Raw genomic sequence first — 57020 nt, forward strand, 5'->3', positions numbered from 1 at the left:
TGAGAAAACCCTAAACTTGGCTCAGTCGTACAAATAAACTCATGAATTCACAGAGTTACTTGTGTCGACTGACAATCTTGCGATCATCAATGTACCCACAAGCACCCACACGAATTACTTGATTCCAGATTGTTAAAGAGCGATTCGGTTAGCGCTTTGGCTGAACCAGGCCGCGCATTTTACGCCAGCCTTACATCCTGTCAAGCGTTTATTTTCGAGAATCCGGTAACTTACACACCCTCGAAACCGCTTGTCCAACCCGCCTGGCTCAAGGCCTTTAGCGTGTCAGGGAGGCGCATTCTACAGCAGTTTGAACCGCTGTCAACACCTCGTTTTGCGCTTTGATCAACACCGCCAATCAAAGCACCTGGAGAGCATATCACCCTCCCCAGTGAGCGGCGCATTCTACACCACTCCGCAGATCCGTCAACTGCTTAAATCTAAAAAAGATTTGCAAGCCATTGATTCTAAAGCGCTTTAACAAGACGCCCCGATCAGCGAGAGGCGCATTATAGGCACCTCAAATTCTGCGTCAAGCGTTTTTATGCAGCACAAACAAAAAACCCGCAGCCAGGGCTGCGGGTTTTAGTCTGCTACCGGTTTACTTGACGTCTTCAACCGACTTCAGCGGGTAGTGCGCCGGGTACGGCTGGGTAGCCACACCGGATTCGACAGCAGCCTTGGCTACAGCGGCCGGCACGCGCTCGATCAAGCGAATATCCATCGGCTTCGGAATGATGTACTCACGACCGAACTCCAGCTTGATGCCGCCATAGGCTTCAGAAACGTAATCCGGCACCGGCTCCTTGGCCAGCTCGCGAATGGCGTGCACTGCAGCGATCTTCATTTCTTCGTTGATGCGGGTAGCACGAACGTCAAGTGCACCACGGAAGATGAAGGGGAAGCCCAGTACGTTGTTTACCTGGTTCGGGTAGTCGGAACGACCGGTAGCCATGATCACGTCAGGACGCGAGGCATGGGCCAGCTCAGGCTTGATTTCCGGATCCGGGTTGGAGCAGGCGAACACGATCGGATTCTCAGCCATCAGCTTCAACTCAGCCGGCTGCAGCAGATCCGGACCTGACAGGCCAACAAATACGTCTGCGCCCTTCATGGCGTCGGACAGAGTGCGCTTGTCAGTCTCAGTGGCAAAGATCGCCTTGTACTCGTTCAGGTCATCACGACCAGCATGGATTACGCCCTTGCGGTCGAGCATGTAGATGTTTTCGACCTTGGCACCCATGCTCACCAGCAGCTTCATGCAGGCGATAGCAGCAGCACCAGCACCCAGGCAAACGATTTTGGCGTCTTCAATGGTCTTGTCGGCCAGCTCCAGCGCATTGATCATGGCTGCTGCGGTAACGATGGCGGTACCGTGCTGGTCATCGTGGAAAATCGGGATATCGCACTGCTCGATCAGCGCACGCTCGATCTCAAAGCACTCGGGGGCCTTGATGTCTTCCAGATTGATGCCGCCAAAGGTGCAAGAGATACGCTTTACGGTATCGATGAATGCTTGCGGGCTCTCGGATTCAACCTCGATGTCAAATACGTCAACACCGGCGAAGCGCTTGAACAGCACGCCCTTGCCTTCCATAACCGGCTTGCTGGCCAGCGGGCCCAGGTCGCCCAGACCGAGAATGGCAGTACCATCGGAAATCACGGCTACCAGATTACCCTTGCCGGTGTACTTGTAGGCATCTTCCGGGTTCTTGGCGATTTCACGAACCGGCTCGGCAACACCGGGACTGTAGGCCAGAGCCAGATCGCGGGCAGTGGCAGTAGGCTTGGTCAGCTCGACACTCAGTTTGCCCGGACGCGGGTTGGCATGGTAGTCGAGTGCATCGGTTCTCAAATCAGACATGGTCGAATTTCCGGTCAGGTTGCTCATGCGGACGGCCGAGAATACAGAAAAGCCCCCCGCCGAACAAGACGAGGAAGGGTTATCTGTCAAGGACATTAATGTACAACAATGCGACCAGGTCCGAATTGCCCGGCTCTACTGGTCAGCCCCCATTAACACCTCGAGCATCAACGGATGAGTCAGTGTCAGCATGTAGCGCTTGCGCCCCTTGCGCGCAACATTGGCGCCGCGGTCTATCACCCAGCCACGCACCTCAACATCCAGCCCGTGCCATTGCAGTGCCGGCCAGCTCGCCAACTCGGCGGTGGCGATACGCAGCACCAGCGGGCCATCAAGCTCCAGCCACAGCCAGTCGCGGGTACGCTCTACCTTGTTGATGCGTCCGCGCACCAGAGCAAAGCCGCCGGCATCAACCTGCCTTGCCTGGCGTACCGGCGAGCCTGACCAGAGCCCGAGCCGCTCACTGCGAGCGCGCTGCTCGGCATGCATGTGACAGTCCGCCAGAGTGGCATTGGGTGGCATGAATACCGCAAAACCCAGCCCTTCCTGCAGCAGACGAGCCTCTATGTTGTCGCCCTGGGCATCAAAGGCATGGGCCAGCAGACGACCGTAGCGATCACGCGCCTGCTCGCCGGGCAGCAGATAAAATTGCTCACCACCATCTACCAATGACTGCAAACGTCGCTTTGCTGCCTGCGCCCAGGGCTGTGATGGCTTGCCGTCGCGGCCGATTTCCGGCGTATCCAGACCAATCAGCCGGACTCGCGTGGCATCCTGCAATTGCAGGGTATCGCCGTCTACTACCCGACTGACCTTCACCTCAAGCAGCGTGTCAGGCTGCTGCCGGCACAACTCCGCCTGTACGCTCGCGACCATAGCCCAGACAACAAAAAAGGCGCCCCACTGGAGCGCCTTTTTCGCATCGGGCCATGCCAAGTGCATGCCCCTGCGCATTACTTCTTGGTGCTGATGGCACCGAAACGCTGGGTAAAGCGCTCGATGCGGCCGCCGGTGTCCAGCACCTTCTGCTTGCCGGTGTAGAACGGGTGACACTCGGAGCATACGTCGATGTGGAACGCCTTGCCCAGGGTGGAACGGGTCTTGATGACGTTGCCACAGCTGCAGGTGGCTTCCACTTCCGAGTAGGTGGGATGCAGATCAGCTTTCATGAATAAATCCTCGTTAGGTGTGCCGCCACCGGGCCGACCTGGCCGGGCACCGCACTGACTGGTAAGGTCCGGGCCGACAGCAATAGCAGCCGGGACCCGAAAATCAGGCCGGCGATGATACCAGAATCCATGGCACACGCAAGTTTTCTGCGGGGTCGCCGGCAATGCTACCATCGCCCTACCTGCCCCGGAACCAGATGCCGTGAGTTCACTGATACTGCAAATCGCCCTGCCATCGCCACTGCGTCGCTTGTTCGACTACCGGGCCGGCCCCGGACTGAGCGCCGACCAGCTGCTGCCCGGAATGCGCGTACGCGTGCCCTTTGGCCAGCGCCAGCTGGTCGGCCTGATCGTCAGCAGCAGCAGCACCTCGGTGGTGCCGGCCAGCAAACTGCGCAGCATTAGCGAACTGATCGACCTCTCTCCAGTGCTGCCAAAAAGCCTTTGGCTGCTGTGCATCTGGACCGCCCAGTATTACCAGCACAGCCTTGGCGACACGCTCAGTTGTGCATTACCCAACCTGCTAGCCCAGGGCGAGGCCGCTTTGGCGCGCCAGGACATGCTCTGGCAACTATTGCCGGCAGCCTATCCGGAACATCCGGCACTGCGCCGAGCACAGAAGCAAAAGGAAGCCGTGCGGATTCTGGCACAGCATCCGCACGGCCTGTCGCACGCCCTGCTCAGCCAGTGGGGCCTAGCCCGCGACACTCTTGAAGCACTGGAGCGCAAACAACTGGTGCAGCGCATCACCCAGTCGCCGCACCACCAGCGCGAACCCCTGCCGCTACTGCGCGAACCGCACCTGCAGGCAAACGCCGAACAGCAGGCGGCGCTGCAGGCGATTGCCGCCGGCAAGGGCTTTACTGCCTGGCTGCTGCAAGGCATCACCGGCAGCGGCAAGACCGAAGTCTATCTGCAGAGCATTGAGCATTGCCTGCGCGACGGCCGTCAGGCACTGATCCTGGTGCCGGAGATCGGCCTGACTCCGCAAACCGTCGAGCGCTTTCGCCGCCGCTTCAATGTACCACTGGCGGTGCTGCACTCCGGACTGAATGACCGCGAGCGTCTGGATGCCTGGCTGGCGGCGCGCGAGGGTGAGGCGGCACTGGTGATTGGAACCCGCTCGGCGATCTTCACTCCGCTGGCTCGTCCCGGCCTGCTGATCGTCGATGAAGAACACGACCTGTCCTATAAACAGCAGGAAGGCCTGCGCTACAACGCCCGGGACCTGGCGGTATACCGCGCACACCTTGAACAGATACCGGTGATACTCGGCTCCGCCACCCCGTCGCTGGAAAGCCTGCACAATGTCGAACGCGGCCGTTATCAGTTGCTGCGCCTGAGTGAACGCGCCGGCAATGCCCGGCCGCCGCAATTCCAGTGCATCGACATCCGCAGCCAGCCGCTGCAAGACGGGCTATCACGGCCCTTGTTGCAAGCGATTGGCAGCCACCTCAAGCACGGCAACCAGGTGCTGGTGTTTATCAACCGGCGTGGCTTTGCCCCGACCCTGATGTGCCACGATTGCGGCTGGATTGCCGATTGCCGGCGCTGCGATGCGCGCATGACGCTGCACCAGCAGCCGGCACACCTGCACTGTCACCACTGCGACAGCCAGCGCCCGATCGATCGCCAGTGCCCGAAGTGCCAGAGCAGCGACCTGCGCCCGATCGGCGCCGGCACCGAACGCACCGAGGACAGCCTGCAACAGCAGTTCCCCGGCTACCCGGTGCTGCGCATCGACCGCGACAGCACCGCGCGCAAGGATGCCATGCAACAGCTGCTGGCGCGCGTGCACAGCGGCGCACCCTGTCTGCTGGTCGGCACCCAGATGCTGGCCAAGGGGCACCACTTCCCGGATGTCACCCTGGTGGCCATTCTGGATGCCGATGGCGGCCTGTTCTCCGCCGACTTCCGTGGTCCCGAGCGCATGGCGCAGATGATCACCCAGGTGGCCGGACGTGCCGGACGCGCCGACAAACCGGGACAGGTGCTGATCCAAACGCATATGGCTGAGCACCCGCTGCTGCAGGACTTGTGCGGCCCCGGCTATCCGGCGATTGCCGCCAGCGAACTGGCGTTGCGCCACAGCGCCGGGCTGCCGCCCTGCCGGTATGCCGCACTGCTGCGCGCGGAGGCCAACCTGGCGCAGACCGCCGAGGACTTTTTGCAACTGGCTGCCGATCTGGCCCTGAAATACCAGTTACCGGTTGAAATACTGGGCCCGGTGCCAGCCGCCATGGAACGGCGCGCCGGTCGCTACCGTGCGCAACTGCTACTGTTGGCGGAACAACGGGCGACGCTACACAGCCTGTTGACACCCTGGCTGCAGCAGCTGGAATTGCTGCCGGCAGCACGCAAGGTGCGCTGGTCAATCGACGTGGATCCGCTGGACATGTTCTGAGGATTTGGCAAGCGGCTGCGGAAGCCGGATAATAGCCGGCTTTCCCGAATTCAGCCGGACACCACCCGCCCATGAAAAGCCTGATCAGCCAACTGCTCGCCAGTGCCGTCGCCAGCCTCCAGCAACAGGGCAGCCTGCCGGCTGAGCTGACCCCGAATATCCAGGTGGAAAACGCCCGTGACCGAGCCCACGGCGACTTTGCCAGCAACCTGGCGATGATGCTGGCCAAGCCGGCCGGCATGAAGCCGCGCGATCTGGCGCAACAACTGGTGGACGCGCTGCCCGCGCATCAGGCGATCCGCGAGGTGGCCATTGCCGGTCCAGGCTTTATCAACTTCTTCCAGGACAGCCAGTGGCTGGCCGTCCAGCTGCAGCAGGCACTGGATGATCCGCACCTGGGGGTGACACAGGCCGCGCCTGTGCAGCGCATCGTGGTTGACTATTCCTCGCCTAATCTGGCCAAGGAAATGCACGTCGGTCACCTGCGCTCGACCATCATCGGGGATGCCGTAGCCAAGGTGCTGGAGTTCCTCGGCCACCATGTGCTACGGCAGAACCATGTCGGTGACTGGGGCACCCAGTTCGGCATGCTGCTCGCCTATCTGGAGGAACACGGCGTCGATGAAGGCGCCGAGCTGGGTGATCTTGAAGGCTTCTACCGCGCCGCCAAAAAACGCTTCGATGAAAGCCCGGAGTTTGCCGACCGTGCCCGCCAGCGGGTGGTCGCCCTGCAGGCCGGCGATGCCCACAGCCTGGCCCTGTGGGCGCGATTTAACGAGATATCCCTCGGTCACTGCCAGGCCGTGTATGAACGCCTGGGGGTCAGTCTGGAGCGTCAGCATGTGCGTGGCGAAAGCGCCTACAACGACATGCTGGCGGCGGTGGTGCGTGATCTGGAGCAGGCCGGTCTGCTGACCGAAAGCGAAGGCGCACGCTGTGTGTTCCTCGATGAGTTCAGCAACAGCGAAGGCAAACCGCTGCCGGTCATCGTGCAGAAGGCCGGTGGCGGCTACCTGTACGCCACCACCGATCTGGCTGCCATGCGCTACCGCCAGCAGCAGTTACAGGCCGACCGTGTGCTGTATTTTGTTGACCAGCGCCAGGCCCTGCACTTCCAGCAAGTGTTCGCCGTGGCGCGCAAGGCTGGTTTCGTCTCCGCCAACATGCAACTTGAGCACATGGGCTTCGGCACCATGAACGGCGCCGATGGTCGCCCGTTCAAGACCCGCGATGGCGGCACGGTGAAACTGATCGACCTGCTCGACGAAGCCGAGCAGCGCGCCCGCGCGCTGGTGCAACAGAAAAATCCGCAACTGGACAGCGCCGAGCTTGATCAGATCGCCCGCGCCGTGGGCATCGGTGCGGTCAAGTATGCCGACCTGTCCAAGCACCGCAGCAGCGATTACAGCTTCAACTTCGAACAGATGCTCAGCTTCGAGGGCAATACCGCGCCCTATCTGATGTACGCCTACACCCGGGTGGCCAGCATTTTCCGCAAACAGCAGCGCGACATGCATGACTGCAGCGGCCTGGCCCCCCTGCAGCTGGACGCCGATGCCGAAGTTGAACTGGGCGCTCATCTGGCGCAGTTCGACAGCACCCTGCAGTATGTGGCCCGCGAAGGCACCCCGCACAGCCTGTGCCATTACCTGTATGAGCTGGCCGGACGCTTCTCGGCCTTCTATGAACAGTGCCCGATTCTGGCTGCCAACAGCCCGGCCGAACGCGACAGCCGCCTGCGTCTGGCGGCACTGACTGGACTGACCCTGCGCCAAGGCCTTAATCTGCTCGGCATCGACACGCTGGAGCGCATGTAACAACAATGGCCAAGGGACGTAAACCTGCACCGAGACGCGGCGCCAGCCGCCCGCAACAAGCTCAGGCGCGCCGTGTGCCGGGCTTTGTCTGGCTGATTGCCGGACTGGCGATCGGCGCCTTCGTGATGCTGCTGATGCGCCTTGAGCCCGGCAACAATGGCGTACAGCGTCAGGCAGATGCCCCAGGCAACAGCCGTCAGAACAGCCGCCCGCCGACACCACCGCCAGCGGTTAAACCGGCTGCGGACAAACCGCGCTTCGAGTTCTACACCCTGCTACCGGAGTCCGAGGTGGAGTCCCCCGGCACATCGTCTACACCGGCACCCACCCCCACCGAAACACCTCCGGAAGTTGCCGCGCCACAGGGTAACTTCTTCCTGCAGGCCGGCTCGTTCCGTCAGGAAGCCGAGGCCAACCGGGTTCGTGCGTCGCTGCTGTTACTCGGCTTCGATGTGCAACTGGAAAATGTGCGCATCAATGGCGACCCCTGGTACCGCGTGCACGTCGGTCCCTTCGCCAGTCGCGAGCTGGCTGGTAACGCGCAGAAGACACTCTCTGGTAACGGCTACAACAATCTGTTGTTGCAACAGCGCAAGACCGGCGGCTAACGCTTGAAATAGCCGCAAGCGCCCCCATACAAGCGGTCACACCCCACAGATCTGCAGGAGCAGCGTGTGACCACAATCGTATCCGTCCGCCGCCACGGCAAGGTGGTGATCGGCGGCGATGGCCAGGTTTCCCTGGGCAACACCGTCATGAAGGGCAATGCCCGCAAGGTCCGTCGACTCTACCGTGACCAGGTGATTGCCGGCTTTGCCGGCGGCACCGCCGACGCCTTCACGCTGTTCGAACGCTTTGAGGCGCAACTCGAAAAGCACCAGGGCCATCTGGTCCGTGCCGCCGTCGAGCTGGCCAAGGACTGGCGCACTGACCGCGCCCTGCGTCGTTTGGAAGCCCTGCTGGCCGTCGCCAACAAGGATGCCTCACTGATCATTACCGGCAATGGCGATGTCATCGAACCGGAAAACGGCCTGATTGCCATCGGCTCCGGCGGACCCTACGCCCAGGCCGCCGCCACCGCGCTGCTGCAACACACCGAGCTGTCGGCACGAGAAATCGTCGAGACCAGCCTGAACATTGCCGGTGATATCTGCATCTATACCAACCGCAACCTGACCATCGAGGAGCTGGACGCCGATACCTGAGGCGACCGGAAACCACACATGTCCATGACGCCCCGCGAAATCGTCCACGAACTCGACCGCCATATCATCGGCCAGCAGGATGCCAAGCGCGCCGTGGCTATCGCCCTGCGTAACCGCTGGCGGCGCCAGCAGCTGCCGGAAGCCCTGCGCAGCGAGGTCACCCCGAAGAACATCCTGATGATCGGCCCCACCGGTGTCGGCAAGACCGAGATTGCCCGACGCCTGGCAAAACTGGCGCAGGCACCGTTCATCAAGGTGGAAGCAACCAAGTTCACCGAGGTTGGCTATGTTGGCCGCGATGTCGAATCGATCATCCGCGACCTGGTGGATGCCGCGATCAAGCTGCTGCGTGAGCAGGAAATGCAGAAGGTGCTGCACCGCGCTGAGGACCTGGCCGAAGAGCGGGTACTCGACGCGCTGCTGCCACCCGCCCGCCAAGGGGCCAGCGACCTTCCTGCGCGCGAGGACAACAGCACTCGCCAGCTGTTCCGCAAGCGTCTGCGCGAAGGCCAGCTGAACGACAAGGAAATCGACATCGAGGTGGCTGACATGCCGGTTGGCGTGGAGATCATGGCGCCGCCCGGTATGGAGGAAATGACCAGCCAGCTGCAGAACATGTTCTCCAGCTTCGGCAAGGGCAAGCGCAAGACCCGCACCCTGCCGGTGGCCGATGCTTTGAAGATGATCCGCGACGAGGAAGCCGCGCGACTGGTCAATGAGGATGAGCTCAAGGGCCGCGCCATTGAAGCGGTGGAGCAGAACGGCATTGTCTTCCTTGACGAGATCGACAAGGTCAGCAAGCGCGCCAACAGCGGTGGCGGCGCCGACGTATCACGCGAGGGTGTGCAGCGGGACCTGCTGCCGCTGATCGAGGGTTGCACGGTGAACACCAAGTTCGGCATGGTAAAAACCGATCACATCCTGTTCATTGCCTCAGGCGCCTTCCACCTGACCAAACCCTCCGACCTGATTCCGGAACTGCAAGGCCGCCTGCCGATCCGTGTCGAACTGCAATCACTCACCCCGGACGACTTCAAGCGCATCCTCACCGAACCGCACGCCTCGCTGACCGAGCAGTACAAGGCGCTGCTGGAAACCGAAGGACTGCAGATCGAGTTTGCCGAGGACGCCATCCAGCGCCTCGCTGAAATTGCCTGGCAGGTTAACGAGAAGACCGAGAACATTGGCGCCCGTCGCCTGCACACGGTACTGGAACGGCTGCTTGAGGAAGTATCCTTCAGCGCCGCCGATCTGGCCGGGCAGCAGGACGGCGCGCCGCTGCGTATCGATGCCGCCTATGTCGACCAGCACCTGGGAGAACTGGCAGTCAACGAGGATCTGAGCCGGTATATTCTGTAAACCAGCTGCAAGCTACAAGCCAATAGCTCACCCTCTAGGAAAACGCTGATCAAATAGCTGCTGTGTCAACGCGACAACCGATGACCTGTTCTGGACACGCTGTAAATACATCCCTGTAAGCTCGACGATGCCCGTCCAGGGCATCGACGGTCCAGAACAGGTCATCGGTAATCGCGTTCCGAAGAAGCCGAGCTTGTAGCCCGAAAAAGGACTATCCATGCCTGTTCCAACCCGCATCAAACTGCACAAGGCTTCGCGGACCCTCGAACTGGGTTATGCGGATGGAAGCAGCTTCAGCCTGCCGGCGGAGTTTCTGCGGGTCCATTCCCCCTCCGCCGAGGTACGCGGCCATGGCCGGCCGGTATTGCAGACCGGCAAGCAGAACGTTGCCCTGACCGGCGCCGAGATGGCCGGCAACTATGCGCTCAAGCTGAGCTTTGACGACGGCCATGACAGCGGACTGTACAGCTGGGACTATCTGTACGAACTGGCAACCAATCAGCCGACAATGTGGCAAAACTATCTGGATCGTCTGGCGTCAGCCGGCGAGAGCAGGGATCCGGATGTATCCCGGGTAAGACTGATTACCTGAAATTCAACAGCAATCCCGAACAATGACCTACCGGTCATGCCATTTTCATCTACTCTCCTGTAAAAGACTGTTAACAGTAGCTCGTATGGCGTGGTAATTTGTCGCAACAACAAGACACCCATCCCACGGAAGGTCACTAAAGTGCCATCACTGCTGCCAGCTCCAGCAGCAAAGACACTAAGGACCGCCGACGCGACTATCAGGTGACAGCCTTTTTCGGCATCACCGCCCTTTGACTGCCATACACGAGCAGGTCAAGCGTCATTCAGGAGACATTCAGACATGACCCACAAGAACAATGATGAACTCAGCCAGAAGGCCAGCGAAAGCATTCTTGGCCCCAATCCGGTCATCGGCGTCCCCACTCGCGACCTGATCAGTACCGCACGCCTGGTGCTGCGCCAGACTGTCAGACAGCCGGTACACAGCCTCAAGCACATTGGTCGTCTTGGGCTGGCGCTGAAAGACGTCATGATCGGGCGCTCGGGGCTGGCACCGGCGGCGGATGACAAGCGCTTCGCCGATCCGACCTGGAGCCAGAACCCGCTGTATCGCCGCTACATGCAGGGTTACCTGGCCTGGCGCAAGGAACTGAACACCTGGATCAGTAACGCTGATCTGTCGGAGCGGGATATCAGCCGTGCACAGTTCGTTATCGCATTGATGACCGAAGCCATGTCGCCAACCAATACTGCGCTGAACCCGGCAGCCCTGAAGCGCTTCTTCGAGACCGGCGGCAAAAGCCTGTTCGATGGCATGACCCATCTGGTGCAGGACCTGATGAACAACGGCGGCATGCCCAGTCAGGTCAACATGAACGCCTTCGAGGTTGGCAAGAATCTGGCCACCACCAAGGGTTCCGTGGTGTTCCGCAACGAAGTGCTGGAGCTGATCCAGTACAAGCCACTGACCGAGGAAGTCCACGCCCGCCCGGTGCTGGTGGTGCCGCCGCAGATCAACAAGTACTACGTATTCGACCTCTCGCCAGAGAAAAGTCTGGCGCGCTACCTGACCATGAACCACCTGCAGACCTTCGTCATCAGCTGGCGCAACCCGACCAAGGCGCAACGCGAGTGGGGTCTGTCGACCTATATCGAGGCGATCAAGGAAGCCATCGAGGTGGTACTGGAAATCACCGAGAGCAAGGACCTGAGCATGCTCGGCGCCTGCTCCGGCGGCCTGACCATGGCATCCCTGCTGGGCCACTATGCAGCACTCAAGCAGAAGAAGATCCACTCCTTCACCCTGCTGGTCAGCGTGCTGGACACCGATGTCAAAAGTCAGGTCTCGCTATTCGCCGACGAGAAGTCTATCGAGGCGGCGCGCCGTGCCTCCTACCAGAGCGGCGTGCTGGAAGGTCGCGACATGGCCCGGGTGTTTGCCTGGATGCGGCCCAACGACCTGATCTGGAACTACTGGGTGAACAACTACCTGCTCGGTAACGAGCCGCCGGTGTTTGACATCCTGTTCTGGAACAACGACACCACCCGTCTCCCGGCCGCCCTGCATGGCGAGTTCCTCGAGATGTTCAAGACCAACCCGCTGACGCACGCTGGCGCACTGGAAGTCTGTGGTACGCCGATTGATCTGAAACAGGTAAAAAGCGAGTTCTGCTGTATCGCCGGCCTCACCGACCACATCACGCCCTGGGAGTCCTGCTACAAGTCAGCCAAGCTGTTCGGCGGCAAGGGAGAGTTCATCCTGTCCTCCAGCGGCCACATCCAGAGCATTCTCAACCCGCCGGGCAACCCCAAGGGTCGCTTCTTTACCAACAGCAGCATGAACGACACGCCGCACAAATGGCTGGAGGGCGCAACCAAGCACTCCGATTCCTGGTGGCAATACTGGCGCGACTGGCTGCAAGCCCGTGCCGGCGAGCGCAAGCCGTCACCGGCCGTGCTCGGCAACAGCAACTACCCGGCCCTGGAAGACGCGCCCGGTACCTATGTACATGTACGCTAGGATGCGTTGCCACAGGACCCCTTGAATGCCGCAATCATTCGTTTTCCGCACCATCGAGCTGGACGGCCAGTACCTGCGTACCGCCGTCCGCCCGGGCAGCAACAAATGGCCGCCGCTGCTGATTTTCAATGGCATCGGCGCCAACCTGGAGCTGGTCATGCCGTTCGTGCGCGCCCTGGATCCTGAGCTGGAGGTAATCGCCTTCGACGTTCCGGGTGTCGGTGGTTCGTCGACCCCGGCCACGCCGTTCCGCTTTCCCGGCCTGGCCAAGCTGGCCGCGCGCATGCTCGACTACCTGAACTACGGTCAGGTCAACGCCATCGGCGTGTCCTGGGGTGGCGCCCTGGCCCAGCAGTTTGCCCGCGACTACCCGGAGCGCTGCAAGAAACTGATACTGGCCGCCACCTCGGCCGGCGCGGTGATGGTGCCTGGCAAGCCCAAGGTGCTACTGAAGATGGCCAGTCCCCGTCGCTATATCCAGCCTTCGCATGGTGTACGCATTGCGCCGGATATTTACGGTGGTGGCTTCCGCCGCGATCCCGATCTGGCCCGTGCGCATGCTGCCAAGGTACGCTCCTCCGGCAAGCTCGGGTACTACTGGCAGCTGTTTGCCGGACTCGGCTGGACCAGTATCCACTGGCTGCACCGGATCAAGCAGCCGACCCTGGTGCTGGCCGGCGATGACGACCCGATCATTCCGCTGGTCAATATGCGCATGCTGGCCTGGCGCATCCCGAATTCGGAGCTGCACATCATCGATGACGGCCACCTGTTTCTGGTAACCCGCGCCGATACCGTGGCGCCGATCATCATGCGCTTCATTGCCGAAGAGCGCCTGCGCGCCGTGGTCCGCCCACGCGCTATCAGCGACAACAGCGAAGGCGCCAAGGAATAGCGGGTGTCGGCAGACATTCACCTTTTCGTTTAGACTGGCACCCGGCCGCATACCGGCCGGACTGCCCGGGCACCCCGGCAGTCAGGACCCCGCAACAGCACAAGGATCGCCGGATGGCCGCAGTCGATGCCGCGCACCGCAGAGACCGCAGCGATGCATGCAGCGCGTTGGCGGCACTCTGTCGTTGTCTGGTGCAACAGCCCTGCCATCACCGCCGCCAGTTCGGCCAATTGCTGCAAGGCGTGCTGCAACTGCTGCAGGGTCAACGCATCGTCATCACTGACAATCTCGACCCGCGCCTGCGTGACCCGCTCTGGGAGCAACCCGCCGACCAGCTACAGCTGCAGCTCTGGCAACTCTGCCGCAACCAGGGCCGTGACTGGCTCGACGGTCTGCAGCTGGCACCCGCCGAACGCAGCAGCCTTGGGTTGCTGTGTCGGCAACTGGCGGACGCCCTGTCGCCGGCCAACAGTCCGCTGAGTCCACTGCTGCGCCAGCAACTGGCCGCACAGGGCCCAAGCATGCTGGCCAACGGCGCGCTGAAACTGGCCGCCGACCTGCTGCTGGAGCAACCGCTGGCGCCAATGACCGATCACAGCGCGCACCTGCCCGGACGCACCCTGGCCACCAGTGAGGGGCAGGTGGTGCTCCGCCTGCCAATGTTTGAGCTGATCCACTACCAGCCACTTGGCGCATCGGTATACCGACGCCCGCTGCTGATGGTGCCACCGCCGATCAACCGCTTTTACCTGCTCGACCTGACACCCCAACAAAGCCTGGTCCAGCATGCCCTGGCACAGGGTCACCAGGTATTCATGATCAGCTGGCGCAATCCCAACCCGAGTCACTGCCAGTGGGGCTTCAACCACTACATACGCGCGCTCGATCAGGCGCTGCAGGCCAGCAGCCGGATCTGTGACGGACAGCCGGTGAATCTGCTGGGCGTCTGCAGTGGCGGCATCCTCACCCTGTTGCTGCAAGGCCTGCTGCAGGCCCGTGACCAGCAGCAGCGACTGACCAGCGCCAGCTATCTGGTAACGCCAATCGACAGCCGGCTGGACACCGACATGACTCGCCTGCTTGGCCCCTCCAGTCTCGCGCAATTGCGCCGGCGGGTATGGCAACAGGGCTACCTGAATGAACGCCAGCTGATTGGCAGCTTTGCCTGGATGCGCCCGCAACTGACCGTCTGGCCGCAGGCCAGCCAGCGCTATATGGAAAACATCCCGGCCAGCAGTGACCCGCTGGACTTCTGGAGTCAGGATGCCACCCGCCTGCCGGCACGGCTGGTCGAGGATCTGCTGCAACTGCTGGAACAGGATCCGCTCGGCGGCGCCCAGCAGCTCTGGGTCGACGGCCTGCCGGTAAACCTGCAACGCCTGCAGATCCCCAGCTGGCACATGGGCGCCGAACGTGATCACATAGTGCCCTGGCAAAATTCCTGGCCCGGCCAGCGCATGGGAGGCGAGCGCACCTTTGTCCTGAGTAGCGGCGGGCACGTACAAAGCTTGCTGAACAACCCGCAGAGCGGGCGCGGCTGGTATGCCACCAGTCTGGTCGACAGCAGCAGCCCGACGCACTGCGCAATGCAGCACAGCCGCCAGCCCGGCAGCTGGTGGAGCGCCTGGACCGACTGGCTGGACAACCATGCCGGCGACCTGCAGGACAGCAGCGCCCTGCGCCAGCACCCGGACTATCCGCCGCTGCAGGCGGCACCCGGTCGCTATGTGCATCAATTGTGAGGGATCACCATGAAAACCCGTGACCGTATCCTGCTATGCGCCTTGACCTTGTTCAACGAGGAAGGCGAACCCAACGTCACCACCCTGGAAGTCGCCAACGAACTGGATATCAGCCCGGGCAACCTCTACTACCACTTCAAAGGCAAGGAAGCGCTACTGGAGGCACTGCTAGGCCACTTCCAGCAGGCCACCCTGGGGTTGCTGGAAAGTGACGGCGAAGACCACGCGCCCAACGCCGAGGACCTCTGGCTGCTGCTGCACCTGCTGTTCGAACGCATCGGCGAATACCGTTTCCTGTTCTGCGACCTGTCGAACCTGATGCAACGCTACCCGTTCCTGCGCAAGGCCATGCAGCACTGGCTCGGCCGCTTGCGTAACCGCCTGCAGGAGCTGTTGGAACAGTTGCAGCGCGACGGGCACCTGCAGACCCATGGCCAAGCGCTTGACCATCTGCTCGACGCCCTGTGTCAGACCGTGCTGTTCTGGCTGGACTACCGGCGGGTGGGCGGTGACCCCGAGCCAGATCCGGCAGAAGCGGTAGTACAGCTGCTGAGCCTGCTACAGGTCTATCTGGACGGTGATTACCGTGACTGGATCGCACAACTAACCGAGCAATACCAGCCGCACTGAACATAAAAAAAACCCGGTCAGGCAGAACCTGACCGGGTTACTTTGGGCAATGCAGTCGCCTTATTCGGCGGCCGGGGTTTCCGGCTTGGGCGCCACGGCCGGGGTGACCGCAGGCGCTGCCGGAGCAGACGCCTTGGGCTTGGCCGGCGCGCGCGGAGCGCGGGGCTTGGCCGGGGCCTTGGGCTTGCTGGCAGCCGGTTTGGCAGCCGCCGGCTTGGGCGCTGCAGCCGACTTGGCAGCCGGCTTGCTGGCTGCAGGGGCTGCCGGAGCGGCCAGCTTGGCTGCCGCCGGAACCGCCTTGGGCGCGACCTTGGGCTTGGCCGCGGCCTTTTTCAGACCGGCAATCAAACCCGCCAGCTCATCCACGCGTGCCGACAACTGCTGCACTTCATCACGTGAAGGCACTCCGAGACGCGACACAGCGCTGTTCATGCGCTTATCGAAGGCTTCCTCAAGCTCGGCCCAGCGACCGGACAATTTGCCCAGCGCCTTATCGGCCTTGCCCTTGGCGTTATCAAGCGGGCTTTTCTTGCCCTTCAGCACCTTGATCTGCTTGTCCAGCTCGGTCTTGGCGGTTTTTTCCGCCGCCTCGCCGTCCTTGATCAAGGCATCGAACAACTTGACGCCTTCCTTGCCTGCCTTGGCATAGGCACCCAGGCCTGCCAGCCAGATCTGCCGAGAGTACTTCTCGACCTCAGCGACCCAGCTGCCGTCCTGCTCTTCAACCTGTTTTTTCTTGCCTGCCATCGGAGTGTCTCCTCAGTGACGATAGATCTTACTTTTGCAGCGACTTGATCGCGGCAGTCAGATCGTCCAGCTTGGCGGAGAGTTGATCGACGTCCTTCTTGCTCGGGATGCCCATGCGGCCCAGCGCAGAGGCAACGCGCTCGTCAAACACTTCTTCGACCTTGGCAAAACGACCGCCGGTCTTTTCCTGCACCTTTTCCTGAACCTTTTCCTTGAAGCTTTCAACCTTGCTGCTGGCAGCTTCGATCTGGGTGTTGATCAGCTCCTTGCCCTGCTTCTCGACTTCCTCGCCTTCACTGACCAGGGTCTTGAAGTACTCGGCACCTTCCTTGCCAGCCTTGGCGTAGGCGCCCAGGCCTGCCAGCCAGATCTGGTGGGCATACTTCTTCACATCGGCGGTGAAGTTGGCGGCGTTTTCTTCGATCTGATCAGCAACTTTCTTGGCAGCGTTCTTGGCCATGGTGATATCTCCTGTAAAGGTAGTAGAACTTCTCAGGGGGTCAATGGCGACCCTTGATGATCAAACTACCGGGGAGAATTAGAAAACACATACTAGAAACGCCGGCAGGCGAAATTATTTTCTCAGGCCAGGTATTTCTCCAGCGCCTTCTCCACCTCACCGCGAATCATCCCGGCCATCGGAGTCAGCATCAGGCCCAGTTTCACCTGTACCCGCACATTGTCATCCGAGACCTGAATAGTGCCGTCGGCGCCGCTGCGCTTGAAGGTCAACTCATCGCCCTGCCAAGTGCACTTGGCATCCAGCTTTTGCGCCAGCTTGTCAGCCAGCTTCTGTGCGCGCTCGCGGGCGGTTTCCTTGCCCAAGGTGTGTTCACGGGTGATATCAACAGTGGCCATGCTAAAACCTCGTTGTTGTAGTAAACAAATACAGGGATTCCTGTGACTCGGGGGATTGTCTCATAAAAGAACAAATGACAGCGATCCGACGAAACCCGGGTGCGACAGGCTGACTCAAGGACGCACAGCGCAGTCGCGCAAAATACGGTTAGAATAGCTGATCACTTCAGCAGCAGGCACAGATCATGAGCGACATGGGCGACCGGCAAGGCAGCGACAACACCACCCACTTCGGTTTCAAGACCGTGCGCGAGGATGAAAAGGCCCAGCGCGTTGCCGAGGTCTTCCATTCGGTAGCCGCCAAGTACGACCTGATGAATGACCTCATGTCCGGCGGCATCCACCGGCTGTGGAAACGCTTCACCATCGAACTGTCCGGCGTGCGCAGTGGCAACCGGGTACTCGACATCGCCGGCGGTACCGGTGACCTGACCCTGAAATTCTCGCGACTGGTCGGTCCCGAGGGTCAGGTGGTTCTGGCCGACATCAATGATTCGATGCTCAAGGTTGGCCGTGACCGACTGCTCGACCGTGGCGTGGCCGGCAACGTGACCTTCGTTCAGGCGGATGCCGAAGCACTGCCGTTCCCCGACAACCACTTCGATTGCATCACCATCGCCTTTGGTCTGCGTAACGTGACCCACAAGGAACGCGCCATCGAATCCATGCTGCGCGTTCTCAAGCCGGGTGGGCGTCTACTGGTGCTGGAGTTCTCCAAGCCGAACAACCCGCTGCTGTCCAAGGTCTACGACAAGTACTCGTTCAATGTGCTGCCGGTGATGGGCAAGCTGATTACCAACGACAGCGAGAGTTACCGCTATCTGGCCGAGTCGATCCGTATGCACCCGGATCAGGAAACCCTCAAGGCGATGATGGAAGACGCCGGCTTTGTGCGGGTCAGCTATCACAATATGACCGGCGGCATTGTCGCCCTGCACCGCGGAATCAAGCCCTGATGCTCAGCCAGGCCCTGCTGGCCGCCGTCGAACGCAGTCTGGCTGCGGCGCTGCGGCGCGATCCGCTGACCGCCCACCGGCTTGGCGAGCTGCAGGGCTCACGACTGCTGGTAAAGGTCAGCGACAGCAACCTCAGCCTGCTGCTGCTGCCGGACGCCGAAGGCATCCAGTTGCTGGCCGGCGAGCATGAGGCCGACTGCAGCTTGCACGCACCAGCCAGCGTACTGCTGCAACTGCTGGTCAGCCGTGAGCCCCAGGCGCTGCTGAAGCATCCTGAGCTGCAACTTCAGGGCGACAGCCAGCTACTGGTGCGGCTGCAGCAGATTGTCGCCGACCTGCGCCTGGATGGTGAAGCCGAGCTGGAACGCTGGGTTGGTCCGGTCGCCGCGCATGCCCTTGCCAGCCCGCTGCGCGATGCCTGGCACTGGAGCCGCAGCGCCGGTGACAGCCTGCGACAGACTCTGGCCGAATACCTCACCGAGGAAAGCCGGCAACTGGTCGGCAATAACGAGGCCGAGGTGTTTGCCCGGCACCTGCACCAACTGCAACTTGACCTGGACCGCCTGGAAGCCCGCCTGGTGCTGCTCCAGCAAGACCCAGCGGAACCTTCCGAGACATGAACCTGACTGCCCTGCTGCGCCTGTTGCGCATCGCCCATGTGTTTGCCCGCTACCGGCTGGACCAGTTGTTACTGGCCTTGCCGTTACCTTGGCATGCCCGCCTGTTGCTCCTGCTGGGTCCCTGGCGCCTGCGTCGGGCGCCGCGCAATCTCAGTCGCGGCGAGCGTCTGCGTATGGCTTGCCAGGATCTGGGGCCGGTATTTATCAAGTTTGGCCAGATACTTTCCACTCGCCGTGACCTGCTGCCCGACGATATCGCGCTGGAACTGGCCTTGCTGCAGGATAAGGTGCCGCCGTTCCCCGCCGCCGAGGCGCGTAGCCGTATCGAGGAACAACTCGGCCAGCCCATCGATCAACTGTTCGCCAGCTTCAGCGACCAGCCGCTGGCCTCGGCCTCCGTCGCCCAGGTACATGCGGCCCGCCTGCAGGACGGCAGCGAGGTGGTGGTCAAGGTAATCCGCCCCGGCATCCGCCGCACCATTCACCAGGACATCCAGTGGCTGTTCCTGGCCGCCCGGCTTCTGGAACGGCTGTCCAGCGATGGCCGCCGACTGCGTCCGGTCGAGGTGGTCAGCGACTACGAAAAGACCATCTTCGATGAGCTCGACCTGTTGCGCGAAGCGGCCAACGGTTCACAGTTGCGGCGCAACTTTGAAGACTCGCCAATCCTTTATGTACCGCGCATGCACTGGGAACTCTGCCGCAGCAAGGTACTGGTGATGGAGCGCATCACCGGCATCCCGATCACCCGCATGGACGAGCTGGCGGCACAGAACACCGACCTGAAAAAGCTCGCTGAGCGTGGCGTGGAAATCTTCTTCACCCAGGTATTCCGTGACAGCTTCTTTCACGCCGACATGCATCCGGGCAATATCTTCGTCTCGCACAAGCACCCCTGGGACCCACAGTACATCGCCATCGACTTCGGTATCGTCGGCAGCCTGACGCCGGAGGACCAGAACTACCTGGCACGTAACCTGATGGCCTTCTTCAAGCGCGACTACCGCCGCGTGGCGCAGTTGCACATCGACTCTGGCTGGGTGCCGGCGGACACCCGGGTGAATGAATTCGAGGCAGCCATCCGCAGTGTCTGCGAACCGATTTTCGAGCGCCCGCTGAAGGACATCTCCTTCGGTCAGCTGCTGCTGCGGCTGTTCCAGACTGCCAGGCGCTTCAATATGGAAGTGCAGCCGCAACTGGTGCTCCTGCAGAAAACCCTGCTGAACATTGAAGGCCTGGGCCGTCAGCTGTACCCGGAACTGGACCTGTGGAGCACCGGCCTGCCACACCTGGAGCGCTGGATGCGCGAGCGCAGCCTGCCGCAGAACCAGTTGCGCGGCCTGCAACAACAACTCGAGCACCTGCCGGCCTTGCTGCAAACCGGCCAACGCGCGCTGGAGCAATTGGCCAAACCCGTGCCTACCCCGACCGCTGCCGGTAACCGTAGCCAGCGACTGGCCGGCGCCGTATTGCTGATGCTGGCGGGCAGCCAGCTGGGGCTGCAACCGGCACTCTGGACCCAGGCTACCCTGCTGCCCTGGCTGCTACCCGGCGCCATCGGCCTGTGGCTGGTACTTCGCCGTGCATAGCCAAGTGCAGGCCTGACTGGCACACTACGCCAGGCGCATACACCGACAGACTTGAAGGCAAGGAATTTGAACGGCATGAGCAACAACATCTCCAGTGCAGACTGGCTCGAACAGGTTCGCTGGAGCTGCGACGGCCTGGTCACTGCAGTTGCCCAGGATGTGCACAGCCAGCGGGTGTTGATGGTGGCCTGGATGAACCGTGAGTCGCTGCAACTGACAGTCAATGAAGGCCGTGCAGTCTATTGGTCACGTTCGCGTGGCAAACTCTGGCGCAAGGGTGAGGAGTCCGGGCATGTGCAGCAGCTGCATGAACTGCGACTGGACTGTGACGGCGACGTACTGATCCTGATGGTCGAGCAACTGGGCGGCATTGCCTGCCATACCGGACGCCAGAGCTGTTTTTACCGGGTATTGCGCGATGGCCAGTGGCACAGCGTCGATCCGGTGATCAAGGACCCCAAACAGATTTACGAGCACAACAGTCATGAGTGATACCCTGATCCGGCTGGCCGAGATCCTCGAGCAACGCAAGCAGGCCACTGCCGACACTTCCTATGTCGCCAGCCTCCACGCCAAGGGCCTGAACAAAATTCTGGAAAAGGTCGGCGAGGAATGCACCGAGACCCTGCTGGCGGCCAAGGATTGCCAGCACAGCGACGACAAGTCGCAGCTAATCTACGAAACCGCCGACCTGTGGTTTCATACACTGGTGATGCTCAGTCACCTCGGCCTGGGGCCGCAGGACATACTGGCTGAACTGGAACGACGTTTCGACCTTTCCGGCCTCGCCGAAAAGGCATCCCGCAAGCAACAGGGTTAACTACCCGGAGGTACCCAATGGGTTTTGGCGGCATCAGTCTGTGGCAACTCCTGATCATCCTGCTGATCGTGATCCTGCTGTTTGGCAGCAAGCGCCTGAAGAATCTCGGCAGTGACGTCGGCGAAGCCATCAAGGGCTTCCGCAAGTCGATCAACACCGACGAGGACAAGTCCCTGGACAACAAGCAGGGTGACACCCTCGACGTCAAGGCCGAACGCAAGCAGGACTCGAGCAGCAAGGACTAAGGTCCATGTTCGATATCGGCTTTATCGAACTGCTGGTGGTGGCTGTCATCGGCCTGCTGGTGCTCGGCCCCGAGCGTCTGCCCGGTGCCATCCGCGGGGTCAGCTCGGCGCTGGGTAAGCTGCGCAGCGGCATCAATGATGTGCGCGAGCAGGTCGAGCGCGAGCTGGGCGCGGATGAAATCCGCCAGAAGTTGCACAACGACAAGATCATGGCCGAGCTGGCCAAGATGGAGAAACTCGGTCAGAAAAAAAGCCTGAACGAACTCCTGAATCTGGCCGAAGATGGCAGCCCGCTGCCACCGGAGAGCAAACTGCCAAAAACCAGCGACCCGGCATCCCCGGAAGCCGCCGAATCACCTGCCACTGTGCCTGCACCCGAGACCCATGAACAGTCCCGTGAAAAAGACTGACAAGGACGCCCTGGCGGACATGCCGCTGGTCGCCCACCTGATCGAATTGCGCACCCGCTTGCTGCGTATTGTGGTGGTGTGGTTGCTGGTGTTTGCCGGGTTGTTCTACTTTGCCAACGACCTCTACACCTTCATATCGGCACCGTTGCGGGTGTTTTTGCCGGAAGGCACCAGCATGATCGCCACCGAGGTCGCCTCGCCGTTCCTCACACCGTTCAAGCTGGCGCTGATCAGCGCGTTGTTCCTGGCCATGCCCTTCGTGTTGCACCAGTTCTGGAGCTTTATTGCCCCCGGCCTGTACAAGCATGAGAAACGTCTGGCCATGCCGCTGCTGGTGTCGAGCATACTGCTGTTCTATGCCGGCATGGCATTCGCCTACTTTGTAGTATTCCCGCTGGTATTCGGCTTCTTTACCAGTGTCACGCCGACCGGTGTGGCAGTGATGACCGACATCAACAAGTACCTCGACTTCGTGCTGACGCTGTTTCTGGCTTTCGGACTGGCCTTCGAGATCCCGATTGCTACGGTATTGCTGGTACTGACCGGTGCCGTCAGCGTGGAAAAACTCAAGCAGAGCCGCGCCTACGTAGTGGTCGGCTGTTTTGTCATCGGCATGGTGCTGACCCCGCCAGATGTGATCTCGCAAACACTGCTGGCTCTGCCGATGTGGCTGCTCTACGAGGTCGGCATCATCTTCAGCCGTTTCGTCAAACCACGCCCGGCCGAGACCGACGAAACCAGCGAATGAACCTTCTGCTACTGCAGCCGCAGGACTTTATTGACGACCAGCGGGTACGCCTGCAGGGTCGCCGCCTGCAACACCTGCGGTGCGTGCATCAGGCGCAGACCGGTGACCGGCTGCGGGTCGGTCTGCTCGATGGGTTGATGGGCGAAGGGCTGATCACCCGACTGGACAGCGAACTGGCTGAACTTGAGGTGCAGCTGTCCGAGCCGCCACCGGCCAAGCTGCCACTGAGCCTGCTGTTGGCATTGCCACGACCGAAAATGCTGCGGCGCATTCTGCAGCACTGCGCCAGTCTCGGGGTCGCCAAACTGATACTGCTGAACAGTTATCGGGTGGAAAAAAGTTACTGGCAAACACCCTTCCTGCAGCCCGAGGTCATTCGCGAAAACCTGATTCTTGGCCTCGAACAGGCGCGCGATACCCGGCTGCCGCAGGTGCAGATCGAGAAACGCTTCAAACCCTTTGTCGAGGACCGGCTGCCGTCACTGCTCGATGGTCGGCTTGGACTGCTGGCGCACCCGGGCGAGTACCCGGAATGCCCGCGCGGCATCCAGCAATCCGCACTGCTGGCTATTGGGCCTGAAGGTGGCTGGATTCCCTATGAAGTGGACAAGCTGATTGAAGCCGGCCTGCAACCGGTACAAATCGGTCCGCGTATTCTGCGCGTAGAAACGGCGGTCAGCAGCCTGATCGGCCGTCTGTTCTGAACGTTGCCGGCACAATATTCGCATCGCCCCAGCCTGCCCCCTGACGTACCGATACATCTCTGGCGCTAACCGCTTCACCGCATTCAGAGCAGGTCAAGACCGGGCGCATACGCTGGCCGCAGCCTTTGTGAACATGCTCCACCGGCGCCCCGCGCGGGTCAGCCATATGCTGGTCCCCCCAGTGCACCAGCGCCATCAGCACCGGATACAATTCCAGCCCTTTCGCGGTCAGCCGGTACTCCTCGCGCACCGGTCGTTGCTGGTAGGGAACCCGCTGCAGCACGCCGTGCTCCACCAGCTTCTTCAGCCGGTCGGTGAGAATGTGCCGGGTAATGCCAAGACGTCGCTCGAACTCCTCGAAGCGGCGCACGCCGAGAAAGCTGTCACGCAGCACCAGCAGCGTCCAGCGGTCACCCACCACCGCCAGCGTCCGCGCCAGCGAGCAGGGCTGTTGATCAAGTTCTTCCCAGCGCATGCCGTTGTCTCCGCTCAAATCAGTGTCCGCCATGCCCAGGCGGCAGGCAACGCAGTCGATGCCTGAAGAATAGCTTGACAGGTTCCAAAAAGGAACCGAGGATTAAGCCAGTTCCAAAACAGAACCAACTAAGGAGCAGCGCATGACCAGACCCAGAGTAGCCGTGGTGATAGGCGCCGGCGACGCCACCGGCGGCGCCATAGCCCGCCGCTTTGCCCGCGAGGGCTATGTTGCCTGTGTCACCCGGCGCAGCCGCGAGGCATTGTTGCCGCTGCTGGCACAGATTGAGGCCGAGGGCGGCCAGGCGCATGCCTTCGGCTGTGACGCCCGGCAGGAGCAGGCGATGCAGGCGCTGTTCGAACAGATCGAAGCGCAGATCGGCGACATTGAGGTGGTGGTGTTCAATATTGGCGCCAACGTGCGCTTCAGCATCACCGACACCACCGAGCGGGTCTACCGCAAGGTCTGGGAGATGGCCGCGCTGGCCGGCTTTCTCACCGGGCGGGAGGCAGCCAAAGCGATGCTGCCGCGCGCACGTGGCAGTATCATCTTCACCGGCGCCACCGCCTCGCTGCGCGGCGCCAGCGGTTTCGCCGCCTTTGCCAGTGCCAAGTTCGCCCTGCGCGCGCTGGCCCAGAGCATGGCCCGCGAACTGGGTCCACAGGGCATTCATGTGGCGCATACCATCATCGACGGCGCCATCGACACCGACTTCATCCGCGACAACTTCCCCGAGCGCTATGCGCTGAAGGACCGTCAGGGCATCCTCGACCCCGAACACATTGCCGAGCAGTACTGGCAACTGCACTGTCAGCCGCGCGACTGCTGGACCCATGAACTGGATCTGCGGCCCTGGCTGGAAACCTTCTGATCCGACACCCCAAGCGGGAGAACACCATGAGCAAACAGATCGAATTCTTTTTTGATGTTGGCAGCCCGGCCAGCTACCTGGCCTTTACCCAGCTGCCGGCACTGGCCGAGCGCAACGGCGCGCAGATCGTCTGGAAACCCATGCTGCTGGGCGGCGTGTTCCATGCCACCGGCAACAGCTCGCCGGCCACAGTGCCGGCCAAGGGCGAATACATTCGTATGGACTTCAAGCGCTTTGCCGATCACTACGGCGTGCCCTACCAGCACAACAGCCATTTCCCGATCAACACCATGCAACTGATGCGCGGCGCCGTGGCACTACTGGACACCCCGCAATTCATGCCCTATCTGCGGGCGATTTTCAGCGGCATGTGGATCGAGGGACTGGATATGGCCCGCCCGGAAGTGGTTGCCGAGGTGCTGTTCAGGGCCGGCTTCGACCCGCAGCAGATACTGCAGCAATGCAGCGATCCGCTGGTCAAGGACAAGCTCAAGGCAATCACCACTGAAGCTGTGGAACGCGGGGTGTTCGGAGCGCCGACCTTGTTTGTCGGCGGGCAGATGTTCTTTGGTCAGGACCGGCTGGACTGGGTGGAGCGGACGCTGCAGCAGGCTTGATACAGCCCAGGCCCGGTCGCCTGACCGGGCCATCTGCCGTAGCGCTTATTTACGGCGCTTGATCTCGACCTTGAGGATTTCGCCGGTCACCGGGTGCAGATCCAGCTCGACCCGCTGGCCCTGCGGATCGGTGGCCTTGACCTCGTAACCGTCATCCTCACGCTCGATCTTTTCAAAGTTGCTGTAGCCGGCTGCCTCCAGCTGCTGGTGTACCTGCTGCAGGGTCATCCACTGGGGTGCCTGACCCTCGACATTCTGTGCCACGGCAGTGCCGCCCAGCGCCAGTGCCGACATCAGACCAACAGTTCCTGCAAGTTTGGCAATACGCATGTCTGTGACTCCTCATATGATGATGGTTGGCCGGTTTTGCCGACCGCAACGCCATACTGCCAAACTGAAACTGAACGCTGGCTTAACCGCCCGTTAATCTTCCGTTCAGCCTGGCACATGCAATACTGTGCGCACCCGAATCCCGGAGGCTGCCATGCCACGCCTGCCCATTACCCTGCTCGGCCTGCTGCTGGCCGGCCTGCTGTTCAGCCTGCCCGGGGCGGCCCGGGATGACCATGAGCGTGCCCGCCAGACCCTGCAGGCAGGTGAAATACTGCCGCTGGGCGAGCTGCTCAGACGGGTCGCACAGGACTACCCCGGCGATGTGATTGAAGTCGAGCTGGAACGTGACAAAGGCCGCTGGATCTACGAACTGGAAATCATCCGCGCCGACGGCGCACTGCTCGAACTGGAGATTGATGCCAGCGATGGCAGCCTGCTGAGCATCGAGGGGCAGAACCTGCCCAGCCCACGGCAAGGCAAGGACTGAAGCAATGCGCATACTGGTCGCCGAGGATCAGCCAACACTGGCCAGCCAACTGGTCGACAGCCTGCAACAGGCCGGCTATGCCACCGACAGCGCAGCGGACGGCCGCGATGTGCAGCATCTGGGTCTGGAAGAGCCGTTTGACCTGGTGATCCTCGACCTTGGCCTGCCACATCTCGACGGCCTGAGCATCCTGCGCCACTGGCGCAGTGCCGGCCGCCGCATGCCGGTGCTGATACTCACCGCCCGCGATGCCTGGCATGAAAAGGTCAACGGCATTGATGCCGGCGCCGATGATTACCTGACCAAGCCCTTTCATATGGAAGAACTGCTGGCCCGGGTCCGCGCCCTGATCCGGCGCAGCGCCGGGCATGCCAGCGCGGAGATCCGCTGCGGCGCGCTGGTGCTGGATACCGCCAGCCGCCGGGTTACCCTGCAGGGGCAGCCACTGACCCTCACCGCGCATGAACTGCGGGTGCTGGAATACCTGATGCATCGCCCCGGCCAGCCGGTATCCCGAAGCGAGCTGATCGAGCACATCTACGCCCAGGACTACGACCGCGACTCCAACACCATCGAGGTGTTTATCAATCGCCTGCGCAAGAAGCTGCCTCCGGGCAGCATAGAAACCCTGCGCGGTCTGGGCTATCGCATGGCCCAGGCGGACCCGCCATGAGGCGTGGCTGGCCGCGTTCGCTGGGCCTGCGGCTGCTGCTCGGCAGCCTGCTGTGGGTATTGCTGGCGATTGCCCTGAGTGCCCTGCTGCTGTCATGGCTGTTCGAACAGCACCTGACCCGCCAGCTGGATGCCGAGCTGGACCGCCACCTGCACCAGCTGATTGCCAGCCTTGAGCAGCCGGCTGACGGCCCGTTGCAACTGCGCCGGGAGCTCAGTGACCCGCGTTTCAGCCGGCCTTACTCGGGACTCTACTGGCAGCTCGACAGCCTGCCGGAGCATGCCGGGCTGCCAGCCGTGCAACTCCGTTCACGCTCGCTGTGGGATATCACCCTGCCCGTGCCGGATGGTTCCGGGATTGCACCTGGCAGCCCAGTCAGTCAGTCATTGCCCGGCCCGCAACAAACCCAACTGTATGCCCGCGCCCTGCATGCCACGCCGGTACGGCCAGAGCAGCCGGCACTGCTGCTGCGGGTGGCAGCCGATCAGGCACTGCTGGATCAGCCGCTGCGCCAGTTCAATCGGGTGCTGCTGGCCAGTCTCGCCAGTCTGGCCGGCGGACTGCTGCTGGCAATATTCATCCAGCTGCGGCTGGCGCTGCGTCCGCTGGCCCGACTGCGCAGCGAGCTGCGCGCCGTGCATGGCGGCCAGCGCCAGCAACTGCTCGGCGACTACCCCAGCGAACTGCAGCCGCTGGTGGATGAATTCAATCAGGTACTGCAGGACAACACCGCCAGTATCGAACGGGCACGCACCCTGGCCGGCAATCTGGCGCATGCACTGAAAACCCCGCTGAGCGTGATGCACAACGCCGCGCAGGCGAATGACAGCCCCCTGGCACAGCTGTTTCGCAAACAGCTGGCGCAAACCCGCCAGCAGATTGACCACCAACTGGCCAGAGCCAGAGTCGCCGCCGCGCTGCGCAGTCCGGGCCAACGCACCGCAGTGGAACCGGTGCTGCAATCCCTGCTGCGGGTCATGCGTGCGCTGCATGCCGAACGGGCCCTGCAGCTTGAACTACAGCCGCCATCAGACGAACTGGCCTTTCGCGGGGAAAGTCAGGACCTGCAGGAAATGCTTGGCAACCTGCTGGACAATGCCTGCAAGTGGGCCAGCCAGCGAGTACAGGTCAGTGCACACGCTGCACAGGGACAACTGCAGGTGGAGATCGACGATGACGGGCCAGGCATCGCCGAAGCCGCGCTGGAGAAAGTCATGCAACGGGGCATACGCGCCGACGAGCGCACCCCCGGCAGCGGCCTCGGACTGTCGATCGTCAACGAGCTGGCGCAGATGTATCAGGGCCGGCTGCAACTGCAGCGCTCACCACTGGGCGGGCTCAGGGCCAGCCTGCGACTGCCGCTCGCCAGTGACTGACTGGGCGGCAGGTGACGCCGCTCAATGGGCCAGCGGCGGGAAATCGTCGTCGGCGAAGTAGCGCGGATACTTGTCCAGCGCATTCAACAGCACCAGTGCACCAGGGCGCGGATCGGCGCCGGTGTAGGACACCTCGGCCATTGCCACGCCGCGCATCAGTTCGGCAATCAGCAGGTGCAGCTGGGCATCGGCGTCCGCCGGCAGCTTGCAGTTGTTGATGATTGTGGCGATCTGCGCGGTAACTTCCTCACCCAGTGCCTTGTATTCCAGATCACCCAGGCTGTCCTGCTGAATCCCCTCAAGACGACTGGCCAGCGCCGCACGGATACCCATCATGCCCTCATGCAGGGCTGCGTCGATCGGCCAGCGCTGGCCGTTGTCGAGCTTCAGCACCAGCCGCTCGGAGGCCAACGTGTAGCCATGCGGATGCGGCTCGGCACCATCGTCTGAGTGATGCATATGGGCGTCGTGGCCTGACTCGGCATGCACGGCAGTGACAGGCAAACAGGCAAGGCCGAGCAGCAGAGTGCCTCTGGCCAGCAGATTAAGAGTACGCAGCAACATGGTTGTGGCTCCATCAAGAGGTGGATACGAAAAACCTTCTGGCAGCATACCCTCAGGCCGTGCCGGCGTCAGCTATCTGCGGCATCAGGTCTCAAGCAGAATGGTTACCGGGCCATCGTTGACCAGATGCACCTGCATGTCGGCACCGAAGCGCCCGCTGGCGACCGGCGCATGGCATTCTTCAGCACGCGCCAGCATCCAGTTGAACAGCGTCTCGGCCTCGGCCGGCGCGGCGGCAGTCGAGAATCCCGGGCGCAGGCCCTTGCGGGTGTCCGCCGCCAGGGTGAACTGCGACACCAGCAGCAGGCCGCCACCGATATCGCGCAGTGAACGGTTCATGCGGCCCTGATCATCGGCGAAGACCCGGTAATCCAGCAGCCGCTGCAGCATTTTTTCCGCCAGCAGCTGGTCATCCCCGGGTTGTACACCAACCAGTACCAGCAGGCCCTGATCGATACGGCCAACCACCTCGGCAGCCACCTCGACGCGTGCCGAGCTGACCCGTTGCAGCAATGCCTTCATCGCCTACTCCGCCTGTGGCTCCAGATGTAGCAGGCGCCGAGCCATGGCATCGGTGGCCCTGACCAGCGCATCGGCAATACCTGGCTCCGAGGCGGCATGCCCGGCATCGCGGATGATCTGCAGCTCGCTGGCAGGCCAGCGCCGGTGCAGCGCCCAGGCGTTATCCAGCGGACAGACCATGTCGTAGCGGCCGTGCACAATCACCCCGGGGATCTCGGCGATACGCGGCATGTTGTCGAGCAACTGGTTCGGCGTCAGGAAGGAATCGTTGATGAAGTAATGGCACTCGATCCGCGCCAGCGCATAGGCCCGACGTGACTCGGTAAAACGCTCCAGCACCTGGGCGCTCGGCCGCAGGGTGGCGCAGCGGCCCTCCCACTGTGACCACAGGCGCGCCGCATGCATGCGGCAGATCTCGTCATCCCCGGTCAGCCGGCGATGATAGGCCGCCACCAGATCGTCATGTTCTTCCTCGGGGATCAGTGACAGGTAATCCTCCCAGTAATCCGGGAAGATCCGGCTGGCGCCCTGCTGGTAGAACCACTGAATCTCTTCGGGACGACACAGGAAGATACCGCGCAGTATCATCCCCAGTACCCGTTCCGGATGGGCCTGGGCATAGGCCAGCGCCAGGGTAGAACCCCAGGAACCGCCGAACAGCACCCACTGCTCGATACCCAGATGCTCGCGCAGGGCCTCCATGTCGGCCACCAGATCGGCGGTGGTGTTGTGCTCCAGGCTGGCATGCGGGGTCGAACGGCCAGCACCACGCTGGTCAAAGGTGACGATGCGATACAGCGACGGATCGAAAAAGCGCCGGCTCAGGGCATCGCAACCCGCCCCCGGACCGCCATGAATAAACACCACCGGCAGCCCATCCGGCTTGCCGCTTTCATCGGCGTACAGCACATGCGGCGGGATGACCGCCAGGTCATGACGGGCGTAGGGTTTGATCTCCGGGTAGAGCAATTGCATGTGCAACTCCTGGGACAGCAGCAGTTCAGGTCAGTCACCATAAACCGCCAGAGCCGCCGCTGTCATCCTGACTGATGCCGGCAGCTCAGCCGCGGATAAACGGCGCCACGCCAATCAGCATCACATGCAGCCACATGGCAAACGCCGCCCAGAACACCACGCCCAGGGTAATCGCCAGCGCATCCATGGCCCAACTGCCGGCCGCCGGACTGCGACCAGCCAGACGATCGCGCCGGCGCGATACCACATAGAGCGCCGTAGCCCACACCAGAAAACCGCCAAACAGCAGCAGATCGGCGAGCATGCCATTCGCCAGCAGGTGCGCCAGCGCCCAGAACTTCACACCCAGCAACATCGGATGGCCAACCCGCACTTTCAGCTTCGACATTGGCAGGTAGGTCGCCACCAGCAAAATAAACGCCGGCAGGGTCAGCAGGGAGGCCAGATGCCGGGTCCACATCGGCGGGAAATACAACACCACCGGGTTGTAGCGCGACAGCGCATAGCCCCAGATGATCAGCAACAGGCCCACCAGCGACAACAGGGCATAGATACCCTTCCACGGCAGAATACCAAGACGTTCAATCTGCGCAACGCGCCAGCCTGGCGCCAACAGATTAACCGAATGCACCCCGAGAAACAGCAACAACCCCAGAATCAGAACCAGCATGGCAACCCCTTGTCGTTATCAGTAAATACGCTTTTCAATCTTCCGCCGCGGCAGCGCTGAACGGTCGGGCCCGCAGGGTACCGGCACTGCCCTGCAGCAGCAAATCATCCTGTCCGTCAAAACCCAGCGACTGCACACCTTCCAACAGTTCCAGCAGCCGCCGCTCCTGCGCCATTACCGGCAACTCGCAACCGCGCATGGTGGTAGCCGGCGAACTGATGCCCAGGCCCTCGGCACTCAGGGTATAGCGTCCGATAAAATTGTTGCAGGACGCCCGCCCGGCCAGCCGGCCATCGGCAAAGAACCGCATATTGGCCCGAGATGCCGGCAACGGTGGCTCGCCATCAATCGCCACCACCTGCCACAACACCCCCTGCAGCAGACGCTCGGGGTCGCCACCACAGCCGTGCAGGCGCTGCCCGTCCAGCAACAGCGTCACCTGTTGCGGCCTGGGCATACCGGTCATGCTGTCGTGGCAGACCTGCTCGCGCATTTCCAGCGTCACATCCGCATCGGTCAACACCCGTAGCAGCCCGTTTTCACCCGGTTCGAAGCGGTAGGGCATGGAGCGCGGCTGCGCATCGTCCAGCCGGCTGAGGGTCAACTCACCGCCCGCCAGTTCAATGGACCAGAAAGGTTCATTACCGGAAGCAACAAAAGGCTCCGCAACAGCGCCAGCCGGCAGGCACACAGGAAAGGCCTCGCCGGCGAGCTCCAGTTGCCCCTGCTGTCCCTTGCTCCAGAAGGAGGTAGACGGATCACCTTCGGCCTCGAAACGTGCACCCGAGGCGCTGATCACCGGCAGCAATTGCCGCTGCAAGCCACGCTCTTCGAGCAGTAACAGATCATCGCGGTACTCGATACGGATTGGCAGCCGCCCGCAATACAGCAACTGCGCCTGTGTCGAGGACTGATCCTTTAGCGCGGCGGTATCCACAGCATCCTGACCGGCGGGCTGACAAGCCGCCAACAACCCACCAGCCAATACCAACAACATTCCTTTGAACAAGACGCCTGCCCTCCGCCTATCAATTCCTGCTAGGGTCGCTGCAACACCCGCCCATTTGCAAGCAATGCCACATGCTGTGACAGAAAATCACTGGCCGAGCGCACCTGCGGGATGAATGCTGGGCAGATCAACTCGCCATCAGTCCCGGAGCCTGCATGCTGACCCGCTTCAATCCGCGCCTGCCAACCCTGCTGCTCGCGGGGCTGCTGTTATTGATGTTGGCGGGTGCGCTATTGCCGGTCAGTGTAGCCGATCTGCTGCAGTGGGGCGCCGCACTGGCCAGCCACCCTCTGGCGCTGCTCGGCATCAGCCTGGGCATGGCATTGCTGATGAGTGTCGGCCTGCCCGGCAGCCTGTGTTTCTGGTTGATCGCGCCTTTCCACCCGCCACTTGTCAGCGTCCCCATGCTGATGCTGGGCAGCATCCTGGGCGCCGTCGGTGCACGCCGGCTGGGCATGACCTTTGGCGACAACTGGCGACCCGGCAGGGGTGGACGGCATATCCTGCAACTGCTGGCCCGACGCAGCGATTTTCTCACCCAGTGTGCCATGCGCACCCTGCCCGGCTTTCCCCATGCCTTTATCAATCTTGCTGCGGGTGTTCTACGCCTGCCGTTGCCCGGCTTTTTGCTGGCAGCACTGATAGGCCTGGGCATCAAATGGAGTGCCTACAGCCATGCGGTGCACGGTCTGCTGAGTGCCCGTCAGGCCGAAGCGGCACTGGGAGCGGGCACCCTGCTGCCGTTGGCGGCGCTGGCCGGGCTGATGCTGGCTGGAAGCCTGCTGCGCCGCCTGTGGAAACACGGGTAACTTAAGTATCAAAATGAGACTTAAGCTAGCTTTACCCGTCAATTAAAAATGTTTCAGTCGTTGACAGCACGCAATATCAGAGTGACTCTAGTGCGCGCTATAAAAACAACAACGCAACGGAGCAGCAACCCAATGTACAACCCACTGAAAACCCTGGCAGCCGCGATTGCCGTGGCCAGCCTGCCGATGAGCATTTCCGCAGCACCCTACTCGCAACTGATCATTTTTGGTGATTCGCTGAGTGATAGTGGGCAGTTTCCGGATCTAGGTAACCCCTTGTCAGCCTCAGGCAACCGCTTTACCAACCGCGTAGGCCCAACCTACTCAGCGCAAGAGTCTTTCGGTCAGGTTTCCGTGCAACTGCTGGCCAGCCAGCTTGGTCTTCAAGCGTTGCCATCAGCACCCGCCAGAGTCGGTGGAAGCCCGACTCCCGGGGGTACCAACTACGCTGTTGGTGGATATACAACTGACCAAATCCGCGATTCCATCACCACCGCAATGTCTGTTCCGGCGCCCGCTCCTGTCATCCCAGGAGCACGCCTTGGCTATCTGGCAGAGTTTGGCCGTGCTGACCGCAATGCCCTGTTCTATATCAATGGTGGTGGCAACGATGTTATCCAGTCACTGCTTGGAGCACCCTTTGATCCAACTCTGTCTGCAGCCGCACTGGTTAGTGGCGTAGCTGCCCTTCAGCAAGCCGGTGCCAGGTACATTGTGGTATCGGATCTACCGGACGTGGGCCCTACTCCCTTTGCTACGGCATGGGGTCAACGCACCCTTGGATCGAACAATTCAGCCAATTTCAATCGGGAACTGGACCAGCAACTGGCCGCATTGGGCGGTAATATCCTGCGTCTTAACTTCAATGGCCTGCTTACAGAGGTCTATGCCGATCTCGAGAGCTTTGGTTTCGCAAACATTGATCAGACCAGAACATGCTTCACAAGCTGCGGTACTAGCGTCGGACCGGAGTTACGAGACACCGTCTTTGGCTTAGGCGGCACCTCACCCAACCCTGACCGACTGATATTCAATGATGACGTACACGCGACCAATGCCGTCCAGCGGCTGACTGCAGACTATATGTATGCCATCCTCGCCGCCCCTGCTGAAATCACCCTGCTGCCGGAAATGGGACTGGCCAGCCTGACCAGCCACCAGCAGCACCTGCAGAGCCAGTGGCAAACCCAGCGCGGCAACTGGCAGGAAACCGGTAAGTGGAACGGCTTTGTGGCCGGCGGCGCAATGCGCAATGACTTCAAAAATGCCCAGGTCACGCCCTCCGCTGATGGCAAGGGCACCCAACTGACCCTCGGCAGCAGCTACCGGCTGGATGACAACTGGCGTCTGGGTCTGGCCGTTGGCCTGCAACGTCAGAAGCTCGACACAGCCAGCAAGTCCACCTATGAACTGGACAGCTACCTGCTGACCGGCTTTGCCCAATACCAGCGCGAGCGCGCCTGGGCCGATGCCAGCCTCAGCTACGGCCATCTCGACTACAGCGATCTGAAGCGCCAGTTCGCCCTGGGCATCACCCAGCGCGCGGAAAAGGGTGACACTGACGGCAGTCTGCTGGCGTTCTCTGCCCGCGTCGGTTACGACCTGGCCAACCCGGGTACCGGCTGGCAGGTCAGCCCCTTCATCAGCGCCGACATCGCCAAGGTTGACGTAGACGGCTATCGCGAAGCTGGCACCCGCTCCACCGCCCTGTTCTATGGCGACCAGCAGCGTGACAGCCAGCGCCTTGGTCTGGGTGTGCAAATGAAGCGTCAGCTTAACCAGCAGACCGCCTGGCACGCCGAACTGGCCACCGAGCGCGAAATGAAGGACGACCCCACTCATGTTCGCACTGGCCTGGTCAGCCGCCCCGGCAACAGCGCCAGCCTGCCTGGCTACATGCCCGAGAAGTCCAACCTGACCGGCGCCGTAGGCATCACCCACGACCTCGGCAACGAGCTGCAGGTCGGCGCCAGCTACCACTTCCGTGGCACCGACGACCGCCAGCATGGCCTGAACCTGTCGCTGGGCTGGAACTGGTAAGGAACTGCTTCACATTCGGTATTAAAGGGCGACCAGCGGTCGCCCTTTTTTTGTGCACAATCAATTCCCTGGCCAGCAAAATGCCGCTATGCTCAAACAGACTGGTGCTGGCCGACTCTTGCGTTGTGCGCACCTGTCTACCACGGTAGACATACGACTGTTTATACTCCGGGGTGATCCAGGGCTTGCCCCGGCAAAATCTGATACCGACCAGCCATTACTGGCGGTGTAACGATATCTGCCTGCAGTAAAACTGCACCATCAGGCACAAAGCACACGCTGAAGCGTGGTAACAACATAGCCTTACAAGGAAAAGTGCATGAAACATCTGAAAAAATGGCCTTTGGCAATTGCAGTAACCTCCGCCCTCGCCCTGACTGGCTGCCTTGGCGGCGGCGGCGGTGGTGGTGGTGGTGGTGGCAGCACTACCCCTCCAACAGCATCCACCAGTTCTGTTGAGGGTACCGTTGCCAAGGGCATTGTGCTGGATGGTGTGGTCAAGGCCTGGACCCTTGATAACGCCGGTGAGAAGCTGAGCGCTGTCGCTGAAACCACCACCAGCGCTACCAATGGCAGCTATAGCCTGACGGGCCTGCCGCAAAACACCCCGCTTCTGATCGAGGTCACCAGCAAGGATGGCACGCTGATTCGTTGTGACCTCGCGATCTGTGTGCCCGCGAGTGACGGCAAGGAAGCAATCGTTTTTGGCGACAATTTCGAAGCCCCTGAAGACTTCAAACTGCTTGCCATTACCCCCGGCGTCAGCTCCAGCGAGGCGTCAATTTATCCCTCCTCGCTGACCAGCATTGCCGCAAACCTTGCTCTGAGCAATCTGAAAAATGGTCTTGCCACTGAAGGCCCGGCAGCTGCAGCGCTGGCCAGCAACGCCCAGATTTCCAACCGTTTTGGCTTTAACGATGCATCCCTGCTGGGCGTGAAAGTGATCGACATCACAAACCCCGAAGCCGTCGCTGCAGCCGACAAAAAAAGCCTGCAATACAGCCTGCTAACAGCCGCAGTGGCCCAGGCCCCGGGCAAGAACATGCTGGAAGCACTCGCGGCCTTTACTGACAGCTATGTGGAAACGGGCCTCGCTGACACAGGCTCTGCCACCTCGCTTGACGAAATCCTCAAGGCCGCCGCCGCGCTGGTTGCTGAAATTGAGAAGGTTGCCGCAGAAGCAAACATTGAACTGCCAGCCAGCCTGAATGAAGTCAAAACTGAAATAGATAATACAGCCACCGACAAGACCGAAAATGGCTCTACCGAGCCCAGCCAGGGTACCGCGCCACCGAACCTGGGCTCGACAGGACTGGTTGCTACCAAGCAGTTTGTCCAGCAGGTTCGTGACCTCAGCAACCTGGCCGTTCTGGAAGAAAATGCCCAAGCCTTTGCCGATCAGGTGGAGCTGGTTGGCGAACTGAACAACGATGACATCCGTGTTGTCACCAAGGCCACTGGCAACGCGCTGGGTGCCATTGCCACCTTTGCCGAGCAGGTGGGCAGCGAAGAAACCACAGCCACCAGCCTTGAAATCGCCGGGCTGACAGTCACCCGCAGCGGCAATGCCTACAGCGTCAAGCAAACCGTCACTGTGCAACTTGAAGACGATCTGGGCGTGCGTGACGTTCCTGTCACTATCGACCTGACTGCCAACGTGGTCTACGTCTACGACATCGAAGAACAGGAAAGCTACGAAGACAACTCGGGCAGCTGGTCTGAGCAGGGAACCATCAGTCTGGATGCTACGGTGCAGGGCAGCGTCAGCAGCAACAAGGTCAGCCTGACCGTCAAGCCTGGCTCCAAGCTCAAGGGCTCCGTTGAGGTGGACGGCGAAGATCAGTGGAGCAGTGAATATGACTATAACGACACTGGCTCAAGCAGTAGCTATCAGGATACCGAGAGATTCAACAGCACCTGGCGCAGTTTAGATACACTGCTGGACGTAGCGCTTGTAGCTGACAGCGTGACCTTCATTGGCAAGCTAGAGCTGGATGTAGATACCTTGCTATTCAATAGTTCGTACTCAGCGAATGGCGACTGGAACGACAACTTTACAACAGGTTCATGGTCTGGCGAATACAGCGAACGCGACATCTGGAATGCCAGCACCAACCGTCTGGGCCTTGGCCTGTCCGGCACCCTGTCCAATGCCACCAACGAGCTCAAGGCCACAGCCCGGTTCAACATTGCCAATGCAGGCTATGGCTGTGACAAGTCGTTTGACTATTCATACTCCAATACCAGCGACTTCTGGTATGACAGCGAAGTCTGCAAGTGGTCCCAATACGGCAGCAGCGCACCGGTAGCCAACCTGGCAATTACCTTCGATCTGAATATGCAGGGCAGCTCGCCAATCAAGGTGACCCTGAATGCCGTCAATGACGGACTCAACAGCTTTACCGGTGACGCCAAGCTTGCCTATGAGAACGGCATGGCGCTGGAGCTGAAGTACCTCGGCAAGGATGCACAGGGCAGCAAAACCGCTACTCTGGGCAACCATAACGGTGTGCTGATGACCCTGACCGAAAAAGCCGACCGCAGCCAGTCGGGCATCATCGCCCAGAGCGGTAAGCAGTTCGCTACGGTTGACAACGCTACCGGTGCCATTCGCATCCGTTACAGCGATGGCAGCTTCGAGATGTACTGAGTGTGGCAGGCCTCCTGGGGCCTACCCGCACAGTAACGCTTGAGTCAGGGGGGAGGCTTTGCCTCCCCCTTGCCGTGTCCAACCCCACAGGAAACCGATCATGCAACACCCCATTCGCCTGTCGCTGGCCATCGCCCTGCTGGCGGCCAGCCATGCCCAGGCTGACAACCGCTTTGAGACCCGATCCAGCCTGCACAGCATCAGCTATAGCGACATTGCGCCGATCAAGCAGGTGATAGACGGCCTCAAGGGCAAACCGATCAACGCCGGTGACTTTGCCTTCACCCATAACCAGTTCGAGATCAGTCAGCACTGGAACAACTGGGAGTTCGCTGCCTTCTGGCGCTACGACTACTATCTGGAGTTCGACAAGGACACCGCGCAGCTGATCTATCTGGACAAGAACCGCCAACCTTACCAGGAAGGCAAGGTTTACAAGGTTGAGCTGGATGCCAATCACCTGCGCTCGCAAGGTCTGGGCATAGGTTATGTGTTCAATATCCGCCCCGGCCTCGATCTGCGCACACGCGCCAACTACCTTAGCGCCACAGAAATGCAGGATGGCAGCCTGCGCGGTGCCGTGGCAACCGAAGCAGGCAATTACAGCGGCCAGTTGGATCTTGATTACAACTATTCGGAAGACAAGCTGCTCAAGCGTGCCAAGCAGTCGGTGAAAGGTCGCGGCTGGAGCCTGGATCTGGATCTGGACTGGCAAATCAACTCGCAGCTGAATGCCTGGCTGCACGGTAGGGACCTGTATTCAGCAATCCGCTGGAACAACCTCACCTATACCGTTGCCGATGCCACCACAGACCGCGCCAGCTACAACCCGGACGGCACCATCAGCTTCCGTCCTGCGGTAAGCGGGTTTGAGGGCTACCGTGACCACACCCAGCGCTTGCCCGCACGCTACACCCTTGGCAGCAGCTATCGAATGGCACCCGAGTGGAGTCTTACTGGCGAGATTTTCTCCTACGACGAACACCTGTTCCCACGTGCCGCGCTGAACTGGCACCTGAAGCACGCGACCCTGCAAGCCAGCTATGATTTTGGCGCAGACGCATTCGGACTTGGCGTCAACAGCAAATACCTGCAGGTGCTGCTGCGTGCCGATGACACCGACTACCAGAAAGCCAAAGCCCTGCAATTGCACATTGCCGGACAAATCCGTTACTAGCCCGGTGCTGCACGCCTTGAACCTACACGGATCAAGGCGTGCAGCTATGTGACCGACACTGAAAAGGCTTACTGACCAGCACCCTCATGCATCTGGAATTGCTCCATCATGCCTTTGAGCATGTTGCCGAGCATTTCCTGCTGGGCCTCCAGCATCGCACTGCAGACGTCGCTGGGCTTGCCCTGCATCATCTCTTTCGTGCATTGCTCGGCGTACTTTTCCATCAGCTCGGGCTTGTCGATAAAGTCCTGCTTGGTCGGCTCTCCACCGCAGGCGGCAAGCAGCAGCGCGGGGACAGCAATCAGGGCGATTTTCTTCAGCATGCGTAGGCTTCCTTGTTGTGATTTATCTGCGCTCCTGCAAGCGCGCCAAAAGTGTTGCAGCTTTATACAGAAAAGACCAGTAAGCCGGCCTGTAGCTGCGCTACCGTTCGCGCGACTGCTGCAGCCTACTTGGTCAGTATCAGCTTGTTCTGCCGGGTCAGGCGCAGGCAGTAGTAACTGCCGTTATGCTCAATCAGCAGCTCGTTGCGCTCACCCAGCAGGCTGCGCAGCGGCAGACAGCGGGGTGGGCTGATGCTGTGGGCTGGTAGTGCGCAGTGCTCTGTGCGCAGGGGGTGGTTGTGCATGGGTTGCTCCTTGCCTTTATTCCGGGACATAGATCATTGAGCCGTCCTGCAGGCGGTAGGCGATGCCGGCGCGGGCGCCCTCACCTTCACCGATTTCTCCGCTGGCGGTGTAATGCTCAAGGGTTTCACCCTGTTTGATGAGGATTTCCATGTTGGCCTGGCCGGGGTTCTTGATCAGGGTGAAGTCTTCCTGGGTGAACGGACTGACCGGGTTGTTGGCCACTGCCAGCAACAGGGCAGCGATGATCACCAGGAATACGTCGATCAGGTTGACCACCGACAGAATCGGGTCATCGGCTTCGGCTTCTTCAAGCAGGCGCAGGCTCATCAGGCGGTCTCCGTGACCAGATCATGGGCAGCATCCGGCAGGCCAGCCGCAAGCGGCGCTGTGTTTGATGCGCCGCGCTGGGCCTGTTCGATCATCACCAGTTCCTCGGCATACCAGCGGCGGCGCACATTAACCACCCAGTAGGTCAGCGAGGCGGCGACCAGCGACAGAATCACTGCCGAGAAGGCGACCGTGAGGTGATCGCTGACCTGCGCCAGCTGGCCATCTGCAAGGGATTTGATTGCTGGCCCCATGGGAATCATGGTGGCTACCAGACCGAGCATGGGGGTCACCCGGGTAACGATGCGCGGCGCTTCAAGGCGCTTGAAAGCCAGGGCTTCCAGCTCGACCGCGCTCATCTGCGGACTGGTCTGCCAACTGGCCAGCAGGTCGTAGGCGGCCGGTAGTTGCTGGCGACGCTGGCGGCTTTGCCAGAGAAAGGCGCCAACCGCGTAGAAGGCATAGAAAAACATCAGCAGTACTGCCAGCAACACCGGCAGCATGAACAACTGACTGGCACTGTAGAGCGCCGATTCGATCAGGTATTGGATGGTCATTAGATTATTGGCTCCGTGAAGTGAAAAGAGGGCTTGTGCCCTGGCGAGACTGGCGCACGGCGCCAGCGGCCAGTGCCAGCAGCATCAGCAACATGGCCAGCAAGGGCGTTGCGTCAAGCGGCTGAGGGTCGGCCTGTGCGGCTTCGGCCTGGGGCTGCAGTCGCTGACCTTGCACCCTCTGCAATTCGGCCTGACTGCCCGCCACTGCCTCTGCGGTACTGTCAGGCTGCCAGGCCGCTGGCTGCAGGCCATAGCCGGCCGCCGCAGCACCGACGAACTGGTTGAAACGCGGATTGTCGCTGCGCACATCGAAGCGCTCGGCAAGCGCCTGCCAACGCTCTGCCAGTTGCTGCAGGGTGTCAGCATCGGTTGACCAGTATTCCTTGCGGGCGGCCTCCAGCAGGCGTTCGATCATTTGCGCCTGGGCATGCGGGTTGTGCTGTTCAAACCACTGGTTGACATCAAGTTGATATTTGTCATCCACATACACCGCCTTGAACTCTTGCCACTGGTCATCACGCACGGTTTCCGGTGCGGTGACCTGCCAGCCCCAGAGGTTGTTGGCCGTGCCCAGCACTTCCAGCGTGCCGCTGTAGCCCTCCTTTTGCATGCGGCTTATCCAGCCGGGATGGAAGTAGCGGGCGCGCAGGTCGCGGGCGAGAAAGCCGGCGGCGGTTTCCACCCGGGCCTGGGCGCTGTCACGCAAGTTGCTGATGTACAACTGCGGGGAGCTGCCATCCAGGTGGCGAACCGCCAGGCCAATGCCGCCAAGGTACTGGAAGGGATCGTCGGTGGTGAGCATGCCGTACAGGTTGGAGGAGCGTGACAGTATCGCGCCCTGGGTACCGCGCAGGTGCTCGGCATACAGGTTGAGGTCACTCTTCTGGCCCCAGCGCTGGCTATCCGGCCCGTAGGCATATTGCATGCGCTGCAGGTAGAGCTCCGCCAATTTGGCGTCGCCGGCGTGGCGATCCTGACCGCCGTCGTCCGTCTCACCGAAACTGTCGCTGGCCAGGGTGGCATCGTCCAGTCCGGTACCATAGGCACCGGAGGCGGACGAGAAGATCCGGGTGCGCGCAGCCAGGCGTGCTTCGGACAGTTCCCAGCCGGCATCCAGCAACTGCTGTTCGATGCGCTGGCTATTCTGTGCCACGGCGTTGTCGTGTTCATCCAGCAAGGCGGCCTGCTCGGCGGCCTGGGCCAGCCAGTGCATGACGTTGGGGAAATGATCGCGATACAGACCGGTGGCGGAAATCACCGTATCCACCCGTGGCCGGCCGAGCGCCTGACGCTCGATGGCGCGAATGCCGACCACCCGTCCGCCAGCGTCCCACTGCGGCTCAAAACCGAGCAGGGCAAACACCTGCGCCTCAAGAATGCCGAAATGCCGCATGGTTTCCACTGACCAGAGCGAGAAGGCCAGCTTTTGCGGGTATTCACCGTGGCTCTCCAGGTGGGTCTGCAGCAGCCGTTCGGCGGCCTGGCGTCCGGCTTCCCAGGCCTGCGGGGTGGGAATGCGCGACGGATCGAAACCATACAGGTTGCGTCCGGTCGGCAGACTGTCCGGGTTCTTGATCGGGTCGCCACCATAGGACACCGGCAGGTGTCGCCCCTGCAGGCCCGTCAGCAGGCCGGCAATTTCGCGGTTGTCGCCCAACAGTTGCCACCAGTCGCGCGCCTGCGTCAGCAGCGCAGCCATGTCGTCATCGCCAGTCCAGGGCTCGGCGTTGCGCACATGCCGGTCCAGCAGTTGCCAGGCCGGGGTCTGCTGGATTTTCTGGTAGTCGTCCACCAGTTGTTCTTCCGGGCCCTCGGGATCAAGCTGTTCCAGCAGGGGCCGCCCGAGCATTTGCAACAATGTCAGCAGTCGCAAGTCGGGCTCCGATGGCTGGCCGAAGGTCGCCAGTCCAAGTGGCTGGTTGTCCAGCGCCAGCTCGTGCACATGATCATGCAGCTGCTCGGCAAAATGGCCGAATTCAGCACGGGCCTGCGCCTCAGTAACACCCATGTCCAGATGCAGGTTCTCGGCTACTACATGCCGGATGATGTCGGTTGCCGTGACGTCACGCACCTCGCCTTCGGTCATCTGCATCCAGTCATGCAGCAGGTCATGGATCTCCACCAGAGTGCCGTGCAAACCGGCCGGGGAGAAGGCCGGGGTGTTGTGGCTGATGGTGACGGCCCGACCACGGCGCTTGGTCTGCAGTGCTTCACCGATGTTGTCGACGATATAGGGGTAGAGAACCGGCACATCGCCCACCGTCAGGTAGGGGTAGTCGAGCACGTCCAGCCCACGTTCCTTGCCTGGCTGCCATTCATAGGTGCCGTGGGTGCCGAAATGGATCAGTGCGTCGCTGGCAAAGCTTTCGCGCGCCCACAGGTAGCCGGCCAGGTAGCTGTGTGAGGGGGGCGTGCGGGTGTCATGGTAAAGCGCCCGCTCACGATCCTGTTCGGCTTCACCGCGCGGCAGCTGCGGCAGTATTGCCAGCTGCCCGAGTTGCAGGCGCGGGATGGCAAAGAATGCCTCTGCGCCGTCGCGCAGTAACAGGCCGGCCTGCTCCGGCGGCCCCCAGCGTCCGGTGATGTCATCCTGCAGGCCCTGCGGTAGTTGCCCGAACCAGTCCAGATAGTCCTGCAAGGGCAAGCGTGCGGCCACCTGTGGGTCAAGCAGGTCGGCACGGCGGTCATCGCGGTACAAGGGACCAAGCAGACGGGTCAGGCTGTCGATCAATTGCTGTTCGTCACGGCCTTCCACCTCGTAGCCAGCCTCAGCCAACGCTGGCAACAGCCGCTCCAGGCTGCGCGGCACGTTGAGGAAGGAGGCACCCAGGTTTTTTTCGCCGGGCGGGTAGTTGTAGAAGAACAATGCCAGGCGCTTTTGCCCGTTCGGCAGTTGCTGCAGGCGCGCCAGTCGCATGGCCTTGTTGCTGACAGCTGACAACTGCCGGTCAATCGCCAGCATTTCACCGTCAGATTGGCGCACGGCGGCAAATACCAGCGGGTCGATCAGCCCGGCATATTCCGGTTGCGCCAGATAGAAGGGTATATCCTGCGTTGGCAGGCCCACCGCATCCTGCTCCCAGTCCTGTTGCTCGCCACGCCGGTAAGTCAGTGCCTGCAGTACCGGCAGACCCAGTTCCTCGAACTCGCTACGACGTCCTTCGGCGTTAAGCATGATCTGCATGCTGATCAGCACATTGGCGCGCAGCTGCTGATCAACCATCAGCAGCTGCTGGATCTCACCCTGGGCCAGTGTGGCACTGTACAGGCCTACGGCAATTGCGCCGCCCTGCTCAAGCCTGTGCAACAGGGCGTCGAGGTGTGCGGTCAGGCCGTTGTCCATCGACGCCTTGTGGAACAGCACAACCACCAGCGGGCGTGAATCATCGGCAGCTATACCCTTCCAGTCCAGAAAAGCGGGCAGGTCCGCAAACACATCGCCTGGCAGTTGCGGGTGGTAGAGTGCAGCCGAGGGAAATTCGCGCAGCACCGGGCAGCTGTCAGCTTCCTCCGGCGTCTGTGCGGCCAGGCGGCAGAAGAAGCCCCGGTAGTTATGCTCGCCGCCCTGTCGGTAGTACTGCTCCAGAACAGCTATGCGCTGCGCATCCAGCCCCTCACCGCGACTGCCATCAGCCCGCAACCACAGCCATGGCTGCTGCAGCTGCGGTAAAAGCGGTTGCAGATGCTGCTGGGCAGCGGCCAGCGCAGGGCCGTAGGGCGCATCAACCACAATCAGATCGTGGGTCAGTTGTTCAGGCTGCAGTGGGCCATATTCCTCACGATCAAGAAACCGGTACTCCAGCTCGAAACCCGCTTCAGCCGCCAGCGGCACCATGTGCTCGAACTTGCCCGGCTGTACCGGTGCCACACCCAGCATCAGCACGCGTTGCGCGGCCTGTGCCGGCAGTGCCGGCAGCAGGCAACAGCACAACAGCGCAACCACCAGACGTGCCTGTTGCTTCCAGTGGCGCATCAGAAGCTCGCCTCCAGTCCCAGCCAGAGGGTGCGACTCTCTTCCGCGTAGCCAAACAGATCGGACTTGTCTTCCAGACGCAGATCTGTGGCGTTGCGCACACCGGCACGCAGTATCAGCCCATGGTCAAACCGGTAGCTGCCACCCAGATTGACCAGGTTGTACTCGGGTGCCCGTTTGAGCGCTCCGGCACTGTTCTTGAGCGTCTGGTTGCCGACATGCTCCCATTCCAGCCGGGCTTGCCAGGGCCCCTGCTGCCATTCCAGCGAGGGCATGGCGCTGAATTCCGCGCGTCCGGTCAGCTTCTCGTCAGTATCACGGTCCCTGGCATCCAGGAAGGTCAGGCTGCTGGCCACGGCAAAACCGGCTCCCAGTTCACGCCGCAGCTGGATTTCCAGTCCGTCAATCCGGGCCCTGGAAATGTTGTCGTACTGATAGATGGCACGCGTGCCTTCGCGGCGCAACAGGTTGGTATAGATCAGATCCTTGATCTCATTACGAAACACGGTCGCTGTATACAGGCTGCGAGCATCGCGCCAGTCAGCACCGATTTCAAAGGATCGACTGGTCTCCGGTTTGACGTCGGCATTACCAAGGAAGCTGTGCGGCCCCTCGGCGCCGACATAATTCGGAGAGATCTGCTTCAGCGTTGGCGCGCGGAAGGCTTCGCCATAACCGCCCTTGATTACCAGTTGCGGACTGGCACGCCAGACCAGATAGGCGCGCGGGCTGGTTTCGCTACCAAAGATGCCGTGCCGGTCCAGGCGGGCTCCCAGGGTCATGGCCCAATCATCGGCCAGCAGCACTTCGTCCTGCAGATACAGCGCCTTGTGCGTAACACTGTCTGAGCCACCTTCAAGGCCAGCATTTTCCAGAAACTCATCACGCTGCTCGGCCCCCACTATCAGCGACTGACGCTCTCCCAGATCGAAGCCGACATGACCGTCCCAGACCTTGTCTCGCAGCATTTGCGGGCGAGTCGGTGCCACATTGTTGGTACGGCTGTTGCTGACGTCCAGCTCCGCTTCGCTGTAGCGCAGCTCTGAGCGCAATGCCGTCCAGTCGGCCTGCCAGGTCAACGCATCCTGTCGGCGCTCGAGGTCGTAGGTATCGAGAAAGTAGGGCTGGCCCGGCAGCCGCACATTCTGCGAATGCCGGCGGCGTTTCTCATCGGTACGCAGCACATCCAGCTGCAGCCGCTGGTTGTCCGTAGGGTTGAAGCCCAGCCGCAGCGTAGCGCTCTGACGGTCCTGCCCTTCAATATCGCTAAGCCGGGTATTTTCCGGTCGCGGTGTTGGCGAGCGACGCTGGTCTTCCACACCCAATGCCAGGTCAAATGCGCCGCCCAGCGGCCCGGCCAGATGCGCCGACATCTGATGCCCCTCTGCCGCCGCCCCCTCACCCAGGTCGCCACGCAGGCTCAGGCTGCCATGCCACTGCGGAGCACCCTTGCGGGTAATGATGTTGATCACGCCGCCGACCGCTTCCGAGCCATACAGTGCCGACATCGGGCCACGCACCACCTCAATCCGCTCGATCTGATCCATCGCCACCCAACCATACTGGTAGTCAGAATGACCAATGGTGTCGTCCGAGGCGCTGATGCGCCGGCCATCGATCAGGATCAACGTGTGGCGGTCCTGGGCACCACGGATGCTCAGGGTCTTGCGGCCACCCACCTGGCGCCCGTTAAGGGTCAGACCGGGAATACCCCGCAGTGCCTCCAACAAATTACTGGCGCCACGGGCGCGGATTTGTTCCGCCGTGATCACCGTCATGCTTGCCGGCGCTTCAGCCAGACTGTGGCTGGTACGTGATGCTGTCACCACGGTGGGGTTCAGTTCGGTTACTGGGGCCGCCTGGGCCGCAGAGGCCATCAGACAGGCCAGGGTCAATGCCGGCGTTCGCATATACATCCTCACGATGAGTCGTTTGCGGCTGGCTTGGGCGGCGCCCTGGCTGGCGATGGGTGCGCGACAGCAAGTGTCGACACAGGTTCAATATCGGGACGGGATATTAAATACAATCATTCTCATTTGCAATGAGAAAAAACACTCTGAATGCGTCATTTTGACGCAACAAAAAACCCGCTGACGTTACCGTTCAGCGGGTTTCTTATGGGTGCCGGAATCAGCTCTTGCTAGCGCGCTTGCGCTGATTCTCGTCGAGGATCTTCTTGCGCAGGCGGATCGACTTGGGCGTCACTTCGACCAGTTCGTCGTCGGCAATAAATTCCAGCGCCTGCTCCAGGGTGAACTTGATCGGCGGCACCAGGGCGATGACTTCATCCTTGCCGGAGGCGCGCATGTTGTCGAGTTTCTTGCCCTTGGTGGGGTTAATCACCAGGTCGTTGTCGCGGGTATGAATGCCTGCCAGCTGACCTTCGTAAATATCCTGGCCCGGCTCGAGGAACAGCTTGCCACGTGCCTGCAGGGTTTCCAGCGAATAGGTCAGCGCGGTGCCGGTGGCCATCGAGACCAGTACGCCGTTCTGCCGGCTGGTCACTTCACCGGCCTTGATCGGGCCATAGTGGCTGAAAGTGCTGGTAAGGATGCCGGTGCCCGAGGTCAGGGTCAGGAAGTTGTTACGGAAGCCGATCAGGCCGCGCGCCGGAATGGTGTATTCCAGGCGGATACGACCCTTGCCGTCGGGGATCATGTTGGTCAGATCGCCCTTGCGCAGGCCCATCTGCTCCATGATCGGCCCCTGATGCTGCTCTTCGATGTCGATGGTGACGTTTTCGTAGGGCTCCTGCTTCTCGCCGTCGACTTCGATGATCACCACTTCCGGACGGCCGACGGCCATCTCGAAGCCTTCACGGCGCATGGTTTCGATGAGTACCGACAGGTGCAGCTCACCACGACCGGAAACCTTGAACTTGTCCGGGCTGCCGGTATCTTCGACGCGCAGGGCAACGTTGTGCAGCAGCTCCTTCTCCAGACGCTCCTTGATGTTGCGGCTGGTGACAAACTTGCCTTCCTTGCCGGCGAACGGCGAGTCGTTGACCTGGAAGGTCATGCTCACGGTCGGCTGGTCAACGGTCAGGGCCGGCAGGGCTTCGACCGCACTCTGATCACACAGGGTGTCGGAGATGTACAGCTCGTCCATACCGCTGACACAGACGATATCGCCGGCTTCGGCTTCCTGCACTTCGACGCGCTGCAGACCGGAGTGACCCATGATCTTGAGGATGCGGCCGTTGCGCTTCTTGCCATCGGCGCCGATCGCGGTGACCGGCGAGTTGGCGGTGATGCGGCCACGAGCGATACGACCGATACCGATCACGCCAAGGAAGCTGTTGTAGTCAAGCTGGGAAATCTGCATCTGGAACGGGCCATCCAGATCGACGCTGGGCGCCGGCACATGGTCGACGATGGCCTGAAACAGCGCATCCATATTGTCGTCCATGGCTTCGTGATCAAGGCCGGCAATGCCGTTCAGGGCGCTGGCGTAGACAATCGGAAAGTCCAGCTGCTCGTCAGTGGCGCCGAGGTTGTCGAACAGGTCGAAGATCTGATCTACCACCCAGTCCGGACGAGCGCCGGGGCGGTCAATCTTGTTAATCACCACGATCGGACGCAGGCCGGCCTTGAAGGCCTTCTGGGTAACGAAGCGGGTCTGCGGCATCGGGCCGTCCTGGGCGTCAACCACCAGCAGCACCGAGTCGACCATCGACATCACGCGCTCTACTTCGCCACCAAAGTCGGCGTGGCCGGGGGTGTCAACGATGTTGATGTTGTAGCCGTTCCACTTCAGAGCGGTGTTCTTCGCCAGGATGGTAATGCCGCGTTCCTTTTCCTGGTCGTTGGAGTCCATCACCCGCTCGCCTTCGGCTTCCTTGCGGTCCAGGGTGCCCGACAATCTGAGCAGCTTGTCGACCAGCGTGGTCTTGCCGTGGTCAACGTGGGCGATAATGGCGATGTTGCGCAGATTCTCAATCACTATGATGGTCCTGATGGCGCGGCCGACGGCCGGCGGTCTGAAAAAAGAGGTTGGGCATTATACAGATCAATGCGTGACAGTGTGTGTTTTTTGTGCAAGTGACGTCAGCCCTTGCGCAACACCCGCACATTCAGGTGCCCGCTATCCAGCAGATTTTGTGCGTGCATGCGGCTCATCAGACCACGATCACAATACAGCAGGTACATGCGCGCCGGGTCCAGTTCGGCAAACCGGCGCGACAGCTCAAAGAACGGAATGCAGCGCACTTCAATACCTTCCAGCCGCAGGGGAGCGGCCTCCTGCTCGTCCGGGGTGCGGATGTCGAGAACGATCTGTCCGGTCAGCGGCTGCTCGACCACTTCTATGTCAGTGCCGGCTTCCAGCTGCAGATCGCGGCAGTCGGTGATGGTGACCCGTTGCAGTGCAGCCTCCAGCACGCTGAAATCAAACGCCGCTTCGGCCTCCTCGACACGCGCCACTGTGGTGCGGATTGCCGGACTGACTGAAATGATGCCGCAGTATTCGGGAATCGCCGTGCACATCTGCTCCATGCCGATGGCGCGCACGGTGTCGATGATCTCGCGCTTGCTGGTGGCGATCAGCGGGCGCAGCACCAGCCGCTCGCAGGCCTTGTCGATAACCGCCAGGTTAGGCAGCGTCTGGCTGGCCACCTGGGCAATCGCCTCGCCGGTAACCAGTGCGTCCATGTTCAGCCGCCAGGCAATGCGGTCGGCCACGCGCAGCATCATGCGCTTGAGCACCACCCCCATCTGGCTGTTGTCGACATTCTTCAGAATTTCGCCAACCACTTCCTCGAACGGCACACTGATAAAACGCAGGCGATGGCTGGCGGCATAGCGCTGCCACAGCTCATGAGCGATCTGCCGCACGCCGATCTCATGGGCGCGCCCACCCAGATTGAAGAATACGAAGTGGGGCAGCAGGCCGCGCTGCAGCATGCGGTAGCTGGCCACGGTGGAATCGAACCCGCCGGACATCAGGCTCAGTACCGGTTCCATGGTGCCCAGCGGGAAGCCACCCATGCCCTCGTGGCGGGTCTCGATCAGAAATACCCGCTGCTCGCGAATCTCCACATTGACCACTACCTCCGGCTGCTTCAGCGAGATGCCGGCGGCACCACAGCGCTGGCGCAACTGGCTGCCGAGGTAGGCAGCCACTTCCGGCGAGCTGAACGGGTGATCACGGCCGACACGCTTGCAACGCACGGCAAATACCTTGCCACGCACCTGCTCGCCAAACTGCGCAACACACAGCTCGGCCAGATCGTCCAGCGTGGTCAGCGGGTATTCGTGCACTTCGTGAATATGCGAGATACCGGGGGTGTTGCACAGCCGCTTGATCACCGCGGCCTGGCGCTGAGGGTCATCGCCGGTTTGCACCTCCAGGCTGTCCCATGTGCCATTCACCCGCGCCTCGGGGTCAATCGGCTGCAGTAAGGCCTTGAGATTGACCTTCAGCTGCTTGACGAAGCGCTTGCGCACCTGTGGGGTCTTGATGGTGATTTCGGAGAAGAACTTGATGATCAGTTTCATGGTGGGCAACGGGCTGCGCAAAAGCGGCGCATTATAACGGCACCAGACCGGTGCTGACGAATCCCCCTGATAGCCGGCAGAGACTATGAAAAGCCGGCCGGCAGGGTATGATGCGCATTGATTTGGTGCACGCTGCCCACCGACTGCACCATTATGGATCTGTCGCACGGTTGAAGTGCCCGCCCGCAAGGCAGCCAAACCGCCAGACAGCGCTGTTTCAGGCATGCAAAACACTCTGGCACAGCTTTTGCTGCTAGCACTACAAGCGGATCTGCGGACCTGTCCGCTCGATTTGAACGACGCCGGGCAGACGCCCGTCAACCGATTCCCATTGGAGGAAACCATGTCGAAGACGATAGAACTGATCAAAGAGTTTGACGTGAAGTGGGTCGATCTGCGCTTCACCGACACCAAGGGCAAGCAGCAGCATGTGACCATGCCCGCACGCGACGTCAACGAAGACTTCTTCGAAGACGGCAAGATGTTCGACGGCTCCTCCATTGCCGGCTGGAAAGGCATCGAGGCCTCCGACATGATCCTGATGCCGGATGACAGCACCGCCGTGCTCGACCCCTTCACTGAAGAGCCGACCATCATCCTGGTCTGCGACATCATCGAACCGACCACCATGCAGGGCTATGAGCGCGACCCGCGCGGCATCGCCAGACGTGCCGAGGAGTTCCTCAAGTCCACCGGTATCGGTGACACCGTATTCGTCGGCCCGGAACCGGAATTCTTCGTGTTTGACGAAGTGAAGTTCAAGTCCGACATCTCCGGCTCGATGTTCAAGATTTTCTCCGAGCAGGCGTCCTGGAACACCGATGCCGACTTCGAAAGCGGCAACAAGGGCCACCGTCCGGGCGTCAAGGGCGGCTACTTCCCGGTGCCGCCGGTCGACCACGACCACGAAATCCGTACAGCCATGTGCAACGCCCTGGAAGAAATGGGCCTGACCGTGGAAGTCCACCACCACGAAGTGGCAACCGCCGGCCAGAACGAAATCGGCGTGCTGTTCAACACCCTGGTGAAGAAGGCCGACGAAGTACAAACGCTGAAGTACTGCGTACACAATGTTGCCGACGCCTATGGCAAGACTGCCACCTTTATGCCCAAGCCGCTGTACGGTGACAACGGTTCCGGTATGCACGTGCACATGTCGATCAGTAAGGACGGCAAGAACACCTTCGCCGGCGAAGGCTACTCCGGCCTGTCGGATACCGCACTGTACTTCATCGGCGGCATCATCAAGCACGGCAAGGCACTGAACGCCTTCACCAACCCCTCGACCAACAGCTACAAGCGTCTGGTCCCGGGCTTCGAGGCGCCGGTGATGCTGGCCTACTCGGCACGCAACCGTTCCGCGTCGATCCGCATTCCCTACGTTTCCAGCCCGAAAGCCCGCCGCATCGAGGCACGCTTCCCGGATCCGGCCGCCAACCCCTACCTGTGCTTTGCAGCACTGCTGATGGCAGGCCTGGACGGTATCCAGAACAAGATTCACCCTGGCGATCCGGCCGACAAGAACCTGTACGACCTGCCGCCGGAAGAGTCCAAGCTGATCCCGCAAGTGTGCGGCAGCCTGAAGGAAGCCCTGGAAGCCCTGGATGCGGACCGCGAGTTCCTGACCAAGGGCGGCGTGTTCACCGACGCCTTCATCGACGCCTTCATCGAGCTGAAGGCCGCCGAGGAAATCAAGGTGCGCACCTTCGTTCACCCGCTGGAATACGACCTGTACTACAGCGTCTGACCAGGCCTGGAGCAACACCGGAGGGCGTCCATTCGGGCGCCCTTTTTTATCGTCCGTCCGCAAAGGCTTGCAGAAGACTTGCCGCACCGCACCAGCGGTGTCAGTCTGGGTCGGTCAACTCTGGAGCTCCCGGCCATGAAACGGATACTCATACCACTGCTGCTGTTGCTGGCTCCGCTGGCCCATGCGCAGATCTACAGCTGGACCGACGAACGCGGCAACAAGGTATTTTCCGACCAGCCCCGTGAGGGCGCCCAGGAAGTGGATGTGCGACCGCCCAACCGGTTGTCCACACCGGCTCCCGTGGCCCAGCCCGCCAGCACACGCAGCCAGACGCCGCAAAACAGCGGCCCGGCCTATCAGGCCTTGAGCATTACCTCTCCTGCCCACGATGAAGCCGTGCGCAATAACGAAGGCCAATTGACCATCAATGCCAGTATCGACCCGCCCCTGGGTCGCGGCCACCTTCTACGGCTGGAAATGGACGGTCAGCGGGTCGGTGTGCCCGTACCCGGCAACCTGCAGAGCACGGCCAGCTTTCAGCTGAACAATATTGACCGGGGTTCCCACCAGTTCAGCGTGGTGGTGGTGAGCGCGCAAGGTGACGAGGTCCAGCGCAGCGCACCGGTTACCGTGCACCTGCAGCGCACGTCGGCACTGCAGCCCGGACGCGCCGGACAGGTACCACCAGTCACCCGCCCCAGACCCTGACACGCCCGCCCCACCACAGACTGCGCCGCTGCAGGGCATCAGCTGTGCACCAAAACCCTGCATTGCACCACAATGGTGCATACTCCTCTCGCAAACGACGCTCTGAATAATCGGGACGTCGCCGATAACGCGCGCGCAAACCGTTCCGGAGCCCTTCTGTGGCGCAGGCTGGCGTGAAACTGCCGGTATCAGGCAGCCTGCCGGCAAGCACCCGGTTAGCTGGTTCGGATTTTGCATTGATAGTGCGCAACAGAGGAACCGAACATGCTGCCAGACCGATTTCTTCGCCAGATACTGGATAATCAGACCACTGCCGTGCTGCTGCTGGATGACCAGCTGAAGGTCAGCTACATCAATCCGGCAGCCGAAATGCTGCTGGCTGTCAGCGGCCAGCGGGTGCTGCACCAGCACGTCGATGGCCTGTTCCACGACACCGCACTGGCGCATGACTCACTGGAGAACGCTGCCAGCAATGCGCACCCCTTCACCAAACGTGAAGCCCAATTGCAGCTGGGTAACGGCCAGAGCCTGATGGTCGACTATTCGGTGACGCCGATAGTCACCGGAGGACACAACTGGCTGTTGCTGGAAATGCACCTGCGTGACCGCCTGCTACGCATTACCCGCGAAGAAGCGCAGATGTCCAAACAGGAAGTCACCCGCACCCTGGTGCGCGGCCTGGCCCACGAAATCAAGAACCCGCTGGGTGGCATTCGTGGTGCAGCCCAGCTGCTGGCACGCGAACTGCCGGAAACCGGTCTGCGTGACTACACCGACGTGATCATCGCCGAGGCCGACCGGTTGCGCAGCCTGGTCGACAGCATGCTCGGCCCGTACCGCCCACCACAGCTCAAGCCGATCAATATCCACCAGATCACCGAACGGGTCTGCAGCCTGATCGAGGCGGAAACCCAGGGCCAGCTGAAGCTGCAGCGCGATTACGATCCGAGCATCCCGGACCTGCTCGGCGACAGCGAACAGCTGATCCAGGCGGTGCTCAATATCGTACGCAACGCGATGCAGGCAATTGCCGGTGCCGGCAGCCTGGAGCACGGGCGCATTACCCTGCGCACCCGCACCCTGCGCCAGTTCACCATCGGCCAGCATCGCCACCGGCTGGTCTGCCGCCTGCAGATCATCGACAACGGCCCGGGCATTCCGGCCGACATGCTCGACAGCATTTTTTACCCGATGGTCAGTGGCCGAGCCGATGGCACCGGTCTGGGGCTGGCCATTACCCAGAACATCATCAGCCAGCACCAGGGACTGATCGAATGCGAGAGTCAGCCCGGGCTGACCCAGTTCACCCTGTTTCTGCCGCTGGAACCCGCTTCAGGAGAGACGCCGAATGACGCACGCTGACAATGTCTGGATCGTTGATGACGACCGCTCCATCCGCTGGGTACTGGAAAAAGCCCTGCAACAGGAAGGCCTGCAGCCAGAGTGCTTTGACAGCGCCGACAAGGCTCTCAGCCGCCTGCAGCAGCAGCGCCCGGATGTACTGATCAGCGATATCCGCATGCCCGGCAGCAGCGGGCTGGAGTTGCTCAGCCGGGTGCGCGAGCAGTTCCCTCGGCTGCCGGTAATCATCATGACCGCGCATTCGGATCTGGACAGTGCGGTGGCCTCCTACCAGGGCGGTGCCTTCGAATACCTGCCCAAGCCGTTCGATGTCGACGAGGCGGTGGCACTGGTACGTCGCGCGCTGGCGCACAGCCGCGAGCAGGCCGCACAGGAGAGCGAGCCGACATTGGCGCGCACCCCGGAGATCATCGGCGAGGCACCGGCGATGCAGGAGGTGTTCCGCGCCATTGGCCGGCTGTCCAACTCGAATATCACGGTACTGATCAACGGCGAATCGGGGACCGGCAAGGAGCTGGTAGCGCAGGCCCTGCACCGCCACAGCCCGCGTGCGCGCAATCCGTTCATTGCGCTGAACATGGCGGCGATCCCCAAGGACCTGATGGAATCCGAACTGTTCGGTCACGAGAAGGGTGCCTTTACCGGTGCCGCGACCCAGCGCCGTGGCCGTTTCGAGCAGGCCGATGGCGGCACCCTGTTCCTCGACGAGATCGGTGACATGCCGGCCGAGACCCAGACCCGCCTGCTACGGGTGCTGGCCGATGGGGAGTTCTACCGGGTCGGCGGCCATACGCCGATCAAGGTGGACGTGCGCATCATCGCTGCCACCCACCAGAACCTCGAGGGCCTGGTGCAGGCCGGCAAGTTCCGCGAGGACCTGTTCCACCGGCTTAACGTCATCCGCATCCACATCCCGCGACTGGCCGATCGCCGCGAGGACATTCCGGCACTGGCCCAGCATTTCCTTGCCCGCGCGGCGCTGGAACTGACGGTGGAGCCAAAGATTCTCAAGCCGCAGACCCAGGAGTTCATCAGCAACCTGCCGTGGCCAGGCAACGTGCGCCAGCTGGAGAACACCTGCCGCTGGATTACCGTGATGGCGTCCGGGCGCGAGGTGCTGATCGACGACCTGCCGCCGGAACTGCTGAACCAGCCCCAGGAAAACAACGTCAACGGTCACTGGGAACAGAGCCTGCGGGTCTGGGCCGAGCAGGCGTTGGCACGCGGCGCGCACAACCTGCTGGATACCGCAGTGCCGGCGTTCGAACGAATCATGATCGAAACCGCCCTGCGCCACACCGCCGGCCGCCGTCGTGATGCCGCCGAGCTGCTCGGTTGGGGCCGCAACACGCTGACGCGCAAGATCAAGGAGCTGGGCATGAATGTGGATGGCGGTGAAGATGACGAGGCAGATGTGGGCTGAACTGACCGTGCATGGATCGCCACAGGCCTGACGGCCTTCGCGATGACATTGCGTGTGTGAGTTGGTTACAGCTGCAGGGGCACCGGGCAGCAACCATCTGCAAGACAGGCTTCAATAATGCCGGTCCGCCCGGCTAGACTGCCGACCTGCCATCAGGAAGCCGTCGCATGTTCCATATCGCCCTGCTTGAACCGGAAATTCCACCGAATACCGGCAATATCATCCGGCTGTGTGCCAATACCGGCAGCCAGTTGCACCTGATCCAGCCGTTGGGCTTCGAGCTGGATGACAAGCGCCTGCGCCGGGCCGGGCTGGATTACCACGAGTTTGCCGCACTGAAAGTCCACGCCAACCTGCAGAGCTGTCTGGACAGCGTGCAGCCGCAGCGGGTGTTCGCCCTGAGCACCAAGGGCACCCGCTGGTTCAGCGAGGTTGAGTATCGGCCCGGCGACCTGTTTCTGTTCGGCCCGGAAAGTCGCGGATTGCCGGTTGATATCCGCGAGTCGCTGCCGCCAGAACAGGTGCTGCGGATTCCCATGCAGCCGGACAGCCGCAGCCTGAACCTGTCCAATAGCGCCGCGGTGCTGGTCTACGAAGCCTGGCGCCAGCAGGGTTTTGCCGGTGCGCAGTAACGGCCCGCAAGGCATTACCCACTGGCCCTGACCGGACTCCGGCACAGACGGGCAGCAACAAACATGAATGAAATCGAACAACAACAAGAAAAACATCAGTTTTACTCATAGCCAGTCTCACCCCAACAATGTCCCCCGTATTCAACAGGGAGACTGCCGCGATGGCACTGACACACAACCTCGGATTTCCCCGGATTGGCCGGGACCGTGAACTGAAAAAAGCACTGGAAGCCTACTGGAAAGGCGATATTGACCAGGCCGCGCTGCTTGAGGTCGGCCGCCGGCTGCGTGCCGAGCACTGGCACCTGCAGCAGCAGGCCGGCATCGAACTGCTGCCAGTGGGTGATTTTGCCTGGTATGACCAGGTTCTGACCCACTCGCTGACCTTTGGCGTCATCCCCGAACGTTTCCAGCGGCACGCCGGAACGCCGGATCTGGACACCCTGTTCGGCATGGCCCGTGGTGTCAGCCAGAGCGGTTGCTGTGGCGGCGCGCATGCCGAGGAAATGACCAAGTGGTTCGATACCAATTACCACTATCTGGTCCCCGAATTCAGCGCCGACCAGCAGTTTGCCCTTAACTGGGAGCAACTGTTCGATGAAGTGACCGAAGCCCAGGCCCTGGGTTATCGGGTCAAACCGGTGCTGATCGGCCCGCTGAGCTATCTCTGGCTGGGCAAGGAAAAGGGCAGCCCCTTCAACCGCCTGGCGCTGCTGGAACGCCTGCTGCCGGTGTATGGCGAGATACTGCAACGGCTGGCGGAGCAGAACGTTGAGTGGGTGCAGATCGACGAGCCGATCCTGTCGCTCGACCTGCCACAGGACTGGAAGAATGCCTTTGAGCGGGCCTACAACCTGCTGCAGAAGGAGCCCTGCAAGAAGCTGGTGGCCAGCTACTTTGCCGGTCTTGAGGAGAATCTCGGGCTGGCCGCCGGCTTGCCGGTGGATGGCCTGCATATTGACTTGGTACGCGCACCGGAGCAGTTCCCGGCAATTCTCGACCGCCTGCCGGCCTACAAGGTGCTGTCGCTCGGTCTGGTGAATGGTCGCAACGTCTGGCGTACCGACCTGCAGCAGGCACTGACTGTGCTGCAGCAGGCCGAGGAGCGCCTTGGCCCACGCCTGTGGCTGGCCCCCAGTTGCTCGCTGCTGCATTGCCCGGTTGACCTGCAACGCGAGGATCAACTAGACGACGAACTGAAAAGCTGGCTGGCCTTTGCCGTGCAGAAATGCGAGGAAGTGGCGCTGCTGGCACGCGCCCTGCGCCAGCCTGAATGCCCCGAGGTGCAGTCGGCACTGGCGCAGAACCGCGCACTGCAGGCCAGTCGTGCGGCATCACCACGCATTCACAAGCCGCAGGTACAGGCGCGACTGGCGGCCATCACCCCAGCCGACAGCCGGCGACAGTCGCCGTTTGCCATGCGCAGCGCACAGCAGCGCGCCCGGCTGGATCTGCCGCCGCTGCCGACCACCACCATCGGCTCCTTCCCGCAGACGCCGGCGATCCGTCTGGCCCGTCAGGCGTTCAAGGCCGGCAGGATCTCGGCCGCCGAGTACACCGAAGCAATGCACAGCGAAATC

General features: G+C 61.5%; 55 protein-coding genes (1 of these 55 running past the window's edge). 34 read left to right on the forward strand and 21 right to left on the reverse strand.

Annotation, left to right across the window (positions count from 1 at the left end; all coding sequences use genetic code 11):
* Positions 1 to 601: 601 nt before the first annotated feature.
* The 3 genes from BMZ23_RS08655 to rpmE form a co-directional block, all read right to left on the reverse strand.
* Complete coding sequence (locus tag BMZ23_RS08655; RefSeq protein WP_093475560.1) at positions 602 to 1864, reverse strand: malic enzyme-like NAD(P)-binding protein; 1263 nt, start codon at positions 1862 to 1864, stop codon at positions 602 to 604.
* A 135-nt stretch (positions 1865 to 1999) separates the two neighbouring features.
* Positions 2000 to 2806 (reverse strand): thermonuclease family protein, encoded by an 807-nt coding sequence (locus BMZ23_RS08660; protein WP_245748166.1) that lies wholly within the window; start codon positions 2804 to 2806, stop codon positions 2000 to 2002.
* Between the two features lie 11 nt (positions 2807 to 2817).
* A complete protein-coding gene (rpmE, locus tag BMZ23_RS08665; protein ID WP_093475566.1) occupies positions 2818 to 3033 on the reverse strand; it encodes a 50S ribosomal protein L31 in 216 nt (71 codons plus the stop codon).
* A gap of 202 nt (positions 3034 to 3235) precedes the next feature.
* Here rpmE and BMZ23_RS08670 point away from each other — a divergent pair, with 202 nt between their 5' ends.
* From BMZ23_RS08670 to BMZ23_RS08715, 10 genes are all read left to right on the forward strand, one after another.
* Positions 3236 to 5437, forward strand: coding sequence for a primosomal protein N' (locus BMZ23_RS08670; RefSeq protein ID WP_093475570.1), 2202 nt, complete (start codon positions 3236 to 3238; stop codon positions 5435 to 5437).
* Positions 5438 to 5508: 71 nt separating this feature from the next.
* Entirely contained in the window at positions 5509 to 7254 is a 1746-nt protein-coding gene (gene argS / locus BMZ23_RS08675; protein ID WP_093475573.1) for an arginine--tRNA ligase, read from the forward strand.
* A gap of 5 nt (positions 7255 to 7259) precedes the next feature.
* Positions 7260 to 7862 (forward strand): SPOR domain-containing protein, encoded by a 603-nt coding sequence (locus tag BMZ23_RS08680; RefSeq protein ID WP_093475576.1) that lies wholly within the window; start codon positions 7260 to 7262, stop codon positions 7860 to 7862.
* Positions 7863 to 7928: 66 nt separating this feature from the next.
* Positions 7929 to 8459: an ATP-dependent protease subunit HslV gene (gene hslV / locus BMZ23_RS08685; RefSeq protein WP_093475580.1), complete on the forward strand. Its 531-nt coding sequence runs from the start codon at positions 7929 to 7931 to the stop codon at positions 8457 to 8459.
* An 18-nt stretch (positions 8460 to 8477) separates the two neighbouring features.
* Positions 8478 to 9818 (forward strand): ATP-dependent protease ATPase subunit HslU, encoded by a 1341-nt coding sequence (gene hslU / locus BMZ23_RS08690; RefSeq protein ID WP_093475583.1) that lies wholly within the window; start codon positions 8478 to 8480, stop codon positions 9816 to 9818.
* Between the two features lie 217 nt (positions 9819 to 10035).
* A complete protein-coding gene (locus BMZ23_RS08695) occupies positions 10036 to 10410 on the forward strand; it encodes a gamma-butyrobetaine hydroxylase family protein (RefSeq protein WP_093475586.1) in 375 nt (124 codons plus the stop codon).
* A 282-nt stretch (positions 10411 to 10692) separates the two neighbouring features.
* Positions 10693 to 12372 carry a class II poly(R)-hydroxyalkanoic acid synthase gene (gene phaC, locus BMZ23_RS08700; protein WP_093475588.1) on the forward strand — a complete coding sequence of 560 codons (1680 nt, stop codon included), beginning with the start codon at positions 10693 to 10695 and terminating at the stop codon, positions 12370 to 12372.
* A 25-nt stretch (positions 12373 to 12397) separates the two neighbouring features.
* On the forward strand, positions 12398 to 13267 hold the full coding sequence (gene phaZ / locus BMZ23_RS08705) for a poly(3-hydroxyalkanoate) depolymerase (protein ID WP_093475591.1): 870 nt from the start codon (positions 12398 to 12400) through the stop codon (positions 13265 to 13267).
* Positions 13268 to 13380: 113 nt separating this feature from the next.
* A complete protein-coding gene (locus BMZ23_RS08710) occupies positions 13381 to 15009 on the forward strand; it encodes a PHA/PHB synthase family protein (RefSeq protein ID WP_093475593.1) in 1629 nt (542 codons plus the stop codon).
* A 9-nt stretch (positions 15010 to 15018) separates the two neighbouring features.
* Positions 15019 to 15639, forward strand: coding sequence for a TetR/AcrR family transcriptional regulator (locus BMZ23_RS08715; protein ID WP_093475595.1), 621 nt, complete (start codon positions 15019 to 15021; stop codon positions 15637 to 15639).
* A 60-nt stretch (positions 15640 to 15699) separates the two neighbouring features.
* Here the strand turns inward: BMZ23_RS08715 and BMZ23_RS08720 are convergent, their stop codons facing one another.
* The 3 genes from BMZ23_RS08720 to BMZ23_RS08730 form a co-directional block, all read right to left on the reverse strand.
* Positions 15700 to 16386: a phasin family protein gene (locus BMZ23_RS08720; protein WP_093475597.1), complete on the reverse strand. Its 687-nt coding sequence runs from the start codon at positions 16384 to 16386 to the stop codon at positions 15700 to 15702.
* Positions 16387 to 16414: 28 nt separating this feature from the next.
* Positions 16415 to 16846: a phasin family protein gene (locus BMZ23_RS08725; protein ID WP_093475600.1), complete on the reverse strand. Its 432-nt coding sequence runs from the start codon at positions 16844 to 16846 to the stop codon at positions 16415 to 16417.
* Positions 16847 to 16968: 122 nt separating this feature from the next.
* Positions 16969 to 17244, reverse strand: a complete 276-nt coding sequence (locus BMZ23_RS08730; protein WP_093475603.1) for a polyhydroxyalkanoic acid system family protein — start codon at positions 17242 to 17244, stop codon at positions 16969 to 16971.
* Between the two features lie 185 nt (positions 17245 to 17429).
* Between BMZ23_RS08730 and ubiE the strand changes: the two genes are divergently transcribed.
* The 9 genes from ubiE (at position 17430) to BMZ23_RS08775 (ending at position 23336) form a co-directional block, all read left to right on the forward strand.
* Positions 17430 to 18200, forward strand: coding sequence for a bifunctional demethylmenaquinone methyltransferase/2-methoxy-6-polyprenyl-1,4-benzoquinol methylase UbiE (ubiE, locus tag BMZ23_RS08735; protein ID WP_093475606.1), 771 nt, complete (start codon positions 17430 to 17432; stop codon positions 18198 to 18200).
* Positions 18200 to 18820, forward strand: a complete 621-nt coding sequence (locus BMZ23_RS08740) for a ubiquinone biosynthesis accessory factor UbiJ (protein ID WP_093475609.1) — start codon at positions 18200 to 18202, stop codon at positions 18818 to 18820. Before ubiE ends, BMZ23_RS08740 begins: the two co-directional genes overlap by 1 nt.
* Positions 18817 to 20409, forward strand: coding sequence for a ubiquinone biosynthesis regulatory protein kinase UbiB (gene ubiB / locus BMZ23_RS08745; protein ID WP_093475612.1), 1593 nt, complete (start codon positions 18817 to 18819; stop codon positions 20407 to 20409). Before BMZ23_RS08740 ends, ubiB begins: the two co-directional genes overlap by 4 nt.
* A 75-nt stretch (positions 20410 to 20484) precedes the next feature.
* Positions 20485 to 20901 (forward strand): phosphoribosyl-AMP cyclohydrolase, encoded by a 417-nt coding sequence (gene hisI, locus BMZ23_RS08750; protein ID WP_093475615.1) that lies wholly within the window; start codon positions 20485 to 20487, stop codon positions 20899 to 20901.
* Positions 20894 to 21229, forward strand: coding sequence for a phosphoribosyl-ATP diphosphatase (locus tag BMZ23_RS08755; protein WP_093475618.1), 336 nt, complete (start codon positions 20894 to 20896; stop codon positions 21227 to 21229). Before hisI ends, BMZ23_RS08755 begins: the two co-directional genes overlap by 8 nt.
* A gap of 17 nt (positions 21230 to 21246) precedes the next feature.
* Positions 21247 to 21474: a twin-arginine translocase TatA/TatE family subunit gene (gene tatA / locus BMZ23_RS08760; RefSeq protein ID WP_093475621.1), complete on the forward strand. Its 228-nt coding sequence runs from the start codon at positions 21247 to 21249 to the stop codon at positions 21472 to 21474.
* 5 nt (positions 21475 to 21479) lie between these two features.
* A complete protein-coding gene (tatB, locus tag BMZ23_RS08765; protein ID WP_093475624.1) occupies positions 21480 to 21884 on the forward strand; it encodes a Sec-independent protein translocase protein TatB in 405 nt (134 codons plus the stop codon).
* Between the two features lie 19 nt (positions 21885 to 21903).
* Entirely contained in the window at positions 21904 to 22632 is a 729-nt protein-coding gene (gene tatC / locus BMZ23_RS08770) for a twin-arginine translocase subunit TatC (protein WP_177197255.1), read from the forward strand.
* On the forward strand, positions 22629 to 23336 hold the full coding sequence (locus BMZ23_RS08775; protein WP_093475630.1) for a 16S rRNA (uracil(1498)-N(3))-methyltransferase: 708 nt from the start codon (positions 22629 to 22631) through the stop codon (positions 23334 to 23336). Before tatC ends, BMZ23_RS08775 begins: the two co-directional genes overlap by 4 nt.
* On the opposite strand, the gene BMZ23_RS08780 is transcribed toward BMZ23_RS08775, so the two are convergent.
* On the reverse strand, positions 23308 to 23811 hold the full coding sequence (locus BMZ23_RS08780) for a winged helix-turn-helix transcriptional regulator (protein WP_093475633.1): 504 nt from the start codon (positions 23809 to 23811) through the stop codon (positions 23308 to 23310). The two genes, BMZ23_RS08775 and BMZ23_RS08780, sit on opposite strands and share 29 nt — an antisense overlap.
* 142 nt (positions 23812 to 23953) lie before the next feature.
* Between BMZ23_RS08780 and BMZ23_RS08785 the strand changes: the two genes are divergently transcribed.
* A complete protein-coding gene (locus tag BMZ23_RS08785) occupies positions 23954 to 24682 on the forward strand; it encodes an SDR family oxidoreductase (RefSeq protein ID WP_093475636.1) in 729 nt (242 codons plus the stop codon).
* Positions 24683 to 24708: 26 nt separating this feature from the next.
* Entirely contained in the window at positions 24709 to 25299 is a 591-nt protein-coding gene (locus BMZ23_RS08790) for a 2-hydroxychromene-2-carboxylate isomerase (RefSeq protein ID WP_093475639.1), read from the forward strand.
* A 45-nt stretch (positions 25300 to 25344) separates the two neighbouring features.
* On the opposite strand, the gene BMZ23_RS08795 is transcribed toward BMZ23_RS08790, so the two are convergent.
* Positions 25345 to 25629, reverse strand: a complete 285-nt coding sequence (locus BMZ23_RS08795; protein WP_093475642.1) for a PepSY domain-containing protein — start codon at positions 25627 to 25629, stop codon at positions 25345 to 25347.
* 154 nt (positions 25630 to 25783) lie between these two features.
* On the opposite strand from BMZ23_RS08795, the gene BMZ23_RS08800 reads away from it, so the two are divergent.
* Genes BMZ23_RS08800 through BMZ23_RS08810 form a run of 3 tightly spaced genes read left to right on the forward strand, consistent with a single transcriptional unit; the run spans position 25784 to position 28168 of the window.
* Positions 25784 to 26119, forward strand: coding sequence for a PepSY domain-containing protein (locus BMZ23_RS08800; protein ID WP_093475645.1), 336 nt, complete (start codon positions 25784 to 25786; stop codon positions 26117 to 26119).
* A gap of 4 nt (positions 26120 to 26123) precedes the next feature.
* Positions 26124 to 26792: a response regulator transcription factor gene (locus tag BMZ23_RS08805; protein ID WP_093475648.1), complete on the forward strand. Its 669-nt coding sequence runs from the start codon at positions 26124 to 26126 to the stop codon at positions 26790 to 26792.
* Entirely contained in the window at positions 26789 to 28168 is a 1380-nt protein-coding gene (locus BMZ23_RS08810; RefSeq protein WP_093475651.1) for a sensor histidine kinase, read from the forward strand. The genes BMZ23_RS08805 and BMZ23_RS08810 overlap by 4 nt, the downstream gene beginning before the upstream one ends.
* Positions 28169 to 28189: 21 nt before the next feature.
* Here BMZ23_RS08810 and BMZ23_RS08815 read toward each other — a convergent pair whose 3' ends face one another.
* From BMZ23_RS08815 to BMZ23_RS08835, 5 genes are all read right to left on the reverse strand, one after another.
* Positions 28190 to 28732 (reverse strand): hypothetical protein, encoded by a 543-nt coding sequence (locus BMZ23_RS08815; RefSeq protein WP_093475654.1) that lies wholly within the window; start codon positions 28730 to 28732, stop codon positions 28190 to 28192.
* 84 nt (positions 28733 to 28816) lie between these two features.
* Positions 28817 to 29254 (reverse strand): D-aminoacyl-tRNA deacylase, encoded by a 438-nt coding sequence (gene dtd / locus BMZ23_RS08820; protein ID WP_093475657.1) that lies wholly within the window; start codon positions 29252 to 29254, stop codon positions 28817 to 28819.
* A gap of 3 nt (positions 29255 to 29257) precedes the next feature.
* Positions 29258 to 30229 carry a prolyl aminopeptidase gene (gene pip / locus BMZ23_RS08825; protein ID WP_093475660.1) on the reverse strand — a complete coding sequence of 324 codons (972 nt, stop codon included), beginning with the start codon at positions 30227 to 30229 and terminating at the stop codon, positions 29258 to 29260.
* An 85-nt stretch (positions 30230 to 30314) separates the two neighbouring features.
* A complete protein-coding gene (locus BMZ23_RS08830) occupies positions 30315 to 30899 on the reverse strand; it encodes an NnrU family protein (protein ID WP_093475664.1) in 585 nt (194 codons plus the stop codon).
* A gap of 34 nt (positions 30900 to 30933) precedes the next feature.
* Positions 30934 to 31908 carry an META domain-containing protein gene (locus tag BMZ23_RS08835; RefSeq protein WP_143069578.1) on the reverse strand — a complete coding sequence of 325 codons (975 nt, stop codon included), beginning with the start codon at positions 31906 to 31908 and terminating at the stop codon, positions 30934 to 30936.
* Positions 31909 to 32063: 155 nt separating this feature from the next.
* Here BMZ23_RS08835 and BMZ23_RS08840 point away from each other — a divergent pair, with 155 nt between their 5' ends.
* The 4 genes from BMZ23_RS08840 (at position 32064) to BMZ23_RS08855 (ending at position 38584) form a co-directional block, all read left to right on the forward strand.
* On the forward strand, positions 32064 to 32717 hold the full coding sequence (locus BMZ23_RS08840; RefSeq protein WP_093475670.1) for a TVP38/TMEM64 family protein: 654 nt from the start codon (positions 32064 to 32066) through the stop codon (positions 32715 to 32717).
* A gap of 132 nt (positions 32718 to 32849) precedes the next feature.
* Positions 32850 to 34757: an autotransporter domain-containing SGNH/GDSL hydrolase family protein gene (locus BMZ23_RS08845; protein ID WP_093475673.1), complete on the forward strand. Its 1908-nt coding sequence runs from the start codon at positions 32850 to 32852 to the stop codon at positions 34755 to 34757.
* Positions 34758 to 35076: 319 nt separating this feature from the next.
* Positions 35077 to 37407, forward strand: a complete 2331-nt coding sequence (locus tag BMZ23_RS08850) for a hypothetical protein (RefSeq protein ID WP_093475676.1) — start codon at positions 35077 to 35079, stop codon at positions 37405 to 37407.
* A 100-nt stretch (positions 37408 to 37507) separates the two neighbouring features.
* On the forward strand, positions 37508 to 38584 hold the full coding sequence (locus BMZ23_RS08855; RefSeq protein ID WP_093475679.1) for a hypothetical protein: 1077 nt from the start codon (positions 37508 to 37510) through the stop codon (positions 38582 to 38584).
* A 68-nt stretch (positions 38585 to 38652) separates the two neighbouring features.
* On the opposite strand, the gene BMZ23_RS08860 is transcribed toward BMZ23_RS08855, so the two are convergent.
* From BMZ23_RS08860 to thiI, 8 genes are all read right to left on the reverse strand, one after another.
* Positions 38653 to 38907, reverse strand: coding sequence for an EexN family lipoprotein (locus BMZ23_RS08860; RefSeq protein ID WP_093475682.1), 255 nt, complete (start codon positions 38905 to 38907; stop codon positions 38653 to 38655).
* Between the two features lie 125 nt (positions 38908 to 39032).
* On the reverse strand, positions 39033 to 39212 hold the full coding sequence (gene hemP / locus BMZ23_RS08865; protein WP_143069579.1) for a hemin uptake protein HemP: 180 nt from the start codon (positions 39210 to 39212) through the stop codon (positions 39033 to 39035).
* A 16-nt stretch (positions 39213 to 39228) separates the two neighbouring features.
* A complete protein-coding gene (locus BMZ23_RS08870; protein WP_218143584.1) occupies positions 39229 to 39534 on the reverse strand; it encodes a DUF2149 domain-containing protein in 306 nt (101 codons plus the stop codon).
* A 5-nt stretch (positions 39535 to 39539) separates the two neighbouring features.
* Positions 39540 to 40097 (reverse strand): MotA/TolQ/ExbB proton channel family protein, encoded by a 558-nt coding sequence (locus BMZ23_RS08875; protein WP_093475690.1) that lies wholly within the window; start codon positions 40095 to 40097, stop codon positions 39540 to 39542.
* 4 nt (positions 40098 to 40101) lie between these two features.
* Complete coding sequence (cobN, locus tag BMZ23_RS08880; protein WP_093475693.1) at positions 40102 to 44070, reverse strand: cobaltochelatase subunit CobN; 3969 nt, start codon at positions 44068 to 44070, stop codon at positions 40102 to 40104.
* Entirely contained in the window at positions 44070 to 45980 is a 1911-nt protein-coding gene (locus BMZ23_RS08885; protein WP_245748167.1) for a TonB-dependent receptor plug domain-containing protein, read from the reverse strand. Before BMZ23_RS08885 ends, cobN begins: the two co-directional genes overlap by 1 nt.
* A 220-nt stretch (positions 45981 to 46200) precedes the next feature.
* On the reverse strand, positions 46201 to 48012 hold the full coding sequence (gene typA, locus BMZ23_RS08890) for a translational GTPase TypA (RefSeq protein WP_093475696.1): 1812 nt from the start codon (positions 48010 to 48012) through the stop codon (positions 46201 to 46203).
* Between the two features lie 104 nt (positions 48013 to 48116).
* On the reverse strand, positions 48117 to 49565 hold the full coding sequence (gene thiI, locus BMZ23_RS08895; protein ID WP_093475699.1) for a tRNA uracil 4-sulfurtransferase ThiI: 1449 nt from the start codon (positions 49563 to 49565) through the stop codon (positions 48117 to 48119).
* Between the two features lie 343 nt (positions 49566 to 49908).
* Between thiI and glnA the strand changes: the two genes are divergently transcribed.
* The 6 genes from glnA to metE all read left to right on the forward strand — a co-directional run.
* Complete coding sequence (gene glnA / locus BMZ23_RS08900; RefSeq protein WP_093475913.1) at positions 49909 to 51312, forward strand: glutamate--ammonia ligase; 1404 nt, start codon at positions 49909 to 49911, stop codon at positions 51310 to 51312.
* 135 nt (positions 51313 to 51447) lie between these two features.
* Positions 51448 to 52023 carry a DUF4124 domain-containing protein gene (locus BMZ23_RS08905; protein WP_093475702.1) on the forward strand — a complete coding sequence of 192 codons (576 nt, stop codon included), beginning with the start codon at positions 51448 to 51450 and terminating at the stop codon, positions 52021 to 52023.
* Positions 52024 to 52287: 264 nt separating this feature from the next.
* Positions 52288 to 53385 carry a nitrogen regulation protein NR(II) gene (gene glnL, locus BMZ23_RS08910; RefSeq protein ID WP_093475705.1) on the forward strand — a complete coding sequence of 366 codons (1098 nt, stop codon included), beginning with the start codon at positions 52288 to 52290 and terminating at the stop codon, positions 53383 to 53385.
* Positions 53372 to 54808 carry a nitrogen regulation protein NR(I) gene (gene ntrC, locus BMZ23_RS08915; RefSeq protein WP_093475708.1) on the forward strand — a complete coding sequence of 479 codons (1437 nt, stop codon included), beginning with the start codon at positions 53372 to 53374 and terminating at the stop codon, positions 54806 to 54808. Before glnL ends, ntrC begins: the two co-directional genes overlap by 14 nt.
* Positions 54809 to 54975: 167 nt before the next feature.
* Positions 54976 to 55440, forward strand: coding sequence for a tRNA (uridine(34)/cytosine(34)/5-carboxymethylaminomethyluridine(34)-2'-O)-methyltransferase TrmL (gene trmL / locus BMZ23_RS08920; protein ID WP_093475711.1), 465 nt, complete (start codon positions 54976 to 54978; stop codon positions 55438 to 55440).
* Positions 55441 to 55601: 161 nt separating this feature from the next.
* Positions 55602 to 57020: the 5' portion of a 5-methyltetrahydropteroyltriglutamate--homocysteine S-methyltransferase gene (gene metE, locus BMZ23_RS08925; RefSeq protein WP_093475714.1), read on the forward strand. It continues 879 nt past the right edge of the window; the window shows 1419 of its 2298 coding nt (coding positions 1-1419); its start codon is at positions 55602 to 55604; its stop codon lies beyond the right edge, outside the window.

Source organism: Halopseudomonas yangmingensis (assembly GCF_900114825.1).
In the GTDB taxonomy this organism is placed as follows: Bacteria; Pseudomonadota; Gammaproteobacteria; order Pseudomonadales; family Pseudomonadaceae; genus Halopseudomonas; species Halopseudomonas yangmingensis.

Coding starts and splice junctions, on each gene's coding strand:
- BMZ23_RS08655 (WP_093475560.1), bottom strand. CDS start 1,864: ATGTCTGATTTGAGAACCGATGCACTCGACTACCATGCCAACCCGCGT.
- BMZ23_RS08660 (WP_245748166.1), bottom strand. CDS start 2,806: ATGCACTTGGCATGGCCCGATGCGAAAAAGGCGCTCCAGTGGGGCGCC.
- rpmE (WP_093475566.1), bottom strand. CDS start 3,033: ATGAAAGCTGATCTGCATCCCACCTACTCGGAAGTGGAAGCCACCTGC.
- argS (WP_093475573.1), top strand. CDS start 5,509: ATGAAAAGCCTGATCAGCCAACTGCTCGCCAGTGCCGTCGCCAGCCTC.
- BMZ23_RS08680 (WP_093475576.1), top strand. CDS start 7,260: ATGGCCAAGGGACGTAAACCTGCACCGAGACGCGGCGCCAGCCGCCCG.
- hslU (WP_093475583.1), top strand. CDS start 8,478: ATGTCCATGACGCCCCGCGAAATCGTCCACGAACTCGACCGCCATATC.
- BMZ23_RS08695 (WP_093475586.1), top strand. CDS start 10,036: ATGCCTGTTCCAACCCGCATCAAACTGCACAAGGCTTCGCGGACCCTC.
- phaC (WP_093475588.1), top strand. CDS start 10,693: ATGACCCACAAGAACAATGATGAACTCAGCCAGAAGGCCAGCGAAAGC.
- phaZ (WP_093475591.1), top strand. CDS start 12,398: ATGCCGCAATCATTCGTTTTCCGCACCATCGAGCTGGACGGCCAGTAC.
- BMZ23_RS08710 (WP_093475593.1), top strand. CDS start 13,381: ATGGCCGCAGTCGATGCCGCGCACCGCAGAGACCGCAGCGATGCATGC.
- BMZ23_RS08715 (WP_093475595.1), top strand. CDS start 15,019: ATGAAAACCCGTGACCGTATCCTGCTATGCGCCTTGACCTTGTTCAAC.
- BMZ23_RS08720 (WP_093475597.1), bottom strand. CDS start 16,386: ATGGCAGGCAAGAAAAAACAGGTTGAAGAGCAGGACGGCAGCTGGGTC.
- BMZ23_RS08725 (WP_093475600.1), bottom strand. CDS start 16,846: ATGGCCAAGAACGCTGCCAAGAAAGTTGCTGATCAGATCGAAGAAAAC.
- BMZ23_RS08730 (WP_093475603.1), bottom strand. CDS start 17,244: ATGGCCACTGTTGATATCACCCGTGAACACACCTTGGGCAAGGAAACC.
- ubiE (WP_093475606.1), top strand. CDS start 17,430: ATGAGCGACATGGGCGACCGGCAAGGCAGCGACAACACCACCCACTTC.
- BMZ23_RS08740 (WP_093475609.1), top strand. CDS start 18,200: ATGCTCAGCCAGGCCCTGCTGGCCGCCGTCGAACGCAGTCTGGCTGCG.
- ubiB (WP_093475612.1), top strand. CDS start 18,817: ATGAACCTGACTGCCCTGCTGCGCCTGTTGCGCATCGCCCATGTGTTT.
- hisI (WP_093475615.1), top strand. CDS start 20,485: ATGAGCAACAACATCTCCAGTGCAGACTGGCTCGAACAGGTTCGCTGG.
- BMZ23_RS08755 (WP_093475618.1), top strand. CDS start 20,894: ATGAGTGATACCCTGATCCGGCTGGCCGAGATCCTCGAGCAACGCAAG.
- tatA (WP_093475621.1), top strand. CDS start 21,247: ATGGGTTTTGGCGGCATCAGTCTGTGGCAACTCCTGATCATCCTGCTG.
- tatB (WP_093475624.1), top strand. CDS start 21,480: ATGTTCGATATCGGCTTTATCGAACTGCTGGTGGTGGCTGTCATCGGC.
- tatC (WP_177197255.1), top strand. CDS start 21,904: ATGCCGCTGGTCGCCCACCTGATCGAATTGCGCACCCGCTTGCTGCGT.
- BMZ23_RS08775 (WP_093475630.1), top strand. CDS start 22,629: ATGAACCTTCTGCTACTGCAGCCGCAGGACTTTATTGACGACCAGCGG.
- BMZ23_RS08780 (WP_093475633.1), bottom strand. CDS start 23,811: ATGCGCTGGGAAGAACTTGATCAACAGCCCTGCTCGCTGGCGCGGACG.
- BMZ23_RS08785 (WP_093475636.1), top strand. CDS start 23,954: ATGACCAGACCCAGAGTAGCCGTGGTGATAGGCGCCGGCGACGCCACC.
- BMZ23_RS08790 (WP_093475639.1), top strand. CDS start 24,709: ATGAGCAAACAGATCGAATTCTTTTTTGATGTTGGCAGCCCGGCCAGC.
- BMZ23_RS08795 (WP_093475642.1), bottom strand. CDS start 25,629: ATGCGTATTGCCAAACTTGCAGGAACTGTTGGTCTGATGTCGGCACTG.
- BMZ23_RS08800 (WP_093475645.1), top strand. CDS start 25,784: ATGCCACGCCTGCCCATTACCCTGCTCGGCCTGCTGCTGGCCGGCCTG.
- BMZ23_RS08805 (WP_093475648.1), top strand. CDS start 26,124: ATGCGCATACTGGTCGCCGAGGATCAGCCAACACTGGCCAGCCAACTG.
- BMZ23_RS08810 (WP_093475651.1), top strand. CDS start 26,789: ATGAGGCGTGGCTGGCCGCGTTCGCTGGGCCTGCGGCTGCTGCTCGGC.
- BMZ23_RS08815 (WP_093475654.1), bottom strand. CDS start 28,732: ATGTTGCTGCGTACTCTTAATCTGCTGGCCAGAGGCACTCTGCTGCTC.
- dtd (WP_093475657.1), bottom strand. CDS start 29,254: ATGAAGGCATTGCTGCAACGGGTCAGCTCGGCACGCGTCGAGGTGGCT.
- pip (WP_093475660.1), bottom strand. CDS start 30,229: ATGCAATTGCTCTACCCGGAGATCAAACCCTACGCCCGTCATGACCTG.
- BMZ23_RS08830 (WP_093475664.1), bottom strand. CDS start 30,899: ATGCTGGTTCTGATTCTGGGGTTGTTGCTGTTTCTCGGGGTGCATTCG.
- BMZ23_RS08840 (WP_093475670.1), top strand. CDS start 32,064: ATGCTGACCCGCTTCAATCCGCGCCTGCCAACCCTGCTGCTCGCGGGG.
- BMZ23_RS08845 (WP_093475673.1), top strand. CDS start 32,850: ATGTACAACCCACTGAAAACCCTGGCAGCCGCGATTGCCGTGGCCAGC.
- BMZ23_RS08850 (WP_093475676.1), top strand. CDS start 35,077: ATGAAACATCTGAAAAAATGGCCTTTGGCAATTGCAGTAACCTCCGCC.
- BMZ23_RS08855 (WP_093475679.1), top strand. CDS start 37,508: ATGCAACACCCCATTCGCCTGTCGCTGGCCATCGCCCTGCTGGCGGCC.
- BMZ23_RS08860 (WP_093475682.1), bottom strand. CDS start 38,907: ATGCTGAAGAAAATCGCCCTGATTGCTGTCCCCGCGCTGCTGCTTGCC.
- hemP (WP_143069579.1), bottom strand. CDS start 39,212: ATGCACAACCACCCCCTGCGCACAGAGCACTGCGCACTACCAGCCCAC.
- BMZ23_RS08875 (WP_093475690.1), bottom strand. CDS start 40,097: ATGACCATCCAATACCTGATCGAATCGGCGCTCTACAGTGCCAGTCAG.
- cobN (WP_093475693.1), bottom strand. CDS start 44,070: ATGCGCCACTGGAAGCAACAGGCACGTCTGGTGGTTGCGCTGTTGTGC.
- BMZ23_RS08885 (WP_245748167.1), bottom strand. CDS start 45,980: ATGCGAACGCCGGCATTGACCCTGGCCTGTCTGATGGCCTCTGCGGCC.
- thiI (WP_093475699.1), bottom strand. CDS start 49,565: ATGAAACTGATCATCAAGTTCTTCTCCGAAATCACCATCAAGACCCCA.
- glnA (WP_093475913.1), top strand. CDS start 49,909: ATGTCGAAGACGATAGAACTGATCAAAGAGTTTGACGTGAAGTGGGTC.
- BMZ23_RS08905 (WP_093475702.1), top strand. CDS start 51,448: ATGAAACGGATACTCATACCACTGCTGCTGTTGCTGGCTCCGCTGGCC.
- glnL (WP_093475705.1), top strand. CDS start 52,288: ATGCTGCCAGACCGATTTCTTCGCCAGATACTGGATAATCAGACCACT.
- ntrC (WP_093475708.1), top strand. CDS start 53,372: ATGACGCACGCTGACAATGTCTGGATCGTTGATGACGACCGCTCCATC.
- trmL (WP_093475711.1), top strand. CDS start 54,976: ATGTTCCATATCGCCCTGCTTGAACCGGAAATTCCACCGAATACCGGC.